Raw genomic sequence first — 57,671 nt, 5'->3', positions numbered from 1 at the left:
GGCTGTTACTATGTTAGCTCCTAACCTTAACCCTTTATCAGTAATATATTTAAAACTCTCTATTACACATTCAGCTTCAGTTCCTATTATTCCATTTTCTCCGAAGCTAATTGCTAATGACGGGACTTGAATCTCATTAAAAGATAAGTTTTCTTTTAATGTATTCCATTGTATCTTTGAGATGTTAGCTAAGTTGAAAGTCGGATTCATAGCATATAATTGAATATATTCTAAATCCCATTCCCTTGCTTTTTGTATTCCTTCGTTTACTTCAATATATTTTGTATTCAAAAACATTCCTAATTTCCTATCCATATGTGTACCTTCTTTTTATTATTTCGCATCATTTTAATATTCGACTTTTTTATATTATCTCCTCGTATAAACCAAATAAATAAACTACCCTTTTTTCGATACTCCCAGTAGAAGCATATATATGATAGGCACATTAAAAACACTAATACAATTCCCATTATCACTTGTTTACAAACAAAAAAGACGTAACTACAAATAGTTACGCCTTCTCCATCATTTATCTAGGCTTTTTCTTCCCAGTAAATGCTGGTTTCTTTTTCTTTGGTGCTTTCGATTTCGTTTCTACGAATGATCCTTTGAACATTTCTTGCTTCGTAAATACGATGCCTAGTTTTTTCGCAAATTGCAGTAATTTGCGCTCTTCTTGTGGAGTTACAAGAGATACGACAGTTCCTTCTTTACCCATACGTCCAGTACGTCCTGAGCGGTGAATGTATTGGTCTACTGTGTCTGGTAATTCTAGGTGAATTACGTGTGTTAAATCGTCAATATCGATACCGCGCGCTGCAATATCAGTAGCAAGTAGAATTTCTAATTTCCCTCCGCGGAAAGCACGCATTGTCGCTTCACGCTCTTGTTTACTTGCTTCTGCATGAAGAGCCGCTGCTTTCATTTTACGGAATTTCAATTTCTCAGTAATTTCATCTAAACGGAATGGGTCGTTTAAGAAAGCAACTGCTTTTACATCGCCCATATGCATAATTCTTCTTACGTAATCATTTTTTTCGCGTCGCTCACAAATGATATACGTATGCTCAACTAAGCTTTTTGATTCTGCACGTGTTACACGTACTAATTGTGGTTCAACTGCTAAATCACGTGCCGCATCTTCTGCCGCTTTTGTCATTGTCGCCGAGAAGAATACTAATTGACGATCGCGCATCGTTGATTTAATTACATCTTGCACTGCGCCCATCATTTTTTGCTTTACAATTTGATCAAACTCATCAAATACAATTGTTTTTACTTCATGCATTTTTAGCTTTTTCATACGAATTAATTCTAAAATACGGCCTGGTGAACCGACAATTACTCTTGGGTGTTTCTTTAATTTTTCAACTTGGCGCTTAATATCTGCACCACCAATTAAAGATGCACCTGAAATTTCAGTTCCTGCTGTAAACTTTTGAACCTCTTCATGAATTTGCATTACAAGTTCACGTGTTGGCGCTAAAACAACAACTTGTGGCTGTTTTACTTCAGGATTAATTTTATGTAAAAGTGGTAATAAGTACGCTAATGTTTTTCCTGTTCCAGTTGGAGATTCAGCTATAACGTCTTGTCCTTCTAAAATAGTTGGAATCGCTTGTTTTTGAATTTCAGTTAACTCTTTAAAACCAGCCTTCTCCCAAGCTTGTTGTAAAAATGGTTGCATATCTTTTATCATTTGTTTTTCTCCTTTATCTCTATTTTTGAAGAAAATGCTGTATTGTTCGCACCGTTTCTATCATGTGTGAAATAACAGCTATTAAATCATCAACATGGTCTTCTGTAATCGCTTTTTGAAATAGAACCTCTACCTTATTATGATATGAAATCGCTTGCTTATTATATTCGTATGAAACTTTCTGCATAATCATTCTTTCTTTTCCCCATATAGAACGCATTAATGTTTCAATTTCTTCACATTTTACTTCTGGTTGTTCTAACGGGAATGAAAATGCTAGCTTCATCTCACAACCTGGTGTAAACTGAGGCACTTCTAGTATTTCACCAGACAAGTTCTTTGCATCCACAGATAATGAAAATGTTGCTTCTACTAATGGTTCAAACGGTTCTGTTAATTGAAATGAGATATGATATATACGACTTAATGAAGCAAGATCCATCATATCTTTTCGATCTGTTACAAGAATATCTCCATGTAGATCAAAATCATACACAGCACCTTCTACGATTACTTTTAAATTGTCAAAAGCAGTTGGATCAAACATAATTTCCTCCAAAAAACAGGCGCCTTTCGATGGAAAGGCGCCACTTGATGTATATATAGTTTACAGATAAACGAGATGAATTACAACCTTTTAGAATAAACCTACTGCTTTTCCATCTTCATTTACATCCATTTGAAGTGCTGCTGGCTGTTTTGGAAGACCTGGCATTGTTAACATTGTACCTGTTAACGCAACGATAAAGCCTGCACCGATCGATGGTTTTAACTCACGAATTGTAACGATAAAGTCAGATGGACGACCTAATTTTGTTGCATCGTCAGAAAGAGAGTATTGTGTTTTCGCCATACAAACTGGTAGATTACTCCAACCTTCTCCTTCATATTGAGCTAATTGCTTACGTGCTTTCGGAGCAAATTCAATATCTTTTGCGCCATATACTTTTTGAGCAATTGTACGAATTTTTTCTTCTAATGGTAATTCTAATTCATAAAGTGGTGCGTAGTTGTTTTCACCTTTTTCGATTTCTTTTAGTACTTTTTCAGCAAGGTCAACTCCGCCTTGGCCACCTTTCTCCCAAACTTCTGTTAAGGATACTGCATAGCCACGCTCATTACACCACTCTTGTAAGTATGTAACTTCTGCATCTGTATCTGTAATGAATTTATTAATTGCAATTACGAAAGGCACACCGAAGCTTTGAATTGTTTCAACATGCTTCTGTAAGTTTTCCATACCTTTTGCTAATGCATCTACATTTTCTTCTTTTAATTGATCTTTTGCAACGCCGCCATGCATTTTAAGCGCACGAATCGTCGCAACAATAACAACTGCTTCTGGTTTAATGCCAGCTGCACGAGCTTTAATATCTAAAAACTTCTCAGCGCCTAAATCAGCACCGAATCCAGCTTCTGTAATAACATAATCACCTAATTTTGCTGCCATTGTCGTAGCGATAACACTGTTACAACCGTGAGCAATATTCGCAAATGGTCCGCCATGAATAATAGCTGGTGTATTTTCTAACGTTTGTACTAAGTTCGGTTTTAATGCGTCTTTTAATAATAGTGTCAAAGCACCTTCTACACCTAAGTCTTTAACCGTTACAGGTTGATTTGCAAAGTTATAAGCAACTACGATGCGAGATAGACGCGCTTTTAAGTCTTGAATATCTGTTGCAAGGCAGAACACGGCCATAATTTCAGATGCTACTGTAATGTCAAAACCGTCTTCACGTGGTACACCTTGTACAGGTCCACCAAGACCAATTACTACGTTACGAAGGGCACGATCATTTAAGTCAACACAGCGTTTCCAAACGATTTTACGTGTATCAATTCCAAGTGTGTTTCCTTGTTGGATATGATTATCAATAAACGCTGCTAATGCGTTATTGGCAGTTGTGATCGCATGGATATCTCCAGTAAAGTGAAGGTTAATGTCTTCCATTGGTACGACTTGTGAAAAACCGCCACCTGCTGCTCCGCCTTTTAATCCCATCGTTGGTCCAAGAGATGGTTCACGAAGTGCAATTACTGTTTTCTTACCAATTTTGTTAAAAGCTTGACCTAAACCAACTGTTACTGTTGATTTACCTTCTCCAGCTGGAGTTGGGTTAATTGCTGTTACTAAAACAACTTTACCGTCTTTCTCATCTTGTAAGCGCTTAAAAATATCAAGAGATAACTTACCTTTATAATGACCGTATGGCTCTAATTCATCTTCTAAAATATTTAAATCAGCTGCAATTTCTTGAATCTTCTTCATACTCGCTTCTTGTGCGATTTCAATATCGGATTTCACTGTTGTAGTAGTTGTCATATACCCTAGTCCCCCTTTAATTGGTTCTGATGATATTGTATCAGTTTTTTGTATTTTCTGCACTTATTTACCTCCTAAAAATTCTTTCATTTCTTTATACGTTTTTTAACATAAATACCCATAAGAATGTTAACGATTGTTGCAACTCTGTAGGTAGTTGACCTAACATCTTCTCATTTACTCCGCGCTTATATACGCCGATGCCATCTACAACTTCAAAACCTTGTTCTTTCGCTAACTGTTCAAATTCCCAAGGCATCATTGTATTACAAACAACGTCTTTTCCGTACAAGCGAGGATAACTGTTCTCTCGTGGCTTTGCTGTCGGTCCTAAAATTGCAATACATGCATATCCATCTTTCTTTAACACACGCTTTATTTCATTTAATGCTCGTAATGGCTCTTCCGTCCATTCTAAAGAATTAATTGCCATAATTGATTCAAATTGCTCATTTTCAAATGGTAATGCAGAAAGATCTCCTTTTATAAAAGATAAATTTGGTCCTTCTCCGCGCTCCTTACCTTTTTGAATCATCACTTCCGATAAATCTACTCCCACTGCTTTATAGCCTGCGCGACTTAATTTATATGTACCGTACCCATCACCGCATCCAACATCGAGCACTTGTGCGTCTTTCTTCACATACTGTTCAAAAAACGGAATAATTGTGCTCCTACTCCCGCTATCCCACATCTCTTGACTATTTTGATTCCAAAACTCCGCACTACTATCCCATTTCTTTTCTGCTGATTCATGCCAATTAAATTTCGTCATACATTCCCCTACCTTCACGCTTTATCACTCATTTCATTCTACACCATTTTCCAAAATTCCTGTTTTATCCCGCTTGCAGTAAGACACCTACCTCAAAATTCAATGGATGCGGATCAGTTAATGGGAGAGAACTGCTCATAAAAATCCAATTGTTGCTGGCTGATAATCAGTCCTAGTGGAAAAAATCCCACACTTTATCTTCAATAGGAGATGGATATGTTAACGATGGAATGCGTATTCTCCAATTTTTGCTTTACTTGGGTTTAACTCATACTCATGCTCTTCTCATTTTGAAAGATACTATAGATACACCCAATTGAAAGAGAGGGATGTACATGCGAAGAAAGAGAAATCATCATTTTAAAAGTGGTGAAAAAAACGAAGAGTATGCAGCTGAAATATCACCAGCTGGCATTCCAATTAGACATAAGCGTAAAGAAATTGCAAATGAGATAGAAGGTACAAATACCGGTGCAATGGTAGGCTATGTCGCTTTATTTCTTTCGTTATTCTCCATTGCTTTTTATCCAGTTACGCTCGGCTCCCTAGCAATTTTAGTTGGCCTATTAGCTGTCAATTTCGGAGCAAGAACACTTGGATATACAGCCATTGGTTTTGGTAGTTTTTCTGTTTTATTTACTTTACTTTATCCGCTTGCTTTGTCAGCGTTTTAAAAAAACACACCAAGTCATACTTGGTGTGTTCATTCATGATACAACATAATATGACCGCATCCACAACAATGTTTCGCTGTAATTTCTTGAAACACTGGATAATTTTCTTCATCTCGATGCTCAATAAATACTTTTTCAAATCGATACATGTTTGGTGCATATGCCCAATCTTGTTTCGTACGTGCATATAACGTTGAGGAAAAAAACTCCTCACCGCCACAAACAATACATGTGTTCTTCATCAATACCCCTCCTATGCTTGTCTTACTTCATCTATATGAACATAAGCATAAAAAAAAGACCTTCTATTACTAGAAAGTCTTCTCTGAAACAAAAAGAAATGTACCAAACATTCCTACTCCGCTATATTCTTTTGAAACACCAGCTTCTGTTTTAAATGTTTGCTTTACAGTCATAAAGAATACACCATTTCGTGCATCTGTACTTTCAAATTGTAGTTTTTCTTTTTTACCATCTACATTTTGCGTGCATTCAAAACTACTCTCATTACAATTCAACGCATACTTATCCTGTACATACACTTTAAAATCTGATTCTTTCGGACAAGTTATAAGTAATATTGCCACGAGAATAATACTTATAATACCCACAATTGTATAATATTTCTTCATTTGTACTCCTTTCAAATGACAAGAAAACTTGACTTCATACGCCAAGTTTTCTTAGTCAACAACCCATTGCCACTCTTGTTCTTTCTTATCAAAAATGAGCCAACCTGTTTCTGTTGCTTCCTCTTTCAATTCATCGATATTATCTAACACCTCATCCGTACTTTCATACGAACCAACTACATATACCGGAATTTCAAGACCTCTTCTTGACTCAATCTTCCCTGCTAGATCTATGTAAAGACCATCTTCCATGAGTGGAATAAGTCCCATAATCAATTCTTTTGAAATCGCTGGGAAAATTTTTGATTTTTGGAAGAAAGAAAAACGTTTCTTACCGAAAGCACCGAGTTTATACGGAATGACTTTACTTAACATTCCTACAAAATCAGCAATTCTACGATAATACACTTTGTTGTACCATCCGTCATCATGTGAAAAATAAACAAATCGATTTTTCAGTAACGGAAAGAATGTTCTTGCAAGTGGTTCTTTTTTGTGAGCCAAATATAATAATTCTGCAATTTCTTTCGGCTCTAATTCATCTAAATCGCTTGCATCATCAAAATCTACCCAACAAAATTCATCAAATTCATCAATCTCTGCTTGAATTAACTTATGTATATTTTCTTCCTCAACATATTCAAATAAAGTATGATAATGAAAATCCGTCCATTCAAAGTTGTGCTTCAAAAGCAACACTTGATGAAGCGGTGAAGGGATGTTACTCGCAAACTCTTTAAACGTAATTCCTGATGTAATAAAACAATGACCTCGACGATTACCATTAATATATATCATATTCTTTACTTGGTCAGATCCTCCAGACAAAGCACCTAGCCACCTTCGTTTTATATGTTTCAATTCTATAGCATATTTTAACATGAAAAATTTTAGAAACATAGAAAAAACTTCAAAAACTATTTACAATTTCATGTGTTTTATTACATAGTGATTACAAGAAAAAACGCCTGCTCATAAGCAGGCGTTTTTAAAGGATTTCATCAGGGTTTTGAGGATGATGATTTCCCTCTTTCTTTTCTTCTTTTTGGAACATCGATTGAATTTTATCAATTGTTTGTGGAGCTAATTCAATCATTTTTTCTGCTAAATGTGTCGCATTTTGTAGATGCAGAATATTTACTCCATCTTTATTCACCACAAGAAATGCTACTGGTGTAATAGAAACACCACCCGCGCTACCGCCACCAAATGCAGGGTTACCGTTCGCTCTTTGTCCATCATTCGTTTGGAAATCAGAACCTCCTGCTCCAAAACCGAACGCTACTTTAGAAACCGTTAACACTACACCACCGTCAGCCGTTTGAACAGGCTCTCCAACAATCGTATTTACATCGACCATTTCTTTTAAATTTTCCATTGCTGCTTTCATTAACCCTTGAATTGGATGATCCACCGTTCATAACCTCCTTTGTCATATCTTTCCTAGTTTTTCCGAAAGTTTGTGAACTAAACATAAAATTTTATATTGATTTCAAAAAACTCAAGTTGTAATATTTAGAAAAATAAAAAAAGAGGTCGATTCGTTATGATGCGAAAATTAACAAAGAAAGATCATGAACAAGTATTCGCTTATCTAAAAGAAGAAGCAGCCCTTAACTTGTTTATTATTGGAGATATTGAAGCTTTCGGTTATGACACAGATTTTCAAGAATTATGGGGAGTATTTAAAGAGAATGGAACATTAAAATCAATTCTACTCCGATTCCACGATTCATTTATACCCTATAGTAAAGAAGAATTTATTACCACTGATTATGAGGCACTTCTTTCCGCATATAAGCCACTTAAACTCTCTGGTAAGTCAACTATCGTAGAACAATTTGAAACTGCTTCAAATATACAACTAGGTACTAAAAATGAAATGTATTTTTGCGAATGTCTAAATGACAACAACTTACCTAGCACACCAATTCATGAAACAATTAAACTTGCCTCACTAGATGATATAGAACGAATTATGAAATTACGAAGTGACATCGCTGAATTTCCGACTACCAATGAATCAGAGAAAATATTAAGGCAGGCTATCGAAACAAATACAGGACGCACATACTATATTGAAAAAGATGGCGTGATCATCGCATCCGCCTCTACTTCCGCTGAAAATTCATTATCCGCTATGGTAGTTGGTGTATGTACACACCCGAATTATCGCGGAAATGGTTACGCTTCACTCATATTACAAAAAATGATCCAAGACTTTACGAAAGAAGACCGAACACTTTGTTTATTTTATAACAATCCAGCTGCTGGACGAATTTATAAACGACTAGGATTTAAAGACATTGGAATGTGGACGATGTATCGATAATAAGAGATACTCTATAAACGAAAATAGTTGTAACTTAGCAATAAAAGCTGATTACACAAAAACCCCACACCGTTATTATGAAGAAACTCCTTGTAAAGCCATGCCCCTAACTAAAACATTTCATGTATTCAAGCTAATTTTAGATAGATAAACGCCCCAATTGTTGCATCTACTCCAGCAATTGGGGCGTTTATCCTCAAATTCTTTCCACTATATTTATGAAACATTTATCACACCTATGTCGCTATTATCTTTACGTGCAAATGCCCTTCTTAATATTACTGCTTCTTATTATACTGTGCTTTAAAATCAATATATTCCTGTTTCGCATCTTGGTTATTGCCTTGGTGACTATCAAAAGATGTATGTATTTGTGATATGTATTTTACTAACTTGCCTTCATCATTTCTTTTCTTATAATTTATTACAATACTTACTTCCAATATCTGCTCTGAACCATATTTAGAATCTATATGCAGTACAAGCGATCCACCATCATATTCATCATATTGTATTTTCAACTTATCATTAATGATACTCTGAAACTCTAATTCAGTTAATTTGTATCCAACTGTACTAGGTTGATCAAACTTTTTTATATCATCTCCGGGCTTCATCTTTAGTTTCCCTATTCCTTTTAAACGATCAACAATTAAGTTTACGTATGAAACATCCAGATTTGAATCCGGACTTTTCACCTGTCCATTTTTATACATAATATTGGTACGATAAACACCTTCTTTTTTATTATCTTTGCTGTCTACTGCTGAAGTAACCGCTTGTGTTGTACTTCCATATAAACTTTTATCTTTCGTATTATATATCCCTTCCGAAGTTTGATAGATTGTTTTTCTATGCTCTCCATCTTCCTTTTGTTCATATGTACTATATATACCTCTTTGTTTCACATACGCATACCCATCATCACTCGCAGACATAACCTTTCTCATGTCACCTTCATCCAAAGCTTTGACAAATGGCTTATAATCTATCTTCGTCTCCCCAAAACTACATCCACTTAATAAACTTGATACTATTAACAGAACTATCATCATCCTAGCTTTCTTCTTTAACTTCATACTGACACCCCGTTGATTTCTCTAGGCATTTTTAGGTTCATTACATTCCCATTTTGATAGTAATATAGTTCACCTTTACTTACCGGTATTTATTAACTCATACAGATTATGTTGAAGATACTTTAATTTTTAATAGCATCGATTTTTATACAATCCTTAATTGTTTATATATTCCGTTCGAATTTTCAGAAACCAAAACTTATTTTGCTTTCTTTTCCTCTCTCTCTTTATAACGCTTTAAGAATTCCTGACGTTCCCTTTCATGTGCCTCCCACGAAATATAAAATGATGGAAATTTAAATCTACAATAGGCTAATAATTGGAACTCTGCTGCACCTATGGCTACCGCGTACATTACAAGGGTTCCTGCCATATACCCCACTAAAACCCCTGTTTCATAATTATTATGAACATAAATTAAAATAAGAAGGGTTAGTACATATATCGTAACACCAATCATTGCATTGCCTTTTGTTTTACTAAAAAATGAAGTTGCTCTTTCATCCATACTAAATGCCCCACTCTCTGCTTGTTTAAAGGTATCAATCGTTGTCACCAGATGAACAAAAACTGCTCCTAGAAACAATAAACCCACATACAATAATGTAATTTGATCAGTTGAATAATTCGAAATTGCTGGAAGTATAAACAATGTGAATCCTATAGTTCCTAGCTGAAATGCAAATAATAATATCACAAGTGCTTGCAACTTTTGATATTTGAAACGAGCTTTTGGAATTAGATATAGAATGAAAAAGATTACTTGCAAACCATATAACACTAATTCAATACTAACAATTATTTTGTCAAAGAGAGTCGGATAGTATCCCCAGCCAATCTTAATTAATGCTACCAAAATAAAAAGCATGAATAATGAACTATAAACTATTCCTCCAAACATAAATCCCACAGAGTCTTCTGGGCTTAAGCGATTTCTACATGTTATTTTAAATTCATCTAAATCTTTTTCTTTTATATTCCACATATAATTACACCATCTTTTCTAAAATCATGTAATAACTCTATTTTTGTAGACAAACTGAGAGTAAATAAATGTTTTTGGTATTTCATATTAAACTAGCCTTTTTTACTTTGTTTAACAAACACAAAATACATCAACATACAACTTAACCTCAGTTTGTACAACTATCTTTTCAAAAGGAGTTAGAGAAATCTTATCACCGTTCAGCAAAACACCTAAAAACATGATGAGCATTGGTATAGAAGTATATGCAAAAACTCCCCTATAAAAGATTCTTATATAATCCGGACTTAATCGGTTTTTATTTGTAATTTGAAAAAAACCTAAATCTTCTTCCTTTATTTTAAGCATTCATCTTTCCCCATTTCGACGCAAAACTTATTTTATTTCTTTAGTTTTCTTTTTTTCCTTCTCTTCATAAAGCTTTAGTCTTTTCTGACGCTCTCTTTCATGTTCCTCCCACGATATATAAAATGATGGAAATTTAAATCTGCAATAGGCTAATAATTGGAACTCTGCTGCACCTATGGCTACCGCGTACATTACAAGAGTTCCTGCTATATACCCTACTAATATCTCTGTTTCATAATCATTATGAAAATAAATTAAAATAAGAAGGATTAGTGCATATACCGTAACACCAATCATTACGTTGTTTTTTGTTTTACTAAAAAATGAAGCTACCCTTTCATCCATACTAAATGCTCCACTCTCTGCTTGTTTAAAGGTATCAATTGTGGTCACCAGATGAACAAAAACTGCTCCTAGAAACAATAAACCCACATACAATAATGTAATTTGATCAATCGAATAATTTGAAATTGCTGGAAGTATAAACAATGTGAATCCTATAGTTCCCAGCTGAAATGTACATAATAATATCACAAGCGCTTGCAACTTTTGACATTTAAAACGAACTTTTGGAAATAGATATAGAATTAAAAAGATTACTTGCAAGGTATATAAAACTAATTCAATACAAACAATTATTTTGTCAAAGAGATTTGGATAATAACCCCAGCCAAATTTAACTAATGCTCCAAAAATAAAAAGCATGAATAATGAACTATAAACAGTTGCGCCAAGTATAAACACCATGGAGCGTTCTGGACTTAAACGATTTCTACATGTTATTTTAAATTCATCTAAATCTTTTTCTTTTATATTCCACATTCGGTTTTTCACCTTCTATACAGTTTAAATAATTTTCATTCACATCAATTCTATGTCACTCTTATTTACTTTTCGATTTGGATTTTTTATTTTGTTTTCGAGTTTTCCCACGCATTCTCTCATTTTCTTCCCAAGTCATATTGAATGATTTAAATTTGAATCTACAGTACACCAATAGCTGGAATTCTGCTGCACCAACGGCTACTGTGTACAGTAAAACAGTACCTATTACATATCCAATCAAAGTATCAATCGCATAATCATTATGAAAATAAATCAAAACAAGTAGGATTAATGCGTATATTAAAGCTACTTTCATCATAGCTCCTTTTGTTTTACTAAAAAAGGGAGCGGATCTTTCATTCATACTAAATGCACCTTCACTTGCCTGTTTAAACGTATCAATCGTTGTCACAATATGAAGAATCACTGCTCCTATAAATAAGAAGCCTACATATACTAATGTAATTCCGTCGATTATATAATCAGACATTCCAGGAAGAATTAAAGCCGTGAATAATATTGTACCTAATTGAAATGCATATAATAACACAACAATCGGTTGTAATTTTTGAAATTTAAATCGAGCTTTTGGAAATGAATATAGAATTAAAAAAATTATTTGTAAGCTATATAGCACAAGTTCAATTTTAACAATTGTTTTTTCGAATAAAGTAGTATAGTAATCCCAACCAAAGGTTACTAAAGTACCAATATGAAAAAAACATCATAACTGAAACGTACACTATTGTTCCTATCATAAAACCTAAAGTACCCTCAGGACTTAAACGGCTGCTACATGTTACTCGAAATCCATCTAAATCTTCTTCTTTTATGTTCCACATTCAGTTTTTCACCTTCTATACAGTTCAAATAATTTCCAGGCACTAAAATCCCATTACATTCCTAACTTTTTAAGTACATTCATCTTTGCGTAACTATATTCAGATAATATTACCTCTACATTAATTACCGTACATAATCAGAATGCTTTTGATAGTTCAAATAGCCTTCTTTCTCCTCAAAAGCTCTAAATATTCTTCTCTCTTTCACTTAAGCATATCCCTCATACTCTATTTTTGTTTCCCCCGAAACTGCACTCACTTAGTAAAAACATTACTGTCATCATAATTGTATCGAGATAATAAAGCTCTTTAATTTTATCTTCAGAAAGGTGATAACCTCCCATCAACAATATGCTAGGAGGTTATTACAGTTATTTTAAATTTGTTTTTATTTTAATGGATTCGATTTTTGCAAATAATAATGTTATTTAATTTGAGAGAAGCGAATATTAAAAACCTACTGCTTAATAACTCGTAATTAAGTCTTCACCCTCATATCTAGGGTCTTTCTCAACTTTACCATCTTTTGTTTTGATGACTTTTAGTCTACCTAACCACTCTGCTCCCTTATATGTCTCTTCACTTACCCATACATTATGCTTTTTACCATCTACCTCAACTACTAATGTGGGGTGTGTAAACATGAATTCCTTCTCTACATGCCTACCTACAATTTCTGCATGTAATGATGTACCTTCTTCAACTAATTTACTATTTTGATACCCTTCGATAATAGGTAATCCAATAAATACAAAGAATATCAGTCCAAATACGATTACTTTCTTCTTTGTACTCCATTTATTCTTTTCTTTCAATTCCTTCTGTCTCGCTTCTCTTTCTTCGCGTTCATCCAAACTCTCATTTAAAGCATCTTCCCATGCCTTAATTTCCGCTTCGATTTCTGCTTCAGCTCTTGCTAGTTTTTCTAGTTGTTCATCGGTTGCTACCATCTCATATGAGTTATCTCCAACCAAACGAATTTCAGTACCATTTTCTTTTACTTTTCGCAAGTCTTTTTCTGTACAATTAAACTCTCGAATGATTTCCCCTTGTGTGTTTACCAATCTAACGTAAATGTTTTTTTTCTCCTTCTTCTTAAACATCTGCACTCCCCCTTATTTGTTTCCTATCATAGATAGCCCTATTGCAATTAAGAGAAAGAAAACGATAATAAGGAAAGTCTTCCCTTTGCTTACTTGTGTTGTAGAACCTTCCAAGACAGCCCATATAAAAATTGGGAAAAGAAGAATACCTAGAAGAATATCAACTAACTTTTTGCTACTCTTCTTTAGTGGTTTTTCTTCTACTATCGGTTTTATCTGAACAGCTTCTTTTCTTATTTGTTTCGATTTCTTTTTCTTATGTCTATGATTCACCCAACATACTCCTTTTAGAATAACATTTTCCTAACTATAAAAATACCAAAATATACCATTTTTATCATATAGGATAAAATGATTCATTTCTTCACAAATAGATTTCCACCATAAAAACAGTCTATGACTATTATTTACAAATGTTATTTCAACTTTTATTTTATTCTTTTTCTATTCGCTATAAATTCTTGACGTTCTTTTTCATGTTGTTCCCACGTAATACTAGATATTTAGATTCTTATTCAATCAAAAATAGACTTTCCTCTTTCCATGTAGGAAGAGGAAAGTCTATTTATTTCTAAATATATTATAGCCCTTGTTTTATTAATAATTGTTACTTATTATTTTCAGCCTTGTTCTTTATCGTTTTTACAAATTCATTTCGCCATATTTTAAAATTATGAGCAAATTTTCCTTCAATAGAATTTTTATACCCTTCAAATTTCACTTCTAAAATATCAAAGTCATTGAATAATTTATATGTCTCTGCCGTCAAACCTACTGGGTGTAATACCCCACCATAATCATAGAAAGTGTCTTCATCGAGAAGTATTCCTCTTGTAGTAATTACATACTCTACATCTTTTTCTTCCTCAGTACTCAACCTCACTACACTTCCTAAAGGCAAAACTTTCTCCATATAATCTTTCATATTAATTCACCGATCCTTTTAACACGATAATTTTCTCTTCTATTTTTTGTCGCCTTTTTTCTAATTGGCGGATACGATCAATAAAAGCATCACGTGTTTTACCTTGCAAACTATTATCAATACTACTTTCTAATCTTCTAATATCTCCTGTCAAAGATACAGCTGCTTTTTCAAGTTGCATAACAACGTTAATAATTTGATCTCGCCCACCACTGTCCGGAAATGTACTATGAACCCTCGACATTATCATATGTAAATCCATCCTCATTCCCCCTTCCTTAACATTTATCAATAATAGGAAACCGAAGCTAACTCTTCATCTTTTGCTATCATAGAAATTACCGCATCTGTAACGTCTTGACTTAACTCTTTTAAATCATTTGAAAGTTCGTTCACATCTCTGGAAATCTCTACTAATAATGAACGGTTTAACCCTCTACTACCATCATTCATAAAATAGTTTAATAATGATTGGCGATGGCTTCTTACATAATCTCCAGCAATTGAAGCAATATTTGTATCAATTTCAAAGTCACCTTTAAATACATCTAAAATATCTTGAACAAGGGAAGATGCTACTTCTTTTGCAATTATTATAATTTCATCACGTGATAAATAAAGAATAATGCATCCTACTAAAAAATCTACAGCTGCGTTAAATACTGATTCTAACACTTCAAGTACCTTTTCCTTACATTTTGCTAATTTATTCTCTATCCAATCCACAGCCGCATTTACCTGATTTCTAACTTCTAGTATAACTTCCTTACTAAATTTCAAAGCTTTTTTTCCTGTTTCTACACCTATACTTGCTATTTTTGTTGCTAGAGCACTAGTATCTCCCACTACTGTTATTGCAACTAGAATTGCACTGACTGGGGTTCCATTTACTACTAAATCCACTACAACTTCTTCTGTTGTACTTAATGTTTTTTTTCCAGTGATTCCTTTATATAGGTCCCCAGCAGATTCTGATATTTCTAAAAAACCAAATTTCCAATCAAATCCTGTTTCGCTAACCTTTTTCAATTTATCTATTGCTACATTCCCATTCCCAGAATAAAATTTTGGATCATATAAAAAAGAATGCCCTTCCCCATTTTCCATTTTATAAACCTGTCCAGGTATTACAAAATCTGCGGCTTTAATGGCGCCATACAAAGGATCATATTCATTTATAAGACTGCGGCAATTTTTCATATTGGTCCCGTATCCGTACTTAACCACATCTTTATTTAAAACAGGCGCAGGATTTAAAGCTAATACGTTTATATTATCTTCTTGATGTCTTAATGCAACTGTATTCGCTGCTCCGCCACCTAAAGAGTGCCCTAGTAAAGTTATCTTCTTTCCTTTATTATCCGCTTTGACTTTTTCATAAAATCTTTCCGCTTGACTATACTGAAACTCCGCTAATGACCCAAATATAGGTGAATTAGTTAAATTATGCAGTCCAATTGCTCCATCAGTTGCTAAATCGCCTATTTGACTCGGTTGCGTTCCAACGTAAACTATAAAAATTTCACCTGTATGGTTGTCTTTTAGAGCGTATGCCCCAAAACCAGTCTGAGGATGTTGATCATCCTCTGCTATTAGTTCGGCATCAAAGTTATCTTCTAGTCTTTTCTTATTTTTTCCTGGGTCTGGATTACTATAATCATCTTCTTTTTCATTAAAAGCATAAATATCAGCTGCTGCTAATCTTAATTTTCCTACATCACTGTTTATTTTAAATCTTTGGAGATCATTTGTACTATTCCCCACACTTATTCCCTCCTATTTTATACATTACCTATTATTCATATATTGTCTTTCATACTCCTCATATTCGTTTTTAGAATTTTCATTATTATCTTCTTTAGTATTTAAATAGATTGCTATTTTTTGATCATGTCTTATTAATTGACCTTCTTTATTCTTTTTTTCATACCCCATCGTTATGCTTATCGTAGTGAATTCCATAGGATTTTCTTTTGTATCTTTTGCCGAATTAAATTCCAATAATAATATTGCTTCATCAAATTTATCATAGTCCACCTTTAACTTATCATTAATTATTTCTTGAAATTCCGATTCAGTTAAGTAATATGTTACCTTGGATGGTTCACTAAATCTTTTTTTATCTTTTTTGGGTTTTAAACTATCTATTCCCTTCAATCTATCAAATATAAAATGAACATTCGAAACATCCAAACTTTGATCTGGACTTTTCAATTGATTATCTTCATATTTAATACTAGTTCTATATATAGTTTCTTCTTTTTTTTGCTCATTATTTAATGAACTAGCAATTTCTTGTAAAGTTGTCCCATAGAACCTTTTTTCTTTGATATTGTATACCGCTCCTGTCGTTTGATATACGACGTTAATGCGTTTATCATTTTCCGCCCAAAACGTACTATCCCTAACCTCTTCTTTCACATACGCATACCCATCATCACTCGCAGACATAACCGTCTTCATATCCCCTTCATCCAACGCCTTTACTAATCTCTCATACTCTATCTTTGTCTCTCCAAAACCACATCCACTTAATAAACTTGCCATTATTGACACGACTATCATCACCTTAGCTTTCTTCTTTAATTTCATACTGTCACCTCGTTAGTTACTCTAGGCATTTTTAGTTTCATTATGTTCCCTTTTTGATAGTAATACACTTCATCTTTACCTAATGGTGCTTCGTTGCTTATATATTTTATATTGAAGATACTTTGATCATTTAATGGCATTGCGATAATTGCTGCTGTTAGTTTACTTCTCATTTTCATAGGTAGAGCTTCACGATTTCGGTCCATGTAGTCGTGGTGACCTGCTAATACAAAGTAAATACCTACTGTACGAGATAAATCAATTAAAGTCGCTGCATCCTCCATTTCTAAATAAACAAATTTACTAAACTCTTCAACATTTGTCATGATAATGAGTTGTTTTGTGAATGCAGGAATTTCTCTACCTTCTTGTCTTGCTTGTGCTAATTCAAAAGCTCGTTCACGAATTACTTCCATCCAATACTTCGCATGCATATTGATTTCATTTTCGTCTACAATGTAGTGCGTCACATCGTCTTTATATTGAACGAAACTATACTCTGCTGTATCCACCAACGTCACACTTTCAAAATAATCTTTATTCAATTGAGATAGGATGCTAGATACAATTTGTTTTCTCATACTATCATCTACACTATAAATCATTAAATGATCATTCACTGCAATATCATGAGCTACAACTTCTACGTTTGCAAAATCAAGCCCCATTGGAATTCTTGCTGCTTGTAGAGCTTTTGTAACGTCTTTATTTTTACGATAAGTAGCAATATCAATCACTTCTGGCATCATTGGAATTGCCTTCGGACGTTCTCCATCCCATTCTCGATCCATATCATTTGCTTCTTGTTGTAATAATTGAATTTGCTGTAATTCATCTTCTGCTTTCGTAGGTAATGCAACCTGGAATAATGTAGGAGATTCTAGTTTTATTAACGCTCTTCCTGCTGTTTCTTCCACTTTTATATCAGATCTCCCTACAATACTAGCTACTTCACTTTGATCAATCATATATAGGCAAGTTTGGATTTTAATATTATTGTACAATTGAATTCTAAGTGCATTTTGTCGCCCTGCACTAATTAAGGTATGAATTCCTAAACTTGCACCATCTCGGACAATTTGCATAATTAGCATTTCAAAGCTTTCATAGAACTTCGCTTCTTTTACTGCATCATAATTGTCGATTGCAATAATAATATGTGGTATTTCTTTCCCGCTTGCCTTTTCATACATTTCAATATTTGCAACGTCATATTCACTTAATAATCGTTTACGATTTTTCATTTCTTGAGTTAATCTTTCAACAAACTTTAAACATTTTTCAGATTCATCAATCGTAATCGTATCCGCTACATGAGGTAATCCTTTCAAAGGTAGAAGACCATTTGTTCCAAGGTCCACTAAATACACATGCAAATGCTCCGGACTATGCTGACGAGCTACATCCATAATGACTGATTGTAAGAATGTTGATTTTCCGTAGCCTGGGCTTGAGAAGACCGCTACGTGTCCGTCTTTACTAATATCTAATGTTAATGGTGTTTGTGATTGTAATTCAGGCTGATCTAGTAGACCAATTGTTGCTTGTAATGGTTTCTTTTCTTTCGTCCATGCTTCTTTGAACTGAATTGCATGTAAGTCTTGTAAATATACGCTTTCTGGAAGTGGTGGTAACCACGGTCTAGCTAACGCTTCAATTTCATTTATTTCTGCGTAATCGTGAATGTAGTCAATAACAGCATCCAGTTCAGACGGTACGCTTATTACTTCTTTACTGCTACCAAGTCCACTTAAGTCTTCACTTAATATTTCATATTGTCCTAGATCATTTATTGCATAGATTGTTGCATCTAAATGTTCTTTATCCTCTTTATTTTCTACATAGTCTGCTCCGCTCCAAGCTGATTGGAATAGTTCATAAATTTCATTATTCCCAACTTGTAAGTAAGCACGTCCTGGTAATGTAATTTCAGCAGCATCTGGCGTTTTTAAAATTTCATTACTATCTGACGTATTTTGAACTTTTAGTGCTAGTTTGAATTTCGAGTTACTCCAAATTTGATCATCTACAACACCACTCGGTTTTTGCGTAGCTAATATTAAATGGATTCCGAGTGAACGACCGATACGCGCTGTTGAAACTAACTCTTTCATAAATTCTGGTTGTTCTGACTTCAATTCCGCGAATTCATCACTAATTAAAAATAGATGCGGCATCGGCTCACTTACTAAGCCTTCTTTATACAGTTTTTGATACTGATTAATATGGTTTACATCATTTTCACCAAATAATCGTTGTCTTTTCTGTAATTCAGCTTTAATTGATGCGAGCGCTCTCATACTTTGTGCTCCATCTAAGTTCGTAATTGTTCCTAATAAATGCGGTAAGTTTTTGAATAAATTCGCCATACCGCCGCCTTTATAGTCAATTAGTAAAAAGGCTACTTCGTACGGGTGGAAATTTACTGCTAGAGATAATATATACGATTGTATAATTTCCGATTTACCTGAACCCGTTGTACCTGCTATTAATCCGTGTGGTCCGTGTGCTTTTTCGTGTAAGTTTAAGTTTACGATATCTTCTTTACCACGTAATCCAAGTGGTACAGCTAAAGATTTATGCGCTGCATTTTTCTCCCAACGACTTGTAATATTCAGTTCTTTTACTTTTTCAACGCCATACATTTCTAAAAATGTTACGCTTTCTGGAATACTATTTTTTAAGTTTTGCAAATGATTTAATGGTGCTAATGCCCGTGAAATATCTTCTAAATTGAATCCTTTTGGCACATGATTTAGTTTAAATTGACGGTTAACAAGTTCTCCTTGCTCTAAGATGATGTTCCCTTGTTTTGCATCTCTTATATCTATTACCGTTTTCACATGCTCCGGTAAACTTTGCATAACATCTTGTACAAATACGAGTGATACACCTAATTGACTCGGATCATCATTAAAGAATTCCATAACAACATGGTCTAATATTAGTTTTTCATCTGTAATGAGAACGACATAGTGCGGTGCAAAGTACATTTTTTCATTAGTAGAACTTTTTTCATCTAGTTTTAATTTTCGTTCTTTCAATATTTGATACAAACTATTTAACACTTGATCACGGCTACGATCATGGTATACAAATCCACGTACATTTATATCGCGAACACTTCCATGAGGTAACCAGCGCATCCAATCCCATTTTTCTTTTTCTTCTTCCGGAAAAATAGTAATAAACTGCAAGTCATAATAACTATGGAATAAAGCCGTTTGTGCAACTAATAATTGTAATTGCTCTAACACTAAAGAGCGTTGACCAATATAACCGACTGGTCCATTCATTAAATCTGTTACAACTGGTACATCTTCCAACGATAGATAACGCTGTCTTAGTTCACGTGCTATATCAATTAATTCATCTTTCGTTTGACTAAATTCTTCTTCATTAAATTGAATTTCAAAACTCGTATTAGCTTGTCCTGTTCCAACGCTAAATGTTAAGAAATCATGATGTAACATTGTTTTTTCATAAATTCGAGGATTTACTTGAACTGCCATATTACGTATTACTTCTACATTTGGATTGTGATAATGTAATGCGTGACGCTGTTTTTCACTTTCTGCATGTAAATCTTTCGTTTTTTGTTTTATATACTCTCTATAGCTTTTATCTCGTTCAACAATATCGACTTTATATTGCTTTAAATTTTTTATATACGATGTGACAGAAACAATGATTGTTACTAATGTCATCGCAATCGATGCGATAATAAACATTCCATATTTCATGAAAATAGCAAGTAATACGGTTACGACAATCATGACAAGTGAAGGTGCAATGATTCTTGCTAAATGCTCCGTTGGTTTTGATGGCATACTTGAAGGCTTTGCAATTGTCATTTTCTCTTCTGGTTCACGGTAAATAATACGTGGTGAACGATGATAGTCTGGATAACCACTTTGATAATTTGTTTCTGATTCTACTAAAATAGGTAACTCAGATTTCACTTTATCTTCTGAAGAAAGTACTTGAATGTCTTCACTACCAATCTCCAATAAAATACCATCAAAATATAATACGTCTCCTGATTCCAACATAACGCTATCTTTTAACTTCGTATAATTATGAAATACATCCCCGCCATACACGTTCACTTTAAAAGAATCGTACAACGTTTCGCGAGATAGCATTAAATCTACACTAGTCCCGGTAATAGAAATATCATCGTAATCGTTTTGACTCACTGTAAGAGAATGTTTCGTTCCGATATCAAACACTCTAGTTGTGCCAACAATAGATATAAAGATTTTCAAGCTCACATCTCTTGTTTTCCCAATCTCAATTTCCTTATTAAATTCTATTAATTGATCCTGTACCATCCAAGCATTTACTTCATTATTCCACTTTAACTCTACTTCTTGTTCTAAACTTGGATTCGTAATATCATTTGTCCACTCTTTTCCAATCGACACTATTGATTGCTCATTTGGATGTAATGTGCACTTATATATTTTGTCTCCATAAGTCAATACTAATAGTTGCTCCATCCGTGTTCACTGCTCCTTTTCAACTGTCTCATCAAGTGCTTACTCTTTTTTCTCTGTGTCCGACAAATTTTTATCGCTTGATGAATTGCCATATTTCTTTTTATATTCATCTAATTGTTGCTCATATGTTTTTAACTTTTGATCACGTTCTTCCCCTGATAAATCTGGATTATTTTTCAGTGATTCAATTTGTTTAACAAGGCCGTACATAATAAGCTGAGGATCATCAAGTGTCTTAGCTAAATCTAATGATTTATCAAAATTACCTTTTCCGTTATACATCCAATACAGCAAATACTTTTCATCACTTTTCAAACTAATGTTTTTCATAATCGATTTCTTTTGAGCTTCACCTAGTTTTTCAGCTGTAATGTATGCAAATGCTAACTCATATTTAGATGCAATCGGTAATGATTCAAACTCCTCCTCATTCAATTGCGTAATGACTTTGTCATAATCAGTTGCTATGAAACTTGCATTTGCTTCTAACAATTTATTTTGATAAGGAAATTTTATAAAAGTGAAATATATTAAAGGAGCAGCTAAAATAACTGTCGCCGCTATGAAGGAAAAAGCTAAGTATTTAAATGATTTATAGCTTTTTTTAGGTACTAACTGCATATTTTTTTCTGTTTTTGTTTGTTCCTTCTCAAAGCTGTCATCAAGAAACTGCAGTAATGCATCTAAGCTTTCCATTTGAGCAACGGTCTGTTCAAATGTTGTTTCTTTTGCATCTTTTAGTAACCCAGCATACAAATCATCAAAGTTATGTTTTTGGGAGAATAAAGCAATAATTAGACACTTATATTGTGTTAAAAACTGCTCTTCTAATAACGGGGTTGGCGGAACAATATCTCGAATTCCTCTATGTATAATACTTGGTATTAAATTAGCATTAAAAACTATATTGTCTGGATGTAAAAAGAACGTGATTCGTTTATTTAAATATTTACGAAACTGCGCAACATTCCGAAGTAGTCTTAATTTCTCATTTCTTCTAAAACGGCTAAGATCGTCCCACTTATATAATTTTTTATCTACTTGATATAGAAACGTAAACATATCATCCGTTTCTTCTATTGTTAATGGTACAAATTCAGATGATATGCCCGTAATTATATCGAATTGACGGAAGTCTTTTATACGTGTTTGAGATTTGGTCATCTCCAATTTCCAATTTTCTTTTTCTATTTGAAATTGATAGTTCATTGCATCAATTTGAATTATTTTTTCCGTCATGTTTATCCTCTTCTCCTTTTCTTTATAACCCGTAATAACTTATTTTCAAATAACTAAAAGTAAAAAATATTCTTTATAAAACTTGCAAAATATCTCCATCTGTTATTTGGTGATCAATTAAACGATCATTATCTGTTAAAACAATTGACTTATTTTTCACTTTAATCACAAAATGTGAACCTTCATGATTATCAATCTTTAGCGTATCTAATAAGTTTTTCAATAAATATTTAATAGATTGATGATTCGGAATACGCAAATCATATGTATTTCCATTCCATTTACTAAAATCTACTGTCACATTGATATGTGTTTGTATTGCCATCGCTTTACCTCCAACTTTTACGAAGAACCGTATAAATACCGATACAAATAAGTAGAATGCCGCCGCCAAATAATAATATTATTGTTATACTAATTGGCTCTTCATTCATTGTTTCATTACTTGCTACTTCATCTGCACTTTTTCTGACAATGTATTCACTGCTAAACAAACTATTTTTCGTATCTTTAACACTATTATTCTCTTTTTGTTTTATAAAAAGAGCATCTCGCAAAGCTTCCATATCTTTTTGTTCTTTCTTTTTCTTTTTCTCAATTTCTTCTTCTATATCTTTGTTAAATAACTCAATCGATGCTTTATCTAATTCTGTTTCCTTATGTTCCTTTTTATTTTTTTCTTGGTCGCTTTCTTCAAGTCGATCCACTTTAAACTTAATCTTCCCATCATCACCAAGATAACTGTCAGCCGCGCTCCTTATCGGTAGCGCGACAAACAGTAAAAGGATAGAGAGAAATGATAACTTAGCCACTATGCTCCATTGTTTGATCATTTACTGCTTTTTCCTCCCATTTCTTATGCCATACAAATAGATTACTAACCAATCCAATAATGGCAATTACAAACAATACGACAAAAATAACTTTCCCAGTATCTTTACCACTAATAAAATCATTTAGAAAACTTTCTATATACTGAAGCGGTGAGAATTGACGTATCTTTCCGACAGAGGACATTTGATCTACTTTACTTCCAACTGCCTCAGTTAAAAATAGGTACATGCTTAAAAATACTAATAGTATAAACATACCTACCATTTTTATTTGTCTTAATAAGTAGGTTGAGACCAATACAAATGCCATCATAATAAATGTGATGAACGCAATCCATAGTAAACTTTGATCCTGACCGAACTTTAAAAGACGCCCAGAAATGATACCTATACTAATCCCTTCCACAATTGATATACCGAAAGCTACTACTGTAGTTGGTACATTCATATCAATTAATGAGAATTTCTCTTCAAAATGATCTGATTGCATTCGTTTCTTTTCTTGATTCGCAATTGCGTATGCTGTAAATAATGCAACAATGAAACAAGTTAATACAATTAAGTATGGTGTAAAAGCATTACCTGCTACAATTACTCCATCATTTTGCTTTTGAACTGGACTAGCTAAAAAGTCATATAGCATTTCATTTTGACGATCTCCAATACGACTATTCGCTAAAATTTTCGTAAAGTTTTTGGAGAATGATTTATCATCTTCCATTTTCTTCGTAAAGTCGTTTAGTAATAAATCAGCTTTCGAAACAATTGTCGTTCCGCTGTCTTGAATTTCTTTTGCTTGTCCATTAATTTGATCAAATGTTTTATATACATCGTCTGAAGTTGCTAAACTATGCTTCGAACTTTCGACCAATGACTGACTTTGCATCATTAATGATTTAATACCAGAATCTAACGATAAAATAGCTGTTTGCTCACCAGCATGATTTGTTGTTAATACTTGCTGCTCTTCAACTAGCTTTAAGCTATTCTCACGCCATTTCGCTAAACCTTTTAAATACTCTCCTAAATTTTCATTCATACTAGTTGCTTGTTGCGTCGTTCCATTTAATTTCTCCGCTAGTAGCATAGAATTTTGATCCGCACTAGTAATAGATTGTTGATAAGAGTTTATTTTTTGTTTTAAACCTGACATATCTTGCTTTATTTCTGTAGTAATACTTGATGAAACAAGATTTGAAATTAAATCAATTAAACTTTGTTTATTTAATACGTAGTACAAAGATTGATCCGTCGCAATTGCATCTAAACTTCCCTCTTCTAACTTAGGACCTACATCTTTCGTTCTTAAATCAATCCCATAATACATTTCGTAAAGGCTCATTAAACCTTGATAACTTTCGACTGTATCTACTGCTTCTTTTATTAATACACTAGAAGTAATATCTGGTATTTTTTCTGTTTTTTGATGTATAACTTGATTCGTTGTACTTTCAATAATTTTTGAATTGCTACCGTTATCTGTCCCAGTGTCTGGCTTCTCTCCTGTATCAGGTTTTTCTCCTGTATCAGGTTTCTCTCCTGTATCAGGGTTTCCTCCCGTGTCTGGATTTCCTCCTGTATCAGGTTTCCCTCCTGTGTCTGGATTTCCTCCTGTATCAGGTTTCCCTCCTGTGTCTGGATTTCCTCCTGTATCAGGTTTCCCTCCTGTATCAGGTTTCCCTCCTGTGTCTGGATTTCCTCCTGTATCAGGTTTCCCCCCTGTGTCTGGATTTCCTCCTGTATCAGGTTTTCCTCCTGTATCAGGTTTTCCTCCCGTATCAGGTTTTCCTCCTGTATCAGGTTTTCCTCCCGTATCAGGTTTTCCTCCTGTATCAGGTTTTCCTCCTGTGTCTGGATTTCCTCCCGTATCAGGTTTTCCTCCTGCATCAGGCTTGACACTGTCACCATTATTACTCTGTTCTGTTTTTTGAATAATAGGCGTTTTAGCATTGTGTACTAACGGCATTATGCCATACTGTGATTTATGAACCACATTTTCCACCTTGCTATTTTCCGTTTGTGTTCCTTTATCTTCTTTGTTAGGTTTTTCTTTTTCAGGACTAGTTTCTTTTGTATGAGTCCCACTCAATTCCCACTGCCATGTTACAGGAGAGAAAACATCTATATTGATGTTTGGATCTTTTAACTTCACATCCAAGCTAATCTTTATATCCCCTTCATTACGAGGAGCTATTGTAATTTCTCCTGCTTCGCTTTGAAGAAAGTCACTTGTACGATCCACATCATCAATATGTAAGAATCCTGTACTTCCATCTAGTTTAAATTCTTCTGGAATCTTTATCTTCAAAATTTGCGGAGATTCCATTTTAATTACTTTAGCAGTATCACTAAATGTAATTCCCTCTGTATAAAGTCTATCCTTTACTTCTTTAATTGCGTTTCCTAAAGATATTTTATTTACAGGATCATAATAAAAATTATTTTCTTTATTATATTTTTTTGTAAATTGAATTACATTTTGCAGTTGTAATTTCGTTGTATCTGGCAAATCACTTTGACCGATTTCTTCCATGTTTAAACTAGGTAATTTCGCAATTAAATTCTCGATTTGTTTCTTTATTCGAGCATCTGGTTGTTTCATTAATGTATTTATGAAGATTTCTTGCTTTCCATCATTCGATATAGATTGCTTTAATTTCTTAATTACCGTCTCTTGAATATCACTTTCTAACTTCCCTGCAAGTTCTGTATCATATTCAGACACTTGTTTTTTTACATCTGCTAAATATTTTTGAATTGCTGAAGCATCAGTTAAAATATTTGGTTCTTTCTCTGAAAACGTAAATTGATTTGAAATAATTTTATTAGCGGATTCCAATGCACTTAATTGCTTTAAAGCATCGCCTGTATTCATATCATTCATATATTGATTGAATTGATTTGTGAAATTATTCGCTAACAAATTGTTATCAGTTTGCATTTTTTGAAAGTTATTAAAACCATCTAAGTACGTACTGTTAGATTTATTCCCTTCATCTAACGCTTGACCGAAACCTTTTAAAACATCCTGAAATCCTTTGAAACTATTAACAGAAACACCTGTATAATCTTGTACTGTTTTAAATTGATTTGTGTAATTCGCTAACGGACTATGTATATCTTTTTTATACATAGTTGTTTGAACGTTTCCTTTTTCAATTATTTTACCTATATTATCTTGTGCACCTTGTAGCTTACCGATAATACTCGCAAAATAAACGTCGATTATTTGCTTATTGAAATCTTCTAAAATAACAGAAGCTGTATTTTCTGCCTCAGCTTTCAAATCCTTATTCCCAGTTGCATTTACTTTGTAGTTTAACGTTAATTTCTCCGGAATCTCTGAATCAATCGCAACTGCTTTCCTAGAAAAATCATTTGGAATAACAATCATCATATTGTAATTATTATTTTTCAATCCATTTTCTGCTACCCCGCGACTAACTACGTACCATTCTTGTTTCGTATTTTTATTTACATTTTTAACAAATTGATCTCCAAACGCTATTTTATTACCCTCAAATACAGTACCCTGATCTTCATTTACCAACGCAACTGTCATTTTTGGTGTAGTATTCTCATTAGCTTTCTTAACATTTTGATTTAATGCTAAATAGGAGACCCCTGTTGATAGTACAAGAGCTAAAATAATAAACAACAAGATGCTCCATTTGAACTTTTTCACTACTTATCACTCCTGCGACTGCGAGTCTATCTAATGAAAGACTTCGTATCTTACTCTAGTTTTAAAGTAATTTAGCCATACAACGTATGGTTGCATGGCTAAATTATATATTTCTTTTTATCTGTCTTATTGTAGACCGAAATTACGAGAAAGATCTTCGTCATGTCTAGCAACAGCTTCTGCAGTTTTATTAAGCTGCATATTAATTTCTTGTAATAGCTGTGCGAAGTTTTGTACTTTTGGCTTTAATTGATTGAACTGTTGGTCAAAACCTTCGAAAGCACGACCTTCCCATTCTCCTCTTAATTCATTTTGTAAGTTTTGTAGTTGACGTAAAATGTCCTCAATTTGATTTGCACCTTGTCCATATCGAGTCGCTTTCGATTTAAGCTCCTCTGGTGACATACGAATTTGTCCTGCCATTATTAAATCCCCCTTAAAATTAAAAAATAGTAAAATTAACCAATAATCAATTCTACAAATTGATTATATCAATAATTTAAAAATTTCTAAACAAAAAAATGATATTTTTCCAAAATTTCTCTTTTACTATAATAACGATATATTGTATAATACTAATTTATTTGTTTTTTAAGCACACTCTATAAATCTACTATAAAATAAAGGCAAACCATCTATTTTATATATTTATAAGGACTTATTCACTTTAAATCCCAGCGATAAAGTAGCCACTAAATCATTATTTTCCTCCCATTCAGACTATAATACTCACTTCAAAGTCATAATTACCTGCCTTTCAACAAACCCAAACTCTTCGTACATCTCTTTTGCAAAATTCCCAGCAAATACATTCAACCGAATTTCTGAATACTTCTCCTTTAATTCCTTAATACCAGCTTCCATCAGTTCTCGCGATAATCCTCTCCCGCGATATTTTGGGAAAACGTACAATTCATATATAAATCCAAGTTTTTCACGAGAAAAATAGTCTGTATTTTCCCCTATTAATATCCATCCCATTACTTTATTTTCTTCTTTAATAATTAAATAGTATGCTCCTTTTTCTACAATCGGCTTTGTAATCTCAATTGCTTTCTTGGTACTTAATTGACAATTGCCTCTCGTCCCTTCAAAAAGCGATTGAGCCGCATATTTTAATATTTCATTGGTATCTTCTTGATTCGCCTTAATTATCATTTTTCACAACTCCCCTTGAATAATAGGCATTACTATCGCTTGTTCAAGATTCTCCGCTTCCATAACAATTGCCGTTAATCCGTGTTCTGTACTTGTTTCATGGAGCTCTCCCTTTTCCCAAAACACAGCTTGTCCCGCCTCTATCTTTATCTTTTCTTTATTTACTCCACATACATATCCTGTCCCGTCCACAATAAGAAGCAGTTGAGATACAACTGCTTCATGATTACCGATGATTCCATTCTCGTGTAAATGCATAGCACCGATATGTATATTTCCTCGATGGTTTAATATTTTCGACATGATGAAATTAGATTGAAATACTGATAGGTGCTTTCCTACTTTTTCACTAAAATCAAAAATTTTCATTACTAGTTCTCCTTATACGTATAAAACCATCCTTACTGTCTGCATCATATGTCCTTCAAAGTCTTCTTCAAATTGCTCTAATTCAGCAAAACCTTTCGCTTCATAAAAGCGTTTTCCTTTTTCATTTGCTGCTTCTACATGTATGTACAATTTCCGTATCCCATTTAATGCTTTAATTCCTTTTTGTAATAAAGCACTTCCGATCCCTTTTCCTTGCTGATCTGGTAACAAATAAATCGCACCTAATTCCGCTTCGTTTTGTAGTCTAACAGGTGAAAAGTTCGCAAACCCTATTACTTCACCCTCTTCTTCCGCAACGAATAAATGTGTATTTTTAAGACGATATTTCATTTTTTCATCAGAATATGCCTCGTCTAAAAAACTATCTTGAATTTCTCTCGGAATAATGCCTTCATATGTATCATGCCAAGCTATTTTTGCTACTGATTGTACAGCGTGAATGTCTTCTTGCTTCATTTCTCTAATTATATATGTCATCTCGATGTCTCCATTCTCTTTAAATTATATTCTGCTAATATACTAGAAGAAACGGCAAAACCATTTTCATAATTCACCTTAATTAATTTTAATTTCTCAATTGAAGCTGTTGCAAAATTAAACTTTCCATAAATATATTCCATTACACTTAAAAACTGCTTTGTATGTAATCTATTTGCAATTGTACAATGCGGAACCCATTTTCCCGGTACGTAATATGAATTTGGGTTGTCATGAAAAGTTTTAAAATAATCATGATAAGAATAATGAAGTTTTAACAATTCATCGGTAACGGTCGGCGCTAGAAAGACCGTTCCATTAGTAGGAAAAATTCCAACAGAAGGAAAAGTTACTGCGTCTATATTTTCTTGAATAGCTACAAACTCCCCTAGTTTCTCCGTATACAAATGAACATCTAACTCATTATAATCCGCAATCGTTATATGAGGTTCTACTCCAGCTAATTGATTTGTTCCAATTACATTTGTTAATTCATTTTGCAGTTCTGTAATTTTATTAGTAAACACACCATCAAATGTAGCAATAATAGCGTACAATCTTTCTCACCCCTTCGTTACACATAGCGCTTCCCATTCTTCACGAATCATGCCCATTCGAATAGAATCATAGTATGTTCCGTTATAATAACGACACTTTCGCATTCTACCTTCTAAGCTCATTCCTATTTTCTCCGCTACTTTCATCATTCGTTCATTACCAGACCAAGTCGTGAGCCCTACTCTACCAATTTCCATCTTTTCAAATAATAAATCTCGATATAACGTTAACGCTTCTGTACCGTAGCCACCATTCCAGTAAGTTGGATTATAAATAACAATTCCCATCTCCAACCAACGCGTCGGTTTATGCTCCCAATAAAATCCGACCGTCCCTATAATTTGACCGTTATTTTCTATAATTAAATTTGACAGTGGTTCTTCTTGCAAACGAGTTTGCATCTTCTCTTTATAGGAAGAGTATTCTTGCATTGAGAACGGGAAATATGGCGCATCCCATTTCTTCCATTCTGGGCTTTCTTCTTTAAATATGATATTCCATAATGTTTTTATATCCGATTCTTCTATTGTACGAATTGTAACTTTCTTCCCCTTTAATACAACGTTTTGCATAATTCCCTCCTGCATTCCTCTTTATTTCATATATAATTATAATATTTTTTCAGAAAAATCAAAACTAATATCATTTATTATATTGTATAATTTTGTTATTAGATACCAATTATTGATTTAGAAAGCTGGTGATTTAGTGAATAATCGATTTAGTATTGCTATATTTCTCACTATTATTACGACAAATATTATTCTATATTTCTTCTTACCATCAAATATTGTTACGAAATGGGACTTCAATGGAACGCCTACATCAACAATGGATAAAAGCACTTTTGTAATCGTAAATATAATTATATGTTCCTTCTTATTCTTTGTATTTTTAGCTTTATCTAAAGCAGCGAGTAACCAGAAATTTCTCCATTGGATCGGCAACACAATGTTACTATTCTTATTTTTTGTCGATATTGTCATCGCCCTCATCGCTCTTGGCTTTTCACTTCCTCTTGATCATTTCATATTTTTAGCATTAGGGCTTTTATTTATATTAATAGGTTATTTCAGTTCCAAAATTGATACGACTAAATCAACCGTTTCATTAGAATGGAATGATAAGCACCTTGAAAAAAGAGCTTCAAATATTAGTAGTATTTCAATGATGATAGCAGGTATTTTTTTAGCGATACTTCCTTTTATCGTTTCTGCTCCCTATAGAGGTTATGGCATACTAGCAATTCTTTTAGGAATGACGCTTATCATTCTGCCGAGTACGATTTATTTACTTATTAAAGACAGCAAGCAATCTACTCCTTTAAAAAAATAGGAGGTTATATCCCTCCTATTTCAGCTTAATGTTTTATTTTTCACTTTTTCTATCTCAACTAAAATCCCTTTCCCTATCCAACCCTCTACGCCATCTTTTTTAATTAAATCATATCCTGAACAGCTATCATCAATGAGAGAAACGATATCTCCCTTCCTAACGCTTATTTGCGCACAAGAAATATCGGTTTTCACTGTATATTCACCTGACTCAAGTTGTTTCATATATTCATTTTTTACAGTGAGTAAATTATTCGTTTCCTTTTGTTTACATACGGTGTAATCTTGCATCTTCTGGATAGGCTCTATGTAATAATACGGATATGTCACTCCGCCCTGCATTTCTGAATTTGCATTAAAATCCGCTATTACTTCATACTCCGGAAAATAGTCTACATATGTATAAGAAAACGTATCGCCCGTTTGTTTCCTCTGAATAATAAATACGTTTAATTGCCCTGCTTCTTTAATTGCATTTCCTCCATCAATTGCAATAATTTTTTTCTCCTTATCAATAACTGGATTGTTAGACGGTGCTTCTTCAGAATAGTTCACGACAGGCCAATGACCAACTATTACATACTTATTTGCTTTATGTGATTTATTAAAAAACTGTGGCATTGCTATCGCATTTTTGCGCTCAGTTTGTTTCCAATCTACTCTATCTTCTAGACCGGCATGCACAAAAATATAATCTTCTGTTTCAATCGCTGTTGGCAACTCTGTTAGCCAATATAGTTCTTGTGAAAATTCACTTAACAATGCTTCTTTCACTTCACGAATTGAAGTGCCCTCATGAACTGAAAAACCCAATTGCTCTAGCCATTCATTAAAAATCGAGTGCTTTCTCATACATAAATAATTAATAAGATCAGGATTTTCATTTAGAAGAGCATCAACTATAACTTCACAATTCCCTTCAACAACGTGAACCTTTGAATTGTTCTTTACAAGATTCATAACGTAGTTTACTACGCCTACGCTATCTCGTCCTTTCTCGCAAAGATCTCCATTAATAATTAAATAATCTTCATCTTTAAAGTTAACTTTATGTAGTGCTTCTTTTAAAAGATTTAATTCTCCATGAATATCAGATATGACGATAACTCTAGCATCATTAGGGATTGATAGTTCCTTTATTTTTTTCAAGTATAAGCGCTCCAATCATTCTCTTTATTAAATTAAAACAATTCGACAAAATACACTATATAACCTTTTCAAATACATATACCATAACTTACAACCTATTTACGGTTTAATAATAACTTAAAAAATAAGAAGAAGCTGTTCCCAACTTTTGCGGGACAACTTCTTCTTATTTTTTATAATTCTTTATGAAAAGAATAACTCACCTTATCATACCCTTCTCTTTCATAAAAACGATGAGCATCAATTCTTGAAAATGCTGACGTGAGGACGATAGACTCACATTCGTTTTCCTTTCCCCAGTTCTCTATATACGAAAGTAATACTTTCCCATGTCTTTTTGAACGATGTGCTTCTGCTGTTACAAGGTCATATACGAAAACGTGTTTCTTATTATAAAAGTTCGTACAAATTGCTACACCTGCAAGGCTAACAACTTCACCATCCTCATTACGCAGCGAAAATAGTTTATAATTTTCTTCTTTCATATTTCGAAATAAAGAGCTTGTTTCCTCTTTTGAAAGTTTCGTTCTTAATTGCTGTAAAACAGGTAATACTTCATGTAATTGCTCTTCTGTTACTACTTCTTTAACATTCATTTTTAACTCTCCCTTAACTATTTAAATAATTTTCTAAATGTTATATCATTATTATAGAAAGAAACTACCCTTTACTTAAGTGGCAGTTTAAGTGTTTTTTATAAGGCCAGTTTTAAAGGAGAGTTTTATATGGATTTTACTATCCCATTGCAATTACAAAGTAACACACCTATTTACTTGCAAATTTACGAATATATAAAAGCTGAAATTATACAAGGGACTATTTCTGTTGGCACACGTCTACCCTCACACAGAAATTTAGCATCACAACTTAATATTAGCCGCATTACTGTTGAATCAGCTTATCAACAGTTATTAGCTGAAGGTTATGCAGAAAGTAAACCGAAACGTGGTATTTTTGTAGCAAATTTCGATATTGACGTTATCCCAAATAAAAAACGAAATGCAGCAAAGAAGACGAACAATTTGATAGAAGAAAAATTTGAATATGATTGTAGCCAAGGGCTTATTGATCAAAATGCATTTCCGATTACAAATTGGAAACGAGCATTACAAGAATCCATACTTACATACGAAAATGCACTATTTGCCAAAGAAGATCCTCAAGGTGAATTCGCTCTTCGAGAGCATATATCAACATATTTATATCATTCTCGCGGTGTACATTCTTCACCTGATCAAATTGTGATCGGCGCCGGAACACAGCCACTTCTCTGGCTACTACTTCAACTGCTTGGCCCTACAAAAGAATACGGCATTGAAAACCCTGGATTTCACCGTATACACGCAATTATTAAAAGCTGTGATAGACAAATTCATCCCATACTATTGGATGAAAAAGGGATTGATATTTCTAGTTTATACAATACAAATTCCAATGTCGCATACGTTACACCATCACACCAATTTCCACTCGGGATTATTATGCCTTTATCTAGAAGATTAGAATTGTTAAAGTGGGCTAATGATTGCAATGGATACATTATTGAAGATGACTATGACGGAGAGTTTCGCTACGCTGGTAAGCCGATTCCTTCTTTACAAAGTCTTGATTCAAATGAACGCGTTATTTATATGGGAACTTTCTCAAAATCTTTTTTACCTTCTTTACGAATGGGATATGTTGTTTTACCACCACATCTTTTAAAAACATATCAAGAACTGCATGGAATTTTCAAACAAACAGTCTCTACAATACAACAACTTGCTTTTGCTAACTTTATACAAAACGGGAATTGGGAACGTCACCTTAATCGGAGTCGTACACTATATAAAAGAAAACATCATACGTTAGTAAAATCCATTACGAAAGAAATGGGGGCTAATGTTCAAATTCTTGGCGAACAGTCCGGACTTCATATTGTTTTATGTGTAAATAACAGTATGAATGAAAATGAACTGATTGAATCCGCTAAAAAACAAAGCGTTAAATTATACCCACTTTCTCCATATGATTTCGTGAATGATTTACGTAAGGAATCATACGTATTACTCGGCTTTGGTAGTATTCCGGAAAATAAAATTGAAACGTTGGCTATATTATTGAAAGACGCTTGGTTTCCTAGTTGCAAGGAAACTTGTTAACATTGGGTTTAACTTGTAACATGTTAACAATTCAACAAAATAAAAAAGAAGGCTGTTCCAAAATAACTTTTTGGACAGCCTTCTTCTAGTTATTCACCTGACCTAACTTTCCTTCCCGGACGTTTCACACCAGTCGTTTCTGTTGAATAGGAAGCTTCAATTATAGCGGTTGGATCTACAGAGAGAACGAGATCTTTCATTTTCGGATAAATGAATCGGTTTGTAATGCAATAAATGATTCTCTTATGCTCCCCTAAAAAACCACCTTCTCCATGTAGATACGTAACAGATAGTTGCAATTCTTTCATAAGTAAATCGCCTATTTCTTTATTCTTACCAGAAATAATCATAACGCTCTTACCTTGATTAATACCATCTAGTATAAAATCAATCATCTTCGTAACAATATAGAAAATTGCTAACGAGAACATCGCTTGTTCGATTGAAAATAAAATGGCAACAAAAATGAAAATAACTGCATTTACTGCAAGTAAAAATGTACTAATCGGTACATTAAAGTGTTTATTCATCCAAACTGCCAACATTTCCGAACCGTCAATTGCTCCACCCATTTTAACAACAATCCCAACACCAATTCCAAACAGTACTCCACCATAAAGTACAATTAATAACTCAGAAGTCGTAATTGCTGGAAATGGTTTTAAATAAATTAATCCGAGTGTTGTAACTACATTCGCATAAGATGTACGGATAAAAAATTTCTTTCCCATTACTTTTGCAGTAAATAATAAAATTGGGATATTAATTCCTAAGAACACACCATAAAGCGGCAATCCTGCGACTTTATTTGCCATAATAGCAATAGCCGTTACCCCGCCATCTACTAATCCATTAGGTGCTAAAATAAGCTCTAATGAACCTGCTACTATAATTGAGCCAATTGTTAATAATACGTATTCAAATACTTTCTTCATTCATTACCCCCAAAACTTATATATTTTCTTAGTATTATTTTAACGTAATTTTACTACTAATTCAAAGGTATCGATTTATATACAGAAAAGTTTCTCCTTTATCGCTATTTTTATGTAACACATGTAACGCGTAATACTAAAAACACACTTACAAATTAAAAGTAAGTGTGTTTTTAACATCTATTTAATCTTTACGTACGGCTTCATTTTTAATTTGAATATTTCCTCAACTGCCCTTTGATATCCACCGGCATTTCTAAGCGACTCTCCCACTTTACGACTATTCTCCTTAAACGTCACATCATCCATTACTTTCTTTACAGCCTCACGTAACAATTCAGAAGTTAACTCGTTGCGATTAAGTCTTATTCCTGCCCCTACTTCAGTCAATCGTTTTGCAACGAATGGCTGATCTCCTGTTACCGGAATTACAACTAATGGAACACCGTAATATAACGCTTCACTCGAACTATTCATACCACCATGTGTCACGAATACATCAGCATGCTGTAAAACTTCTAATTGCGGGACATAATTATACAACTTAAAGTTTTTCGGGATATTTTCAAATTGACTTATATTTATCTTCTTACCAACGACTAATACGACTGTCGCATCAACATCTTTAAAAGCTTCAAAACATTTTTCATACAAAGCAGGTTGTTCATTAAAAACTGTTCCCATAGAAATGAAAATCACTTTTTCATTTTTTAAATCTTCGGTAGGAAAACTCCCCACTTCTTTTCGAGTAGCAATTGATGGACCTACAAATTTATACGATTCATCAAATACCTCTGAACGTGGCTGATATTCTTTTGAAGTATATACAATCGTAATATCACCAGGATGGTTCATAATATCATACATACTATTACATTTCATTCCATACTGCTTATTCCATCTTTCCATTCCCGCTAAACAAGATTGATATAATGGATCCATTTCATCTACTTGTCTCGATTCTTGCTCATCATGAAAATTAATGTACTGATTAACAGCAAACGTTGTACAGGATGAAACACTTGGTAATTGTAAAATATTCGCTATAATACGTCCTACTGGAAAATGATTATCATATATTAAATAATCGTATTTTTCCTCTTTTGTTTCTTCTACAATTTGAGTAACAATACGCTCTGATGCTTCAATCATATGAGATAGCATCGTCAAAGGGCTCCCACCTTCATTTACTCGTTCCATAATATTAATTTGAGAGAGAAAATTCTCAAACACTCGGAATTCCGCACCTGTTGCTTCAACCTTCTTTCTATAATCTTCAATACAATAAGAAACAACTGTTTCCCCTCGCTGAATTAACTCACTTACAATAGCTAAAGTCGGATTAATATGACCTTCCCCAGGAAAATTTATTACGAGTACATTTGCCATAACATTCTCTCCTATCCAATTAATATAATAAAATTAACAATTAATTATATTAATTAATTTAAGTCTATTATAAATGAATGCATTCTACTTCTTCATGCTTTTCTCTTCATTTTATTATTGAGAAATATTTTCTATAGTCTACATTATTGTGATTCACAATCTTATAAATGAATGCTTAATTTTACTTTTACTCTTCATAGATTTAAAGATACGAGTCTTACATTCAAGTATTACCACCATTATTTTTAGACAATTCATACAAAAATAGAGAAATATAATATTTTTAATGAGTTTTCACTATAAATGTAAGTATGCTTTCAATCTTTTTATCTTTATCCTCATAACTCATCATCTGTTATATAATGAATTTATGGAATTTACAGAAAAAGGAGTCTTTTCATGTTACAACAACTATTCAATTCACCTATTCTATCCGTTCAAGCCTTGCACCCAGGTTATGAAGATCATGCAAGTGATGTTTTTCTCGTTCAAACAGAAGATACAGAAGTTATCGTTCGTGCTTCTAAAATGAATGAAGAACCAAATAATGATTTTTGGTGGGGATGTAAAAATCTATTTGGAATTGATCCAAGGAACGTCCATCATTTAGAAACTGTACATACATTGCTGCAAGAACATACGAATCTTCCTATCCCAACAATATTAGAAAAACATGTTTTAAATAGCCGTGAATTTGTGGTGGTCGAAAAGTTAGTAGGTAACACAGTTCAATCTTTTATCGAGCAACCAGATTCTATTTTATTCAGCCTAGGAAAAGGACTTGCAGAAATACATAAATTTAAAGCCGATTTCATAGGAAATCCGTCTGGCACGTTCCAAGTTCCACTAGATGAATTCCAATCACATATTTTAAACGTGAGTAAAGAGCTTGTGAATATGTTTTATTCCGATGATGAAAGCATAAAAAATGCACTCCCTACCTTTGAATCACAACTTTCTTCCCTGTCCGTACCAAAGGAATCTACACTCGTCTTAATTGATATGGATCCTACTCAATTTTTATCTGACGGTACAACTATTACGGGTTTAGTAGATACTGAAGCTTACGCTGTTGCTCCGCGAGAGTTTGATTTTATCGGACTAGAATATGTACTTACCGAAAAAGAAGCACATGCCTTTAAAAGTGGTTACGAAACAATTATGTCTATTCCTCACTTAGAAGAATATAGACAGCCTTATCGTTATTTATACCGACTGTTATCTGTGCAAGGTAATGTGGAATTAAAGAAATGGTTAAGTCACCCATCCTATTTTTAAATACAAATGAGAGGGAGTATACAATGGATATTCAGAAAAAGCGTTCTGTAACAGAAAGTGAAATACAGCAAATGAAGGATTTAGCTTATATTTGCGGACAACAAGATAATCTTGATTACTCTTCAGATTTACATATCAACTTTTTAAAAAATCGAAATGAAGATTATATAAACGTTTTTCTTCTTTATAACGGTACTCAATTAATTGGCGCTTTAAATATGTATGATTTCGAAAGACCAACAAAGCTTGAACTAATAGGCTTTGTACATCCTCATTTTAGAAAACAACATTTCGGAACTATCCTTTTACAAACTGCAATGAAAGAAATACAAAATAGAGCGACAGATGAAGCTCTTCTTATTATTAATGGGGATTCTATTTCTGGGAATGCATTTGTAAAACATATGAAGTTACCATATTTATATAGTGAATATAGTATGGCGTTCAAAACAAACGAAATTCAAAAAACAACAGATAATAATATACAGCTTACTCTTGCACCTTCAGAATCACTTCTTGACCTTATTAAAATTTCTAGTAAAGCTTTTGGTGATTCAGTAGAAAATACGGCTACATGGTTACAAAAAATGATGAATTCATCTTCCCATCAAGTTTACAGTGCCCTTATTGCTCAAAAAGTGATAGGAACAATTACAGTTTCTAAACAAGAGCAATCTACTACACTATCAGGATTCGCCGTTCATCCTTCTTATCAAGGTAAAGGATACGGAAAAGATATTCTTTGTAATATAGTACATACCCTTATTACAGAAGGAGTTTCAACAATTGAGTTAGACGTCGAAACGAAAAATATCCACGCTTTAAAACTATATACACAATGTGGTTTTGAAATTAAAACGAGGCATGACTATTATAATTTAATGAATTTTTAGGTGAATACATATGTTAAAAAAACAATTTATTCTAATTATGATATTTTAGCAAACATCTATAATAAACATTGGAGACATTTTGTTTAACACTCCTACCCAGCCTCGTTTTACAAGATGCTCTTCCCTACTCTCGTATATTAGATCTTTGTTGCGGGACTGGTCATCTCTGCCGGTGATAGTTTAATTTAGATGAACTAAAAAGTGTGTTTCACAAAGTTTACTCCGTATTACATAACGAGGGTATATTCGCATTTGATATGAATAAAAAAACTGAATCGAAATGATTCAGTTTTTTCTTAATATATTTACAACTGCAGTTGTTTCGTCATTTTCTTTATAGACACGCGGAATTCTTCTATCTAGCATACATGTAACTTCATAGTTTATTGTACCTAACATATCCGCTATTTCTTCTACTGCGATATTTTCTTCACCTTGTTTACCGTAGAATACTACTTCGTCTCCTACTTGTACTGGCATCGCTTTTGAAACATCCAACATTAACTGATCCATACAAACACGGCCAATAACAGGTACTCGAACCCCGTTAATTAACGCATAGCCTTTATTAGATAATTGACGATTATAACCATCAGCATAACCAATTGGTACAGTCGCAATCCATTCTTCACCAGTTGTTACATACGTATTCCCATAACTTACACCACGATTCTTCTTCGCATGTTTAATATGAGCTACTTTTGATTTTAACGACAACGCAGGCTGTAAAGAAACGACTGAATGATCCACTTCTTTTGACGGATACATACCGTACACGCCTATTCCAACGCGTACCATATTTTGAAATGTGTTACTTAATTCCATTGATCCCGCACTATTTGAACTATGAATATATGGTATTTGAATTCCTAATTCTTTCGCTGTATTAACAGCCTTTTCAAATAAACTTGTTTGCATATTCGTATATGATTTATCGATTTCATCTGCCGTAGAGTAATGCGTAAATATCCCTACTACCTCTACATACTCCATACGGTTTAATTCTTCTAAAAATGGTTTAACTTCTTCTTCTTGTAAACCGATACGACTCATTCCTGTATCAATTTTCACTTGAATTTGTACTTTCTTTTGAAGACGGTTTGCAATTTCATTTATACCATGTAAATCTTCTACTCTATAAACAGTCATCATAACGTCATATTGAATTACATCTTCTACAGCCGCTACTGGTGTGTATCCTAAAATTAAAATCGGCACAGTAATTCCTGCTTCTCTTAATTCTATTGCTTCATCTACAAATGCAACTGCAAGTTGATGTATCCCAGCTTCAATTGCAGCTTTGGCAACTTCAACTGCCCCATGGCCATACCCATTCGCTTTTACAGCAGCCATCATCTTAATTTCTTCATCATTTACATGTTTTTTAAATTCTTTTACATTATGTTTTACAGCATTTAAGTCAATTTCTACAATTGTATCTCTTCCATATTTCAAACTCATTGGTCTAACTCCTAACTCAATAATTGCATTCCATTCTATTTCACGTTTCATATGACCTTTTACAATATAATACTTTTCATTATGCTAGTCAAACTACTAGAATTTTCGGAATTTTGAGTATGATATAATATCCTCAAGAAACTATTATATACGGAGACGAGGAGAATTACAATGTTTGTTCAATCTGCATTGCATCAACTAAAAGTTGCTATTGATACTTCTATTTATATGCTTAACCAATATAGTGAAAACGATTTAAAAATACAACCGATTCACTCAAAACGATCATTATTTGAAATGTGTGCACATCTTTCTCTTATTTGTCATGCTGATTTACTCATTTTAAATGGTATTTCAGAAAAAGAATTACATACCTTTTATATAGAACATACGCCCGTAACAGTTGCTCACATGCAACAAACGATGATTGAAGGATACAACCTTCTCTCTAAAACATTTCTTTCCTACTCCCAAATAGAATTAGCAGAAGTTATGACTGCCTATTGGGGTATTTCTTATTCGCGCTTTGAATGGTTACTTGAAATCGTTGCACACTTTTATCATCATCGTGGACAAATTCATATTTTATTATGCGAGCATATGAAAGATCCTCGCATTCCTTTATTTGAGTGATTTTCCACTCATTCATTAATTATAAATAGAGAAGCTACAAAACCAATAAAAAGTATCATTCCTAATAAAATAAATGTTTGAGCATAACCGCCTATTTTCATAAGATAAATAGAAATGATAGGTCCTATACTAGTACCTAAAAATAAAATAAAAGTATAAATAGATACTGCTATTCCCCTTGCTTTCCCTCCTAATTGACCTACAAGAGAAACTAAAGACGGAACGGATATAGCAATACCTATTACAAAACAGACACTCATCATTACAAGTAGAGATAGATACGAAACAAAGCCCATTGAACTTAGACTAAAAATAGCAATCAACAATCCTCCTTGAAGAACTTTCCTTACTTCAAACCTCTTTGTTAAACGACCTGCAAGTGGTGACAGCAACATACCAAACAGCCCTGCTAAGCGAAAATAAAGGATTTGTTCTGCAGTTAAATTGTAAGTAGGAGAGCTCAAATAATTCCCTAAAACAGTATACATATTAACAAAAGCCATTATTAAAACAGGATTTTTCACACTGACTAACTATTAGTTTTAAATAATGCGCAACTTCTTTAACGCATAAGAAATTCCGCCTTCACTCGCCTTCGTTGTAAGGAAATCAGCCCTTCTCTTCAACTCCTCTCCACCATTTCCCATCGCAACTCCTAATCCTACATACTGCAACATTTCAATATCATTTCCACCATCGCCAAAGGCAATGGCTTCTGATTTACTAATATTTAAATGTTCCAATACTTTTTGAATTGCAGTTAGCTTCGATACTTTACTATCTTCCAATACATTTATAACGTAACCATGAAAACGCTCAAACGTAAGTGCTGGATATCTTTCAATGAATTTTTGAGCTTCTGTGTCATCAGCATACAGACATATGCAATACATTTCATCTGATAAGTTTCTAACTTTGTCAGGATACTGCTCTAAATTTAAAGTTTCATTTAACGCTCGCATGACACGTTCATCTTTGGAAGCAATATTATTCATTGCAAATTCTTCTGTAAAGTAAGAAACACTGTGACCATGTAATTCAGCAAAATTTGAAATATCATGAACGATTTCGCTTGAAAGTACTGATTTATGTATAACTTCTTTCCCACATTTTATATGTGCACCATTTGCTGAAATAAACGTATTTATACCTAGTTCCTTAAATTGTGAGCATAAACTATATGGTCTTCCAGTTGTAACAACTACGTGAATTCCTTTATCTATTAATCTTTGTACCGCTTCTTTTGTACTTTCGTGCATGCTTCTATCAATCTCACTTAATAACGTACCGTCAACATCGAAAAATACAACTTTGTACATAAGTCTTTACATCCCGTCCAAATGATTCGTATCATTAATGAAATGCACCGTTTTTTGTTCACCCTCAATTTCAATTAAACTTATTCCCGTATCTCCCATTTTGAAATAGTAGTCCATTGAAATTGGCATTTTGAAAAATGCACGTAATAGACTATTAATTACGCCTCCATGGGCAACAATTGCAATTCGGTCATATGTATTCTCTGTCAAGATTTTAGAAAAGATTCCTTCTATTCTCATTCGAAACTCAATAAACGATTCCCCGTTTTCAAAACGATCATGAAGAAACTTTGGCTCTGGATATTTCTTTGCTTCTTCAAATGATAAGCCTGCTTGCACTCCATTATTAAACTCCATTAATTCCTCTTCTAATTGAATTGGACAACCAATTGCTTCTGCTAATGTTTCACCCGTTTCACGAGCGCGTTTTAATGTGCTTGCCCAAATGAAATCTGGTGAAAAATCTTTTTTCACTTTCTGTACAAGTCTTTGTACTTGTTGTCTCCCTTTGTCAGTTAACTCAAAATCAGCTCGACCTTCATGCACATGTAAAATATCAGCTTCTGATTCTCCGTGGCGTATTAGTAGTATTTGCATGTTTCTCTCTCCCTTTATTTAATATTCATAAAATTCCATTATATCACATTTTAAGATTCCAAAATAAAAAAGGAACGGTCTCCCGTCCCTCATCCATTCACTTTTTCCGCATCATTCCAATAATATTTACTAAACGCTTCTGTTAACACATCAATTGTGTTATATAATTCATCTAACGTATTATCAACACCACCAACTTCAATTAACATCGCATTTTTCGATAAATCTTGGTTATAAACGCCATTTCCATCTTTTTTATACTTTGGAAAAATCCCTCTACTTAATCCGTAATAGTTTTCATCTAAATAACTATTGATCGCTCTTGCAATTTTTTCATTTTCAGCACGGCCTTCATTTTCCATCCCAATTATAAAATATAATCTTGCATACGATTTTCCGTTAATTACTTTTGTTGTTACTTTCTTACGCTGATCGTCACGGTGTATATCAATCGGAAACGCAATTTTATTATTTTGTGCTAATGCTTCTTTTACATATTCATGAGACGCTTTATATGACTGATACCATACCCACTTTTTACTCGCTAATAAATCACCCATATTCGTTTTATCATGAACTACCGGAATTCCTTGTCCTTCAAGTTGCTCTTTCATACGTTTCCCTAGTAAAGACACATTTACATCTGGGCTAGATGGATCAGTTGCCCCTGGTAATAATGGAAAGAAGGATTCCCAGCTATGTGTATGATAAATATATACTGCACTTTCACCTTTTTTCGCTCCGTTCTTTTTCTGAACCGGATTATTCTTTTCCGCTTCTGTAACTTTATCTTTTGCTATTTCCCGTTCTTTCGTTACTTCTTCAATCGGTACACTAGATTCATTTGGGATATTCGTCAAGTTTGTCCCTTCCCCAGCTACGATAATATTAGAATAATACTTTGACATACCAGGTACTTCTTTACCGACGAATGTTCTTAAATCTTTAATTTTCAAATCTGTCGCGATAGAGAACATTAAATTCCCAACTGACTCTCTTTTATTCTTCTTAAAATAATCAAATCCGTAATAGCGATTCTCACTTTCTATCATTTGAACAAAACCTTGCATCGATACTTTTCCAAACCATTGATTTGCATAATTCGATTTCATTGTATGTAAAAATGACGTCAAAATCGACGCTATTATAATTACTATTAGCGCATATAAAAGGAGTAACGAAATCAGCTTCTTCCCATGTATTCGAATTGCATACTTTTTCACTGCATCACCTTCTTTATACATGGATATGTACAAGCTTTTCAGAATATACGCACAAAAAAAAGAGAAATGGTATACCATTTCTCTTCCTCACTTTTATTGTTCTTTTCCTGTATCATTTGAAAGTAGTTTCTTCGCTTGTTTTTCTTTAAATATTTCTCCAATTGCCCCAAGAGTACCAAGTGTTTCAATTGCATTAGACGGAATAAAGACTTTATTTGCTGGTCCTTTTGCAACTTCAGCTAATGATTCAAATGATTTGTAAGCAAGTATACGCTCATCCAAATTCGCTTCACGAAGCAATTCAATACGATTTTGTTCTGCTTTTGCAATTTCTTCAATTGCTCGTGCTTCCCCTTGTGCTTCTAATTCTTTTGCTTCTTTTATACCTTCAGCTTCGCGAATACGTGCTTCTTTATCCCCTTCAGCCATCAAGATTTTACTTTGCTTTTCTCCTTCAGCGCGAAGGACTTTATCTTGTTTTGCTGCTTCAGCTTCTAAAATAATCGCACGTTTATTACGCTCAGCCTTCATTTGTTTTTCCATTGATGCTTGCACATCTTTTGGCGGGTTAATATCAACAACTTCGACACGTTCAATACGTACGCCCCATTTTTCTGTTGCTTCATCAAGCGCTAAGCGGATTTCTGTTGAAATTTTTTCACGACCAGATAACGTTTCATCCAGTTCCATTTTACCGATGATTTGACGCATCGTTGCTGAAGTAATATTACGAACACCATATTCATAGTTTGAAATACCATATGTCGCAAGTTCTGGTTCAACAATTTGATAGAAAATAATTGTATCAATTTCTACTTGAACATTATCTTTCGTAATTACCTTTTGCGGTGGTACATTCGTTTGTTGAATGCGTAAGTCATGATATACACGAACACGATCTACAATTGGTATTAAAATATTTAACCCTGGGTGCATTATACGTTGAAACTTACCAAAGCTTTCAACAACCCCAACTTTTTGCTGAGGAATAATTTTAATTGTTAATGCGATAAATGTAACTACAATTAGTGCGAATATAATCGTTAACGTTAATGCTACCATATTTATTCACTCTCCTTTTTCACTTGTAATATAGTACTATGCCTCTTTATAACAACGACTTTTTCTCCAGCATCAATTGAAGAATCTGCAATAGCTGTCCAAGTATCTCCATCCACCTTCACAATACCATTCGCTTCATTTGTAATCGCTTGCATAACAAGCCCTCTTTTACCAACAAGCATATCTACTGTATCAGTAAAACCTTTTGCTTCTCGAAAGTTTTTTGAAATTCTTTTCGTAAAGAATGTCAAAGTTAAACTTACAATTGCACCAACAGTAACTTGTAACAGTAGTGCATCAGGAGCAAACAAAGCAATAAGACCTCCGACAACAGCTCCAATTCCAAGCCAAAGCATGTAAAATGTAATCGACAACATTTCCGCGATAAATAAAATACCAGCTATTATAAACCAAATTACCCAAGCAGCCATATGCAACCCTCACTTTCTTTCTCATTTTCTATATGTATATGAAGAAAAGAATGGTTTATCCGCCCTTTCTTACACTTGGGCGTTTGCTACAAGCTATTGTACATATTCACTGTTACAATGATCATTAATATAATACTATATCAATATATTCTTCATTATACATGAAAATCCCTTTCAAAAAGTGACAAAAAATTAAATTCTTTTAAAATTTTAATTTTTAAATTATAATTATTCAAATTACTAAATACTATTTTTTATAGAGGTGATATTCTTATTGAGAAACCTGTCACTAATCTACTATTTAGGTTCCAAAATATGCATTACTCTCGCTGACATCGTATATGTAATGATTATTACAACTCATATTTATATAGCAACTAAATCAGCTACTATTACTGCTCTTTTTCCATTATTACAAGTTATCACAAATCTAATTGCTAACATCTCTGCACCACTTATAATAAATCGTTTTCCATCTTATACGTTGTTATATACGCTCCAATGGCTGAAAACAGTCTTTTTACTATTATTAATGATTTTGTTCCCGGTCTTATCCACAAACATTATAGCTCTATTAACTTTTATTTTTGTCATTTCATTATGTAGTGGGTGGAGTGCTCCATTATTATACGGTATTCTTCCGCGCCTTACACCGAAAGAAAAATTAGTAAAAGTAAATAGTATCTTTTCCTTTTCAACACAAATTGTGCAAGCCGTTGCTTATTCATTTACGAGTATTGTCGTTCTTCTCATTGGCGCTACTTCTACACTCATGATTAATAACATTTTAATGATTTTCGGATGCATTGCATTACATTTTTCATTACGTTCCATACATACTGAAAGAATAGCAGATTCTCCCTCTTCCAAAAGTACTGTTTTATTGGAAGGTTGGAAACTCCTATTTCAAAATCCTTCTCTCCGTACCGTTACATATATGGACTTAATCGAAACTTTCGCAGGGACAATATGGATTGGCGCTATTACGATGGCATACGTTACGACTATCCTTCATAAGGGCGAAGAATGGTGGGGGTATATTAATACAAGTTATTATGTTGGCACGTTAATCGGTGGTCTATTAGCCTGGAAAATGAGTTCCTATATTCAAAACAATTTAATACGATCTATGTCGATTGGCTCTCTTATATTTAGCATTCTTACATTTTTATATGGTATGACAAGCAGCGGATTTATTGCGCTTTTTCTATGTGTTCTAATGGGACCCTGTTATCAAATTAGAGATATTTCCCAAACGACTGTTTTACAATCAAGTGTCGCCCCTTCTTTATTATCAAAAATGTATACAGCACATGGCGCACTTCTTTCAACAGCCTCTGGACTATCTATGCTTATCATTGGCATTATTACTGATATGTTCGGTGTTCGTACAATTTATATCATCGCTTCTATTCTTATTTTATGTTCCGCTTGTTTATCTTTTAGTTTATTAAAATATCATAAGACAGAGCAGAACGATATTTCAATTTAATCACTAAAACAAAGAGGACAGGGATTCCTGTCCTCTTTGTTTATTCTATTCATGATAAGTTGGGGATTTTTCTATGCTTTGTCGCTTGTTCAAAAGCATAAGCTAATTTAATTAATATCCCTTCACTAAAGGCAGTGCTTGCAATGGTAATTCCAAAAGGCCTCCCGCTTTCCATATACCCTGCCGGTATTGCTATAGACGGATAACCCGCTTTCGCACATATAGTAGAACCTATATAGGAAGGAAACAGTATCGCATCAAGATTATATTTTTCCAATGCAAAATCAATGCCTTGTTCTTGAGAAAAATATATATCTTCTAATCTCGCATTTAAATATTCTGGATTTCGTAACGTATTAGGAAAATCTTTTCTTCCCTCTAACTTAGTTTGTCCATATTTTAAAGCTCTTTCTGCTATGTTTTTATTAAACTCCATTAACTCCGAAATAGAATGTACCGGGATAGTAGAAGGTAATTTAGAAAGATAGTTATCTAAACTATGCTTCAGCTCATAAAGCGGAACTCCCCAGCTCCATTCTCTATGAAAAGAAGGAATATCAATATTTTCTACTACTGTCGCTCCTTCATTACGTAATACTTGGATCGTTTCCTTAAACAAGATTTCATCATACTCACCATTTTCGTAATAATCTTTTGGTGCATCGTTAAACACACCAATCTTCGCTCCATTTAAACCATTTGCATCAAGGTAAGATGTATAATCCCGATATGCCCTACCGTCACTTTTGTGAGTAACTACATCTTTCTCATCCACTCCAGTTAAACTTCCTAGCAAAATAGCAGCATCGGTTACCGTTCTAGCAAATGGTCCAGCTGTATCTTGCGAATAAGTAAATGGAATAATTCCTCTACGACTAATTAAACCGACAGTCGGTTTAATACCTACTACAGAATTTTGAACAGCGGGGCTCACAATAGAAGCATCGGTTTCTGTCCCAACAGATACTACTGTAAAGTTAGCAGCAACTGCTATTGCAGATCCTGTACTAGATCCGCCAACAAACATATGATCCTTGCCAGTTCCATATGGATTGATTGTTTGACCACCTCTTGCACTATATCCAGCCCACATGTCAAAAGACATTGCATTTGCTAATTCTGTCATATTCGTTTTTCCTATTATCACTGCCCCTGCTTCTCGCAGTTTAGTAACGAGAAATGCATCTTCACTGCTTATATTTTGTTCTAGAGCTATTGTACCTGCACTTGTATGCATGAAGTCATTCGTTTCAATATTATCCTTAAGCAAAACAGGTATTCCATGCAATGGTCCCCTTACGCCGTTTATCTTTCTTTCATAATCTAACGCTTCTGCAATAAAAATAGCATCTGGATTGATTTCTAAAATTGAATTAATTTTCGGCCCGTCTTGATCATACTTTGCGATTCTATAGAGATAATACATCACTAGCTCTTTTGAAGTTAGCTTTCCAGATTCCATTTCATTTTGAATATCTTGAATTGTTAATTCCTTTTTTAAGATTGGATTAAACTGAATTTCCATTTATATTCTCCCTTATATGAACTTTTTTTAGCATATACCCTTTACTTTTTCAATTTTTCATCTCAACACATCCTAAATTAATATCCCTTTAAAGAAATTCAATATCCTTATTTAAACACCTTTAATTTCCCGAAAAATAAAAAAAGTCTGAAACGGATTAACCTTCGCTTCAGACTCTTACATTACTGTGCGTATACTTCATCTAATAAATGTAAAAACTCACCTTGTTTTCCAGCTAATTCAGGGCATTTTGCAATATCAACCCATTCGTAGCAAAATACTAATCCTTTATCTTCCTCACCAGCACTTACAATATGTTCCCAAGTATCCTTTACATCTGTTAGTAAAGTTACATGGAAAAAGTGGCGTTTTTCATACTCCTGTTTTTCTTTCATATGTATAATGTAATCTGCTAAAAAACGCTCTATGCATAAATGACGCAATCCGGATTCTTCCTGTACTTCACGCAATATAGCAGCTTCTAACGTTTCACCTTCATCAACCGTTCCCCCTGGCACTTGAATACCAGCTTCATGTATATCACGATGTTTAAAAACAAGTAATTGCATAACCCCCTCTTGTTCTCTTGTAATATATGCATGTACTTTTTTCTTATATAACATCGTCATTGTACGTCTCTCCCCTCAATTGTTCACTCTGTTACTTCTTCAAGTGTCAGTTGATTATCATACAAATATGTAGCTTGTGGATTTCCCACATACCTTACGTGCCATGGTTCATACCGATAGCCCGTAATCGTTTCTTTCGCTTTTGTGTATCGAACCACAAAACCAAATTTATGGGCATTTTCAGAAAGCCACTGACCTTCTTTCGTTTCCCCAAAAACTGTCTCTAACTGAAATTTAGCAGATTGAGACGTAATATCCATAGCTAGTCCAGTTTGATGCTCACTTGTGCCAGGAACCGCGCTAGACATTGCTGTTTTTGCTTCCCCGTCTTGTTTTTTATACATCGTATTTAATGCTTTTTGTCGATCAAAAGATCTAAATCCAGAAACTGCAAAAAGAAAAATACGCTCGTTGTCAGCCTGCTGAAACATATCCTCAAGCGCCCTCGCTGCCTCTTTTCTCATCTTTTTCTTTTCTTGATCCCCTTCACTAGAGTAGCGCACTTTCGGAATAACTAAATCTGGCGGTCTATACCCATCTGGTAAACGCCTACTTTTATTTACAAGTACAAGCATTGAATTCGGATTATTAATTACCGCAATATCCCCATCCATATTAGCAATCGTTTCTTTCGCTTTCGGAAATATGCTATTTACACTTACTTCCCGCGCCTGCTTATCCTTATACATTTTATAATTGATTCCTGCTACTCCAATAATAATTATTGCAGCTACAATACCAAGTAGTGCCCATCTTTTTTTCATATAACGACCTCTTATTTTAATAATTTGGCCATTTCATACTCATCGATGCCCTTTCCATCGATAATAAGAGCAGCTTTTTTGACACCTTCTTTCTCAAATCCAGCTTTTTTATATAGTGCCTGAGCTCTTGTATTGTGGGCCATTACTGTTAATTCTAAACGCCATACATCATGTAATTTTGCCCACTTCTCAACCTCTTTAAACAATCTCGTCCCAATACCTCGCCCGTTATACTCTTGTAAAATACCAATTACAATGGTTGCCACATGCCTCTTTCTTTGAATGTTATTTCCATTCACTAATATAAAACCTACTATCCTCTCATCTTCAACTGCTACAAATATTGTTGCATATTCATTTTCTATAAAGCGATGGATCATTTTTTCTTGTTGCTCAGCTGTAGTTTTTCTTTCTCCTGGTTCATATAACATAAACTTCGTTTCTTCATCTAATTGCTTACTTAATTGCAAAAATGATGATGCATCTTCTATTTCGATCTCCCTAATCACTTCAATCACCCTACCAGTTTCATCATAAAAAGTTTTCCTTATAAAAAGATTTTCTCTACTTTCCTGAAAATCCCTTTGTAAATCTCCTGCTATAAATTGACAAATTTCGATATTACTATAACAACGACAAATTATGTCTATTCTGTGACGTCTCATCATTACAAAGAAAAAACGCAAGCATTACACTTACGTTTTTTCAAAAATACTGTGAATTCCTCCTCATCAGGTGAGGTCTCTCACCAATTTAAATTTCACTTTATCCATTCACTTTTTCTGCCTGCCAAAAATATTCACCAAATGCTTTAGCAAGTGCATCAATTGATCGATTCAATTCTTCCTCTGTATTATCTACACCGCCAACTTCTATTAATATCGCTTGTCCTGATAGGTCTTGATTATAGATTCCATTTCCTGTCTGGAACCCTTTTTGAATGACCCCACGGCTCACTCCTGGATATTTCTTATTAATCGCCTCATGTAAAGCTGTCGCTAATTGTAAGTTTTTTTCATAGTTTTTATTTCCTTTCCCTACTACAAATGCAAGCTTTGCATATGATTTATCTCCAATTGTTTTTGTCGTTACATTCTTTCGGGCACTATCACGATGCAAATCAAAAAAGTATTGAAGATCTTTATTTCCAGCCATAGCTTGCTGCACAATTTCTCGTGACATTTTATACGAACTATTACTGTTTAAACCTTTACTTATTAACTTTTGACCAACATCACTCTTATCGTTAGTAGCCCCAATCCCTTCACCTTCTAGTTGTTCACGGAAACGATCTCCTAATATAGAAATATTCGACACAGAACTCGTTGCTTTATTCGGATTCGGGTCATTCGTTAAGTTAAGTAAAGGTAAATAAGATTCCCAGCTATGTGTATGATAAATAAACGCAACTTGTCTCTTCCCAGTCGTTTGGGACGGCTGTTTTTTCTCTTTATTCGTATCTTGTTTAGGTGCTTGTCCAGTTCCACTAGTCCGTTCCTTCACTACTTCTTCAAGAGGAACACTCGACTCTATCGGTAAGTTAGAATAATTTGTACCCTCACCCGCAATAACAATTTCTGTATCGTACTTACCAAATCCCGGGAGCTCTTTCCCGACAAAACTGCGTACATCATTAAAGCGAATATTTGTAGCCATAGAAAAGAGAAAAGAAGAAATTGAAAAATCTTGATTCAAATTTCGATACTCCTGTGTAAAATAATGATTCTCTTTTCCAAGTACATACATGTAACCATTCATCGATAACTCATTTAACCAATTATATAAATACGTTGACTTTGTCTCTTTCATAGAGGTTACCATCAGACTAATAAGAAAAAAAGTCGCTAGCACTGTAGTAATAACAAATAAAACTAACTTACGCATATTTGTAAACTTCATAAAAAAAAAGCCCCGATTCATACTATCACCTCTCTATTTCAAGTTATGTACAAGCCCTAGAGAATAGACCGTTAAAATTTCGGCTATATTGTTAATGAGGTGAAATGAATTGAAGCTATTAATAGGAATATTACCAATCGCTCTATCATTCATTTTTTATTTGTCCGCTAAGCAACCAAAAATCTCTATTGTGCTACATATTTCTGCGTACTTGGCACTATATGTACTTGGTACAATTATTTCCATTAATATATACGATGTTTTAATACAAGATTTAGTTTTCATGACGAGCATTCATGGAATTTTACTGAATCCATTTTTCCTTATTGCAGGAGCGTATATAGGAACATACACTTTGTACCTACTTTTGTCTCACATTATTATGAAAATAAAAAATGGAGCGTAATGAAATGCAACCACCATTTATCTGTCATACATGCAAAAAAAAAATTGTGAGAAAGAAAGACCTTATTACAGCCACATGGTACTTCCGCTTTTATTTATTTCACAGTGATTGTTTTAAACGACAGCAAGTGTTCATCTCACGATTTCTCCCTGTGAATACACTTTTCAATTTCTTTCTTATTATATATGGACTTATTTTTGGCAGTATTCTTATGATTACAGAACCATCTATTATTTGGCTGACTTTCTTTTTTCCTATTTTTTATCGGTTGCTTTCTTATTATTATGTTGAACGTTTTTTCTCTACATAACGCGCAGACTGACCTCTCGGAATACTTAAACATTCCCACTCATTTTCTTTTAACATCTTCCCAATGTAAATAATCTGACCAATATGCAATGCATAATGAGAAATTTGCCTTTCAATTGCTTGCATGACAGTATGTGCTTCACCGCGAATGTATACCGTCTTCAATAAGTGTTCTGGCGTTAAAGTATTCATCGTATTAAAAACATATTTCCATCCTTCTTGCCAAGCTATAAGGGTTTCTTCTTTTGAATGATAGCATCCTTCAAATTCACCATCTCGATTACGATCTGTTTTTTCACCATCAGACGTTAAAAAATCCGTCCATCTAGAACGCATATTACCGTGCAGATGCTTAACAATAATCGCTATACTATTTGTTTCTTCATGAGAAGACCATTGTATTTGTTCATATGATAATTGAGAAAGTGCCCGTTCCCCTTGTTTCTTTGTTGCTTTAAAGTTCGAAATCGCACATTGCAAATATTCTCGTCCGATATCCATATTAGCCCCTACCTTCACCCTAGCTAATTTTTGTTCCATTTGGCAATTCCATATTAGGCTGAAGTAACACAACATCATCAGCTTCAGGAACACCACCAAGCACAAGCACTTCTGATTTGAATCCAGCTACACGCTTTGGTGGAAAGTTTACAACAGCAACGATTTGTTGACCGATTAAATCTTCTGGAATATACCTTTTCGTAATTTGAGCACTTGACTGCTTTATCCCGATTTCTCCAAAATCTATTGCTAGTTTAATCGCTGGTACTCTCGCTTCTTTAAATTCCTCTGCATGTATTACAGTTCCAATTCTCAAATCCAAATTTAAAAAATCTTCAAAATTAGCCATTTATCATTCCCCCCAATTATTACTTAGACAAAATACAAAAATCCCCTTCAAAAAAAGAAAGGTGCCTAAGCACCTTTCTTTTGTAATTCACTTGATTCATTTGATTTATAGAAGAAGAAACCGAGAATCCCGCCAATACATGATGGAATTAACCATCCGATTCCTTCGTTATATAACGGTAACATTTGTAGTACATTAGAAATCGCGTCAATTTTAATTTTCGCACTTTCTAAACCGTTAAAGAAACTAATTAACAATGCACCTAAAATAGCTCCAATATAAATTGTATTACGCTTCCCAATCCACTTATGGAAATACGAAAGTACGATTAATACAATTGCAACTGGATAAATGATCATTAACACAGGTAATGTTACTGCGATTAATTGTGTTAAACCTAGGTTAGATACAATTAAACTAAATACACATACCATTGTTACAATCGTTTTATGCGAAAGTTTTGGGAATAAGTTTGTAAAGAAACCTGCACACGCAGATGTTAACCCAACAGAAGTTGTTAAACAAGCGAGTATAATAACAAGCCCTAATAAAATTTTACCACTCGTCCCATATAGCTCATTTACAACATTCGTTAAAATAAGGCCACCGTTTTCTGAGATACCAAGTGATGTACTTGTTGAACCAAGATAAGCAAGTGATAAATAAATTAACGTTAAACCAAGTACAGCAATAATACCTGATACTACTGTTATTTTTGCAATTTGACTACTCTCTTTTATCCCTTTAGAGCGGATAACTTGTACAACGACAATTCCGAATACAAGCGCGCTAATTGCATCCATCGTTAAATATCCTTGAATAAATCCACCAAAGAAAGCATTTTCTTTGTAAGCAGCTAACGGCGCAGCTGGCTCTCCAATTGGATCAATAATTGCCTTTCCGACAATAACAGCGACAATTAATACTAATAATGGTGTAAGAAACTTTCCGAACCAATCCACTAATTTAGATGGATTTAATGATAAATACCACGTTATTCCGAAGAAAACTATCGTGAAAAGAAATAGCATGTACCACTCTGAAACCATTGCCTCTGATAAAAACGGCTTCATACCCATTTCAAACGAAACAGCTCCAGTACGAGGAATCGCGAAAAATGGTCCAATTGCTAAATAACTAATCAATGGGAAAATAAACGCAAATATAGGGTGGACTCTAGAAGATAGCGCTTTCAAGTCCCCCTCTACAAACGCGACAGCTGTTACAGCTAGTAGGGGTAATCCGACTCCCGTTACAAGGAATCCTATTGTAGCAATCCAAACATTCTCTCCTGCTTGTTGACCTAAAACTGGCGGAAAAATTAAATTTCCTGCTCCTAAAAATAATGCAAATAGCATTAAACCAATTGCTACCGTATCACCTGGCCTTAAACGTCCCTTCATGCTCTTCATTTGCATAGCACTTTTTCATTGTTTATCTCTATATTTTACAATATGCTATGCATCCTCCTCTCTGCTCAAGATGATAAAATATGCCCCTTACAAAGCAGTGTCTTTCTCCATAATTTCTCCATTCCCCTTATTTTTACTCTAATCATTAATACAATTATTATTTTGAATTTTGATTTTTTTGAATTTTCAAATCATTAGAGTGTTATTACGTGGAGTGTAGATGTCAGACCTCTTTGTTTTTATCACACATATAGTAACATATTTAGTTGCAAAATAAAAACATATTTTCAAATTGATTTTTTTGAAAATCGAAATTATCTACATTTTTTATTCTCTTACACAAATATTGTTACAATCTCACCTATTATTCAATTGTTATTTTCAAATAACTTTATACACGTAACATACAAAAGCCATCTAATAATATAATTAGATGGCTTTTGTATGTTACTCTATCGTTTCAACTTCACGTGGATTTTTCATCTCTTCCACATACACAACTCTAAATCCGTGATCTTCTAAATCTTTCAATAATGTCTCTAATTCACCGTCGTTAAACTCTTCTCCTAATGTAAACATAATTCTACGAACTAATAAGGCATCATTATCAAAAGTCATCAAACTTTGAATACCAGTGTATTTCTTTAAAACTGTCGATAATTTTTGGATTGCTCCATTATAGTCTTGCGTTCCAATCATGACAGAGTATTTACTAGAGTGAACGCCCCATGCATCCTCTAATAACTCAAAAACTTTTTTATGCGTTAAAATTCCAAGGAAAACCCCTTTTTCATCAACTACTGATAAATAAGGCAATTTTTTTATTGTAAAAAATACTTTAAAGAAAGATGAATCTTCTCTCACAAATCCTTCTTTATCGTTTAATAATTGTATTACACTCTCATCAAGTGATCCTTTATATTCTAAAATATCTACTTTATATATATTCCCTAAAAATTTCTCTTTTTTTTCATCTAAAACTGGTACACAACGATACCCCGTTTTATTTAAATGCTCTAACGCTTCCCCAATCGTAATCGAACTTGAGCACAGTAAAACTTCCCTTTTCGGCACGTAATTCCCTTTAATCCTCATAAAAAGCCTCCTTATGTTAAAATACTTTCTGTGCCATAACTATATTATATTTTCAGAAAAAAATAAATAATTTATTTTATTTTTCTGAAAATTATTCATTTTCTTGTCATAATTTATTCATGAATCCTTCACTTGTATATTTTTGCTATCAAATCTTCTCTCTGAATTACTAAATGAAAAATATATTGTAACTTCTTTCAAAAAAAGCTAAAATAAGAATAAGAATTTTCTGAATATTCTAAGAGTAGGTGGTTATATGTCCTTATTACGCTCACATATATGTAAATTTATAATTGGTGTTATTTTTATTTTTGCCATAAGTCCTATTCCAGCTCTTTTTATTACACACAATTACTCTTATCAAAATGGATTTATTAGCATTTTTCAAAACTTCGCACAGCTTTCTTCTATATCAATTCCAAAGGTTGATTGGATGCATGAATCTATCTTTTTCTCAGCAAACCAAATGATACATACTTCTAATCATTCAACACCATTATTCCCTTACATATGGGAAATATATTTTATATCGATCGTTCGTTTTACTTTTACCCTTGCGATCGGATTTTTCATAAGTTTGGGTATCGGCCATTTATTTTTCAAAGTACCTAACTCGTTTAAAAAGTTTACTACTGTATTGAAATGGATACCTTACTCTTTTTGCACTGTAGTATTACAATGTTCAGTCTTATTACTACTTCTATACATCGCACAATTTATAAACCTTCCTTACTACTCATCATTTATCATCGTATGTAGTACTTCCATGATTATCGTTATGCAAGCAGTAAAAAAATGGATTCCTTTCTTAAAAAACACAAATGAATATGAAATAAAACATGATTCTTTTCTTGTAGACACATTGTTTTTAGCGCTTACTTCAAATCATAAATCAATTTTAGGTTCCATTATTCTTTCATTCGTTTTTATGGAATGCGTTTTTCATGCAAATGGACTGTTACAATTTATCGTTCAATTTGGCGGAAATTCACCTATAATTGTTACAATCGGCTTATTACTACTCTATATCCCATATAGCATACTTTCTTTCCTTCAAACACTATGGACCACAAACTACTCCAAGCAACAGTCATACACTTTAACGAGAAGTGTTCCAAAACCTTAATTTAAAATAACCCTCTATAATCTAAAAGTAGGGGGTTATTCCTTTTGTATAGCGGACAAAATAACAGCAAATTCAAAAACTATTACAGAAACATACCAATATTTACCCTTTTCCTTTGACTATTCTTTTCATTTGGATTTATTATAAAAGTATAACATAATTGCAGGAGGTGACATCTTTATTCCAGACCTTGGAATGGAGAACACGCTTGGACATATTAAATATTTTTCTCATCTTTGTACTTATTCTTATTTCTGGCTTTTTCGTTGCATCAGAATTCGCTGTTGTAAAAGTACGAAAAAGTCGAATTGACCAACTTGCAAATGAAGGTAATAAA

Annotated in this window: 59 protein-coding genes and 6 pseudogenes (2 of these 65 running past the window's edge); 13 read left to right on the top strand and 52 right to left on the bottom strand. The window is 33.5% G+C overall.

Annotation, left to right across the window (positions count from 1 at the left end):
- The 5 genes from ACTFRU_RS13490 to ACTFRU_RS13470 all read right to left on the bottom strand — a co-directional run.
- Positions 1-315 carry the beginning of a sugar phosphate isomerase/epimerase family protein gene (locus ACTFRU_RS13490; protein WP_033695484.1) on the bottom strand. Its footprint begins 495 nt before the window's first position, so the window shows 315 of its 810 coding nt (coding positions 1-315); its start codon is at positions 313-315; its stop codon lies beyond the left edge, outside the window.
- A 217-nt stretch (positions 316-532) separates the two neighbouring features.
- Entirely contained in the window at positions 533-1,702 is a 1,170-nt protein-coding gene (locus tag ACTFRU_RS13485) for a DEAD/DEAH box helicase (RefSeq protein ID WP_088352116.1), read from the bottom strand.
- A 19-nt stretch (positions 1,703-1,721) separates the two neighbouring features.
- Positions 1,722-2,249: a hypothetical protein gene (locus tag ACTFRU_RS13480; RefSeq protein ID WP_000460219.1), complete on the bottom strand. Its 528-nt coding sequence runs from the start codon at positions 2,247-2,249 to the stop codon at positions 1,722-1,724.
- 90 nt (positions 2,250-2,339) lie between these two features.
- The gene (locus ACTFRU_RS13475) at positions 2,340-4,028 is read right to left on the bottom strand and encodes a formate--tetrahydrofolate ligase (RefSeq protein ID WP_014482011.1); all 1,689 of its coding nucleotides are present in this window, start codon (positions 4,026-4,028) and stop codon (positions 2,340-2,342) included.
- Positions 4,029-4,122: 94 nt separating this feature from the next.
- The gene (locus ACTFRU_RS13470; RefSeq protein WP_000160025.1) at positions 4,123-4,803 is read right to left on the bottom strand and encodes a class I SAM-dependent methyltransferase; all 681 of its coding nucleotides are present in this window, start codon (positions 4,801-4,803) and stop codon (positions 4,123-4,125) included.
- 335 nt (positions 4,804-5,138) lie between these two features.
- Between ACTFRU_RS13470 and ACTFRU_RS13465 the strand changes: the two genes are divergently transcribed.
- The gene (locus tag ACTFRU_RS13465; protein WP_001253201.1) at positions 5,139-5,477 is read left to right on the top strand and encodes a hypothetical protein; all 339 of its coding nucleotides are present in this window, start codon (positions 5,139-5,141) and stop codon (positions 5,475-5,477) included.
- Positions 5,478-5,506: 29 nt separating this feature from the next.
- Here ACTFRU_RS13465 and ACTFRU_RS13460 read toward each other — a convergent pair whose 3' ends face one another.
- The 4 genes from ACTFRU_RS13460 to ytfJ all read right to left on the bottom strand — a co-directional run bounded on the left by ACTFRU_RS13460 (position 5,507) and on the right by ytfJ (position 7,523).
- Positions 5,507-5,719, bottom strand: a complete 213-nt coding sequence (locus tag ACTFRU_RS13460) for a hypothetical protein (RefSeq protein WP_000798747.1) — start codon at positions 5,717-5,719, stop codon at positions 5,507-5,509.
- A gap of 69 nt (positions 5,720-5,788) precedes the next feature.
- A complete protein-coding gene (locus ACTFRU_RS13455; RefSeq protein WP_000761174.1) occupies positions 5,789-6,109 on the bottom strand; it encodes a hypothetical protein in 321 nt (106 codons plus the stop codon).
- Between the two features lie 51 nt (positions 6,110-6,160).
- Positions 6,161-6,937 carry an oxalate:formate antiporter gene (locus ACTFRU_RS13450; RefSeq protein ID WP_000014087.1) on the bottom strand — a complete coding sequence of 259 codons (777 nt, stop codon included), beginning with the start codon at positions 6,935-6,937 and terminating at the stop codon, positions 6,161-6,163.
- 160 nt (positions 6,938-7,097) lie between these two features.
- Complete coding sequence (gene ytfJ, locus ACTFRU_RS13445; protein WP_000349991.1) at positions 7,098-7,523, bottom strand: GerW family sporulation protein; 426 nt, start codon at positions 7,521-7,523, stop codon at positions 7,098-7,100.
- A gap of 132 nt (positions 7,524-7,655) precedes the next feature.
- Between ytfJ and ACTFRU_RS13440 the strand changes: the two genes are divergently transcribed.
- On the top strand, positions 7,656-8,441 hold the full coding sequence (locus ACTFRU_RS13440; protein ID WP_000984754.1) for a GNAT family N-acetyltransferase: 786 nt from the start codon (positions 7,656-7,658) through the stop codon (positions 8,439-8,441).
- A gap of 278 nt (positions 8,442-8,719) precedes the next feature.
- Here the strand turns inward: ACTFRU_RS13440 and ACTFRU_RS13435 are convergent, their stop codons facing one another.
- The 23 genes and pseudogenes from ACTFRU_RS13435 to ACTFRU_RS13325 all read right to left on the bottom strand — a co-directional run bounded on the left by ACTFRU_RS13435 (position 8,720) and on the right by ACTFRU_RS13325 (position 30,554).
- Positions 8,720-9,520 carry a DUF3952 domain-containing protein gene (locus tag ACTFRU_RS13435; protein WP_440037685.1) on the bottom strand — a complete coding sequence of 267 codons (801 nt, stop codon included), beginning with the start codon at positions 9,518-9,520 and terminating at the stop codon, positions 8,720-8,722.
- A gap of 199 nt (positions 9,521-9,719) precedes the next feature.
- A complete protein-coding gene (locus tag ACTFRU_RS13430) occupies positions 9,720-10,505 on the bottom strand; it encodes a hypothetical protein (protein WP_139019872.1) in 786 nt (261 codons plus the stop codon).
- 132 nt (positions 10,506-10,637) lie between these two features.
- Positions 10,638-10,853, bottom strand: a pseudogene (locus ACTFRU_RS13425) (hypothetical protein); the annotation flags it as partial.
- 27 nt (positions 10,854-10,880) lie between these two features.
- Positions 10,881-11,675 (bottom strand): hypothetical protein, encoded by a 795-nt coding sequence (locus tag ACTFRU_RS13420; protein WP_141551405.1) that lies wholly within the window; start codon positions 11,673-11,675, stop codon positions 10,881-10,883.
- 61 nt (positions 11,676-11,736) lie between these two features.
- Positions 11,737-12,520, bottom strand: a pseudogene (locus tag ACTFRU_RS13415) (hypothetical protein).
- Positions 12,521-12,984: 464 nt separating this feature from the next.
- Positions 12,985-13,623 (bottom strand): hypothetical protein, encoded by a 639-nt coding sequence (locus ACTFRU_RS13410; RefSeq protein WP_000473567.1) that lies wholly within the window; start codon positions 13,621-13,623, stop codon positions 12,985-12,987.
- Positions 13,624-13,635: 12 nt separating this feature from the next.
- Positions 13,636-13,896: a hypothetical protein gene (locus ACTFRU_RS13405; protein ID WP_016122376.1), complete on the bottom strand. Its 261-nt coding sequence runs from the start codon at positions 13,894-13,896 to the stop codon at positions 13,636-13,638.
- 334 nt (positions 13,897-14,230) lie between these two features.
- Complete coding sequence (locus ACTFRU_RS13400; RefSeq protein WP_000656387.1) at positions 14,231-14,548, bottom strand: DUF4176 domain-containing protein; 318 nt, start codon at positions 14,546-14,548, stop codon at positions 14,231-14,233.
- A gap of 1 nt (position 14,549) precedes the next feature.
- Entirely contained in the window at positions 14,550-14,810 is a 261-nt protein-coding gene (locus ACTFRU_RS13395; RefSeq protein WP_000363091.1) for a hypothetical protein, read from the bottom strand.
- 26 nt (positions 14,811-14,836) lie between these two features.
- On the bottom strand, positions 14,837-16,312 hold the full coding sequence (locus ACTFRU_RS13390) for a lipase (RefSeq protein WP_409532266.1): 1,476 nt from the start codon (positions 16,310-16,312) through the stop codon (positions 14,837-14,839).
- Between the two features lie 24 nt (positions 16,313-16,336).
- Positions 16,337-17,140, bottom strand: coding sequence for a DUF3952 domain-containing protein (locus ACTFRU_RS13385; protein ID WP_440037684.1), 804 nt, complete (start codon positions 17,138-17,140; stop codon positions 16,337-16,339).
- Positions 17,137-21,366 (bottom strand): annotated as a pseudogene (essC, locus tag ACTFRU_RS13380) (type VII secretion protein EssC); the annotation flags it as partial. The gene ACTFRU_RS13385 and the pseudogene essC, both read right to left, overlap by 4 nt.
- Positions 21,361-21,642, bottom strand: a pseudogene (locus ACTFRU_RS13375) (FtsK/SpoIIIE N-terminal domain-containing protein); the annotation flags it as partial. The pseudogenes essC and ACTFRU_RS13375, both read right to left, overlap by 6 nt.
- A gap of 39 nt (positions 21,643-21,681) precedes the next feature.
- Positions 21,682-22,881: a type VII secretion protein EssB gene (essB, locus tag ACTFRU_RS13370; RefSeq protein ID WP_290102341.1), complete on the bottom strand. Its 1,200-nt coding sequence runs from the start codon at positions 22,879-22,881 to the stop codon at positions 21,682-21,684.
- Positions 22,882-22,954: 73 nt separating this feature from the next.
- Positions 22,955-23,206 (bottom strand): EsaB/YukD family protein, encoded by a 252-nt coding sequence (locus ACTFRU_RS13365; protein ID WP_001007571.1) that lies wholly within the window; start codon positions 23,204-23,206, stop codon positions 22,955-22,957.
- 4 nt (positions 23,207-23,210) lie between these two features.
- Entirely contained in the window at positions 23,211-23,714 is a 504-nt protein-coding gene (gene essA, locus ACTFRU_RS13360; protein ID WP_086389010.1) for a type VII secretion protein EssA, read from the bottom strand.
- On the bottom strand, positions 23,686-27,399 hold the full coding sequence (esaA, locus tag ACTFRU_RS13355; protein ID WP_440037683.1) for a type VII secretion protein EsaA: 3,714 nt from the start codon (positions 27,397-27,399) through the stop codon (positions 23,686-23,688). The genes essA and esaA overlap by 29 nt, the downstream gene beginning before the upstream one ends.
- 126 nt (positions 27,400-27,525) lie before the next feature.
- Positions 27,526-27,822, bottom strand: a complete 297-nt coding sequence (locus ACTFRU_RS13350; protein WP_000918601.1) for a WXG100 family type VII secretion target — start codon at positions 27,820-27,822, stop codon at positions 27,526-27,528.
- Between the two features lie 306 nt (positions 27,823-28,128).
- On the bottom strand, positions 28,129-28,557 hold the full coding sequence (locus ACTFRU_RS13345; RefSeq protein ID WP_000584245.1) for a GNAT family N-acetyltransferase: 429 nt from the start codon (positions 28,555-28,557) through the stop codon (positions 28,129-28,131).
- Between the two features lie 3 nt (positions 28,558-28,560).
- Positions 28,561-28,926, bottom strand: a complete 366-nt coding sequence (locus tag ACTFRU_RS13340; protein WP_000688074.1) for a cupin — start codon at positions 28,924-28,926, stop codon at positions 28,561-28,563.
- A gap of 12 nt (positions 28,927-28,938) precedes the next feature.
- On the bottom strand, positions 28,939-29,424 hold the full coding sequence (locus ACTFRU_RS13335) for a GNAT family N-acetyltransferase (protein WP_000221048.1): 486 nt from the start codon (positions 29,422-29,424) through the stop codon (positions 28,939-28,941).
- Positions 29,421-29,981, bottom strand: coding sequence for a 2'-5' RNA ligase family protein (locus ACTFRU_RS13330; RefSeq protein ID WP_006923797.1), 561 nt, complete (start codon positions 29,979-29,981; stop codon positions 29,421-29,423). The genes ACTFRU_RS13335 and ACTFRU_RS13330 overlap by 4 nt, the downstream gene beginning before the upstream one ends.
- A 6-nt stretch (positions 29,982-29,987) precedes the next feature.
- Positions 29,988-30,554, bottom strand: coding sequence for a GNAT family N-acetyltransferase (locus ACTFRU_RS13325; RefSeq protein WP_001181857.1), 567 nt, complete (start codon positions 30,552-30,554; stop codon positions 29,988-29,990).
- 136 nt (positions 30,555-30,690) lie between these two features.
- Here ACTFRU_RS13325 and ACTFRU_RS13320 point away from each other — a divergent pair, with 136 nt between their 5' ends.
- A complete protein-coding gene (locus tag ACTFRU_RS13320; protein WP_048535501.1) occupies positions 30,691-31,317 on the top strand; it encodes a DUF1648 domain-containing protein in 627 nt (208 codons plus the stop codon).
- Positions 31,318-31,337: 20 nt separating this feature from the next.
- Here the strand turns inward: ACTFRU_RS13320 and ACTFRU_RS13315 are convergent, their stop codons facing one another.
- Together ACTFRU_RS13315 and ACTFRU_RS13310 are read right to left on the bottom strand one after the other, a co-directional pair.
- Positions 31,338-32,465, bottom strand: coding sequence for a metallophosphoesterase (locus ACTFRU_RS13315; protein WP_284996385.1), 1,128 nt, complete (start codon positions 32,463-32,465; stop codon positions 31,338-31,340).
- Between the two features lie 173 nt (positions 32,466-32,638).
- On the bottom strand, positions 32,639-33,061 hold the full coding sequence (locus ACTFRU_RS13310; RefSeq protein ID WP_001101118.1) for a GNAT family N-acetyltransferase: 423 nt from the start codon (positions 33,059-33,061) through the stop codon (positions 32,639-32,641).
- Positions 33,062-33,190: 129 nt separating this feature from the next.
- Here ACTFRU_RS13310 and pdxR point away from each other — a divergent pair, with 129 nt between their 5' ends.
- Complete coding sequence (gene pdxR / locus ACTFRU_RS13305; RefSeq protein WP_006923789.1) at positions 33,191-34,606, top strand: MocR-like pyridoxine biosynthesis transcription factor PdxR; 1,416 nt, start codon at positions 33,191-33,193, stop codon at positions 34,604-34,606.
- A gap of 89 nt (positions 34,607-34,695) precedes the next feature.
- Here the strand turns inward: pdxR and ACTFRU_RS13300 are convergent, their stop codons facing one another.
- The gene (locus ACTFRU_RS13300) at positions 34,696-35,541 is read right to left on the bottom strand and encodes a YitT family protein (protein WP_000755127.1); all 846 of its coding nucleotides are present in this window, start codon (positions 35,539-35,541) and stop codon (positions 34,696-34,698) included.
- Between the two features lie 180 nt (positions 35,542-35,721).
- The gene (locus tag ACTFRU_RS13295; protein WP_006923787.1) at positions 35,722-36,930 is read right to left on the bottom strand and encodes a macrolide family glycosyltransferase; all 1,209 of its coding nucleotides are present in this window, start codon (positions 36,928-36,930) and stop codon (positions 35,722-35,724) included.
- Positions 36,931-37,329: 399 nt separating this feature from the next.
- Between ACTFRU_RS13295 and ACTFRU_RS13290 the strand changes: the two genes are divergently transcribed.
- From ACTFRU_RS13290 to ACTFRU_RS13280, 3 genes and pseudogenes are all read left to right on the top strand, one after another.
- Positions 37,330-38,208, top strand: a complete 879-nt coding sequence (locus ACTFRU_RS13290; protein ID WP_088363311.1) for a nitrate reductase — start codon at positions 37,330-37,332, stop codon at positions 38,206-38,208.
- Between the two features lie 23 nt (positions 38,209-38,231).
- Positions 38,232-39,101 (top strand): GNAT family N-acetyltransferase, encoded by an 870-nt coding sequence (locus tag ACTFRU_RS13285; RefSeq protein ID WP_025710181.1) that lies wholly within the window; start codon positions 38,232-38,234, stop codon positions 39,099-39,101.
- Positions 39,102-39,364, top strand: a pseudogene (locus tag ACTFRU_RS13280) (class I SAM-dependent methyltransferase); the annotation flags it as partial.
- 22 nt (positions 39,365-39,386) lie between these two features.
- Here ACTFRU_RS13280 and alr read toward each other — a convergent pair.
- Positions 39,387-40,562 carry an alanine racemase gene (gene alr / locus ACTFRU_RS13275; protein WP_002182683.1) on the bottom strand — a complete coding sequence of 392 codons (1,176 nt, stop codon included), beginning with the start codon at positions 40,560-40,562 and terminating at the stop codon, positions 39,387-39,389.
- 171 nt (positions 40,563-40,733) lie between these two features.
- Here alr and ACTFRU_RS13270 point away from each other — a divergent pair, with 171 nt between their 5' ends.
- Entirely contained in the window at positions 40,734-41,195 is a 462-nt protein-coding gene (locus ACTFRU_RS13270) for a DinB family protein (protein WP_000498002.1), read from the top strand.
- An 8-nt stretch (positions 41,196-41,203) separates the two neighbouring features.
- On the opposite strand, the pseudogene ACTFRU_RS13265 reads toward ACTFRU_RS13270, so the two are convergent.
- From ACTFRU_RS13265 to ACTFRU_RS13240, 6 genes and pseudogenes are all read right to left on the bottom strand, one after another.
- Positions 41,204-41,707 (bottom strand): annotated as a pseudogene (locus tag ACTFRU_RS13265) (MFS transporter); the annotation flags it as partial.
- 30 nt (positions 41,708-41,737) lie between these two features.
- Positions 41,738-42,514 carry a Cof-type HAD-IIB family hydrolase gene (locus ACTFRU_RS13260; protein ID WP_000278974.1) on the bottom strand — a complete coding sequence of 259 codons (777 nt, stop codon included), beginning with the start codon at positions 42,512-42,514 and terminating at the stop codon, positions 41,738-41,740.
- A gap of 6 nt (positions 42,515-42,520) precedes the next feature.
- Positions 42,521-43,111 (bottom strand): histidine phosphatase family protein, encoded by a 591-nt coding sequence (locus ACTFRU_RS13255; protein WP_001166439.1) that lies wholly within the window; start codon positions 43,109-43,111, stop codon positions 42,521-42,523.
- Between the two features lie 89 nt (positions 43,112-43,200).
- Positions 43,201-44,412, bottom strand: coding sequence for a stage II sporulation protein P (gene spoIIP, locus ACTFRU_RS13250; protein WP_306663766.1), 1,212 nt, complete (start codon positions 44,410-44,412; stop codon positions 43,201-43,203).
- Between the two features lie 15 nt (positions 44,413-44,427).
- Positions 44,428-45,396: an SPFH domain-containing protein gene (locus tag ACTFRU_RS13245; protein WP_440037680.1), complete on the bottom strand. Its 969-nt coding sequence runs from the start codon at positions 45,394-45,396 to the stop codon at positions 44,428-44,430.
- Between the two features lie 2 nt (positions 45,397-45,398).
- Positions 45,399-45,827, bottom strand: a complete 429-nt coding sequence (locus tag ACTFRU_RS13240; protein WP_000741977.1) for an NfeD family protein — start codon at positions 45,825-45,827, stop codon at positions 45,399-45,401.
- A 274-nt stretch (positions 45,828-46,101) separates the two neighbouring features.
- Here ACTFRU_RS13240 and ACTFRU_RS13235 point away from each other — a divergent pair, with 274 nt between their 5' ends.
- Positions 46,102-47,319, top strand: a complete 1,218-nt coding sequence (locus ACTFRU_RS13235) for an MFS transporter (protein ID WP_001245229.1) — start codon at positions 46,102-46,104, stop codon at positions 47,317-47,319.
- Positions 47,320-47,368: 49 nt separating this feature from the next.
- On the opposite strand, the gene ACTFRU_RS13230 is transcribed toward ACTFRU_RS13235, so the two are convergent.
- The 5 genes from ACTFRU_RS13230 to spoIIP (ACTFRU_RS13210) form a co-directional block, all read right to left on the bottom strand.
- Complete coding sequence (locus tag ACTFRU_RS13230) at positions 47,369-48,844, bottom strand: amidase family protein (RefSeq protein ID WP_048558197.1); 1,476 nt, start codon at positions 48,842-48,844, stop codon at positions 47,369-47,371.
- Positions 48,845-49,026: 182 nt separating this feature from the next.
- Positions 49,027-49,473 carry an NUDIX hydrolase gene (locus ACTFRU_RS13225; RefSeq protein WP_000178293.1) on the bottom strand — a complete coding sequence of 149 codons (447 nt, stop codon included), beginning with the start codon at positions 49,471-49,473 and terminating at the stop codon, positions 49,027-49,029.
- A 23-nt stretch (positions 49,474-49,496) separates the two neighbouring features.
- Positions 49,497-50,237, bottom strand: coding sequence for a M15 family metallopeptidase (locus ACTFRU_RS13220; protein WP_000747647.1), 741 nt, complete (start codon positions 50,235-50,237; stop codon positions 49,497-49,499).
- Positions 50,238-50,248: 11 nt separating this feature from the next.
- On the bottom strand, positions 50,249-50,746 hold the full coding sequence (locus tag ACTFRU_RS13215) for a GNAT family N-acetyltransferase (protein WP_000617576.1): 498 nt from the start codon (positions 50,744-50,746) through the stop codon (positions 50,249-50,251).
- A 256-nt stretch (positions 50,747-51,002) separates the two neighbouring features.
- A complete protein-coding gene (gene spoIIP / locus ACTFRU_RS13210; RefSeq protein ID WP_001079278.1) occupies positions 51,003-52,157 on the bottom strand; it encodes a stage II sporulation protein P in 1,155 nt (384 codons plus the stop codon).
- A gap of 88 nt (positions 52,158-52,245) precedes the next feature.
- On the opposite strand from spoIIP (ACTFRU_RS13210), the gene ACTFRU_RS13205 reads away from it, so the two are divergent.
- Both ACTFRU_RS13205 and ACTFRU_RS13200 read left to right on the top strand, forming a co-directional pair.
- Positions 52,246-52,542, top strand: coding sequence for a hypothetical protein (locus ACTFRU_RS13205; protein WP_000770738.1), 297 nt, complete (start codon positions 52,246-52,248; stop codon positions 52,540-52,542).
- A gap of 4 nt (positions 52,543-52,546) precedes the next feature.
- Complete coding sequence (locus ACTFRU_RS13200) at positions 52,547-52,852, top strand: hypothetical protein (RefSeq protein ID WP_033686733.1); 306 nt, start codon at positions 52,547-52,549, stop codon at positions 52,850-52,852.
- On the opposite strand, the gene ACTFRU_RS13195 is transcribed toward ACTFRU_RS13200, so the two are convergent.
- The 4 genes from ACTFRU_RS13195 to cbpA form a co-directional block, all read right to left on the bottom strand.
- A complete protein-coding gene (locus ACTFRU_RS13195; RefSeq protein WP_440037679.1) occupies positions 52,825-53,391 on the bottom strand; it encodes a DUF1572 domain-containing protein in 567 nt (188 codons plus the stop codon). The genes ACTFRU_RS13200 and ACTFRU_RS13195 overlap by 28 nt on opposite strands.
- Positions 53,372-53,701, bottom strand: a complete 330-nt coding sequence (gene csaA, locus ACTFRU_RS13190; protein ID WP_001263013.1) for a chaperone CsaA — start codon at positions 53,699-53,701, stop codon at positions 53,372-53,374. Before csaA ends, ACTFRU_RS13195 begins: the two co-directional genes overlap by 20 nt.
- A gap of 65 nt (positions 53,702-53,766) precedes the next feature.
- Positions 53,767-55,104: a branched-chain amino acid transport system II carrier protein BrnQ4 gene (gene brnQ4, locus ACTFRU_RS13185; protein ID WP_011110049.1), complete on the bottom strand. Its 1,338-nt coding sequence runs from the start codon at positions 55,102-55,104 to the stop codon at positions 53,767-53,769.
- Positions 55,105-55,560: 456 nt separating this feature from the next.
- Positions 55,561-56,208 (bottom strand): cyclic di-AMP binding protein CbpA, encoded by a 648-nt coding sequence (gene cbpA / locus ACTFRU_RS13180; protein WP_001220526.1) that lies wholly within the window; start codon positions 56,206-56,208, stop codon positions 55,561-55,563.
- Positions 56,209-56,464: 256 nt separating this feature from the next.
- On the opposite strand from cbpA, the gene ACTFRU_RS13175 reads away from it, so the two are divergent.
- Together ACTFRU_RS13175 and ACTFRU_RS13170 are read left to right on the top strand one after the other, a co-directional pair.
- The gene (locus ACTFRU_RS13175; RefSeq protein ID WP_000055265.1) at positions 56,465-57,334 is read left to right on the top strand and encodes a hypothetical protein; all 870 of its coding nucleotides are present in this window, start codon (positions 56,465-56,467) and stop codon (positions 57,332-57,334) included.
- 208 nt (positions 57,335-57,542) lie between these two features.
- Positions 57,543-57,671: the beginning of a hemolysin family protein gene (locus tag ACTFRU_RS13170; RefSeq protein WP_000353738.1), read on the top strand. Its footprint extends 1,179 nt past the window's final position; only the first 129 of its 1,308 coding nucleotides appear in the window; the start codon lies at positions 57,543-57,545; the stop codon falls past the right edge of the window.

Origin of the sequence: Bacillus cereus group sp. MYBK220-1 (assembly GCF_051916445.1) — a bacterium.
GTDB lineage: Bacteria > Bacillota > Bacilli > Bacillales > Bacillaceae_G > Bacillus_A > Bacillus_A cereus.
This window is presented reverse-complemented; position numbering and strand designations above follow the sequence as displayed.

Coding starts and splice junctions, on each gene's coding strand:
- ACTFRU_RS13220 (WP_000747647.1), bottom strand. CDS start 50,237: ATGAAAAAAAGATGGGCACTACTTGGTATTGTAGCTGCAATAATTATT.
- ACTFRU_RS13420 (WP_141551405.1), bottom strand. CDS start 11,675: ATGTGGAATATAAAAGAAAAAGATTTAGATGAATTTAAAATAACATGT.
- brnQ4 (WP_011110049.1), bottom strand. CDS start 55,104: ATGAAGGGACGTTTAAGGCCAGGTGATACGGTAGCAATTGGTTTAATG.
- ACTFRU_RS13300 (WP_000755127.1), bottom strand. CDS start 35,541: ATGAAGAAAGTATTTGAATACGTATTATTAACAATTGGCTCAATTATA.
- ACTFRU_RS13455 (WP_000761174.1), bottom strand. CDS start 6,109: ATGAAGAAATATTATACAATTGTGGGTATTATAAGTATTATTCTCGTG.
- ACTFRU_RS13285 (WP_025710181.1), top strand. CDS start 38,232: ATGGATATTCAGAAAAAGCGTTCTGTAACAGAAAGTGAAATACAGCAA.
- ACTFRU_RS13310 (WP_001101118.1), bottom strand. CDS start 33,061: ATGAATGTTAAAGAAGTAGTAACAGAAGAGCAATTACATGAAGTATTA.
- ACTFRU_RS13385 (WP_440037684.1), bottom strand. CDS start 17,140: ATGAAATTAAAGAAGAAAGCTAAGGTGATGATAGTCGTGTCAATAATG.
- ACTFRU_RS13345 (WP_000584245.1), bottom strand. CDS start 28,557: ATGATAATTAAGGCGAATCAAGAAGATACCAATGAAATATTAAAATAT.
- ACTFRU_RS13245 (WP_440037680.1), bottom strand. CDS start 45,396: ATGGTAGCATTAACGTTAACGATTATATTCGCACTAATTGTAGTTACA.
- spoIIP (WP_001079278.1), bottom strand. CDS start 52,157: ATGAATCGGGGCTTTTTTTTTATGAAGTTTACAAATATGCGTAAGTTA.
- ACTFRU_RS13290 (WP_088363311.1), top strand. CDS start 37,330: ATGTTACAACAACTATTCAATTCACCTATTCTATCCGTTCAAGCCTTG.
- ACTFRU_RS13470 (WP_000160025.1), bottom strand. CDS start 4,803: ATGACGAAATTTAATTGGCATGAATCAGCAGAAAAGAAATGGGATAGT.
- ACTFRU_RS13175 (WP_000055265.1), top strand. CDS start 56,465: ATGTCCTTATTACGCTCACATATATGTAAATTTATAATTGGTGTTATT.
- pdxR (WP_006923789.1), top strand. CDS start 33,191: ATGGATTTTACTATCCCATTGCAATTACAAAGTAACACACCTATTTAC.
- csaA (WP_001263013.1), bottom strand. CDS start 53,701: ATGGCTAATTTTGAAGATTTTTTAAATTTGGATTTGAGAATTGGAACT.
- ACTFRU_RS13435 (WP_440037685.1), bottom strand. CDS start 9,520: ATGAAGTTAAAGAAGAAAGCTAGGATGATGATAGTTCTGTTAATAGTA.
- ACTFRU_RS13395 (WP_000363091.1), bottom strand. CDS start 14,810: ATGGATTTACATATGATAATGTCGAGGGTTCATAGTACATTTCCGGAC.
- ACTFRU_RS13270 (WP_000498002.1), top strand. CDS start 40,734: ATGTTTGTTCAATCTGCATTGCATCAACTAAAAGTTGCTATTGATACT.
- ACTFRU_RS13195 (WP_440037679.1), bottom strand. CDS start 53,391: ATGGAACAAAAATTAGCTAGGGTGAAGGTAGGGGCTAATATGGATATC.
- ACTFRU_RS13260 (WP_000278974.1), bottom strand. CDS start 42,514: ATGTACAAAGTTGTATTTTTCGATGTTGACGGTACGTTATTAAGTGAG.
- essB (WP_290102341.1), bottom strand. CDS start 22,881: ATGACGGAAAAAATAATTCAAATTGATGCAATGAACTATCAATTTCAA.
- cbpA (WP_001220526.1), bottom strand. CDS start 56,208: ATGAGGATTAAAGGGAATTACGTGCCGAAAAGGGAAGTTTTACTGTGC.
- ACTFRU_RS13325 (WP_001181857.1), bottom strand. CDS start 30,554: ATGCAAAACGTTGTATTAAAGGGGAAGAAAGTTACAATTCGTACAATA.
- ACTFRU_RS13440 (WP_000984754.1), top strand. CDS start 7,656: ATGATGCGAAAATTAACAAAGAAAGATCATGAACAAGTATTCGCTTAT.
- ACTFRU_RS13430 (WP_139019872.1), bottom strand. CDS start 10,505: ATGTGGAATATAAAAGAAAAAGATTTAGATGAATTTAAAATAACATGT.
- ACTFRU_RS13480 (WP_000460219.1), bottom strand. CDS start 2,249: ATGTTTGATCCAACTGCTTTTGACAATTTAAAAGTAATCGTAGAAGGT.
- ACTFRU_RS13340 (WP_000688074.1), bottom strand. CDS start 28,926: ATGAAAATTTTTGATTTTAGTGAAAAAGTAGGAAAGCACCTATCAGTA.
- spoIIP (WP_306663766.1), bottom strand. CDS start 44,412: ATGGTATACCATTTCTCTTTTTTTTGTGCGTATATTCTGAAAAGCTTG.
- ACTFRU_RS13230 (WP_048558197.1), bottom strand. CDS start 48,844: ATGGAAATTCAGTTTAATCCAATCTTAAAAAAGGAATTAACAATTCAA.
- ACTFRU_RS13225 (WP_000178293.1), bottom strand. CDS start 49,473: ATGACGATGTTATATAAGAAAAAAGTACATGCATATATTACAAGAGAA.
- ACTFRU_RS13350 (WP_000918601.1), bottom strand. CDS start 27,822: ATGGCAGGACAAATTCGTATGTCACCAGAGGAGCTTAAATCGAAAGCG.
- ACTFRU_RS13240 (WP_000741977.1), bottom strand. CDS start 45,827: ATGGCTGCTTGGGTAATTTGGTTTATAATAGCTGGTATTTTATTTATC.
- ACTFRU_RS13335 (WP_000221048.1), bottom strand. CDS start 29,424: ATGACATATATAATTAGAGAAATGAAGCAAGAAGACATTCACGCTGTA.
- ACTFRU_RS13410 (WP_000473567.1), bottom strand. CDS start 13,623: ATGTTTAAGAAGAAGGAGAAAAAAAACATTTACGTTAGATTGGTAAAC.
- ACTFRU_RS13465 (WP_001253201.1), top strand. CDS start 5,139: ATGCGAAGAAAGAGAAATCATCATTTTAAAAGTGGTGAAAAAAACGAA.
- ACTFRU_RS13255 (WP_001166439.1), bottom strand. CDS start 43,111: ATGCAAATACTACTAATACGCCACGGAGAATCAGAAGCTGATATTTTA.
- essA (WP_086389010.1), bottom strand. CDS start 23,714: ATGATCAAACAATGGAGCATAGTGGCTAAGTTATCATTTCTCTCTATC.
- ACTFRU_RS13485 (WP_088352116.1), bottom strand. CDS start 1,702: ATGATAAAAGATATGCAACCATTTTTACAACAAGCTTGGGAGAAGGCT.
- ACTFRU_RS13400 (WP_000656387.1), bottom strand. CDS start 14,548: ATGAAAGATTATATGGAGAAAGTTTTGCCTTTAGGAAGTGTAGTGAGG.
- ACTFRU_RS13295 (WP_006923787.1), bottom strand. CDS start 36,930: ATGGCAAATGTACTCGTAATAAATTTTCCTGGGGAAGGTCATATTAAT.
- alr (WP_002182683.1), bottom strand. CDS start 40,562: ATGAGTTTGAAATATGGAAGAGATACAATTGTAGAAATTGACTTAAAT.
- ACTFRU_RS13460 (WP_000798747.1), bottom strand. CDS start 5,719: ATGAAGAACACATGTATTGTTTGTGGCGGTGAGGAGTTTTTTTCCTCA.
- ACTFRU_RS13200 (WP_033686733.1), top strand. CDS start 52,547: ATGCAACCACCATTTATCTGTCATACATGCAAAAAAAAAATTGTGAGA.
- ACTFRU_RS13475 (WP_014482011.1), bottom strand. CDS start 4,028: ATGACAACTACTACAACAGTGAAATCCGATATTGAAATCGCACAAGAA.
- ACTFRU_RS13365 (WP_001007571.1), bottom strand. CDS start 23,206: ATGGCAATACAAACACATATCAATGTGACAGTAGATTTTAGTAAATGG.